This is a genomic window from Streptomyces sp. MI02-7b (assembly GCF_033793585.1).
Taxonomy (GTDB): domain Bacteria; phylum Actinomycetota; class Actinomycetes; order Streptomycetales; family Streptomycetaceae; genus Actinacidiphila.
Window position 1 is genome coordinate 1 of sequence record NZ_JARAWX010000016.1, and the last position, 56471, is coordinate 56471.

The following is a 56471-nucleotide window of genomic DNA, read 5'->3' on the forward strand; positions in this document are numbered from 1 at the left end:
CCGCGGCGGCGGCGGGCGCGGGTGCCACGGGCGGGGCGGGCGCGGAGACGCCGGCCGCGGACACGGCCCCGGCCCCCGCCCTGACGGCCGAGGACAAGACCACGGACACCATCCCGCTGCGCACGGTGACCCGGTGACGGAGCGGCCGGCGCCCGGCGCCAAGGCCGCCATCGTCTGCTCCGTCCTCGACCAGGGTGTCGCCGCGCTCACGAACATCCTCGTGCTCGTGGTCGCCGCCCGGCTGTCCAGCGCGGCCGGATTCTCGGTCTTCTCGATGGTCTACGCCGTCTTCTCCGTGCTGCTCGGCGTCAACGTCTCCTACGTCGGCCAGGCGCTGGTGCTGGAACGCGGCGAGGACTCCGCGGTGCGCGCCGCGTGCCGCTCGGCGGCCGGATTCGTCGCCGTCGCGTCGGCGGTCGTCGGCGTCACGATGGCGGCGGTCCTCGTCCTGGTACCGGGTACGACCGCACGGGCACTGGCGGTCCTCGGGCTGGTACTGCCCCTGGTCCTCACGCAGGACGGGCTGCGCTACTGCTTCTCCACCCTCCGCCTGCCGCATCTCGCCCTGGTCGGGGACGTGCTGCGGCTCGCCGTCGCGCTGCCCGCGCTCGCCCTGCAGCCGCACGGCGCCGGGCCCGCGCGCCTGGTGGCCGTGTGGGGGCTGTCGGCGGTGCCCGCCCTGCTCGCCGGCATCGCGCTGCTCGCGCCCCGGCTGCGCGGCGCGCCCTCGGACGTGCGGCGCTTCCTGCGCAAGGGGCACCTGGGGCGCCGCTTCGTGGTCGAGTACGGGGTCGGCAACGCCTCCAGCCAGCTCGCGGTCGTCGGACTCGGCCTGTTCGCCAGCCCGTTGGCGGTCGGCGCACTGCGCGGCACGACCACCCTCTTCGGGCCGATGAACGTGCTCTTCAACTCCGCCACCGCCTTCGGGCCGCCGCTGCTGGGCCGGGTACCCGGCATGCGCGGCCAGGTCCGGGCCACGGCCGTGCTCGCCGGGATCCTGGCCGCCGTCGCCGCCGTGTGGACGGCGGTACTGACGGCCCTGCCCGACCGGTTCGGCCGCCAGCTCCTCGGCGCCACCTGGCCGGCCGCGGAGGGCCTGCTCCCCGCCACCGGCACGCAGTACGCCGCCATCGCGGCGGGCACCAGCGCCCTGCTCACCCTGCGCGTCCTCCAGCCCCGCGCGACCCTGCCCATCCAGGTCGTCTTCTCCCTCGCCTCCATCGCCTTCATGGTCTGCGGCTACGCGCTGGCCGCCGTCCCCGGCGCGGCCTGGGGCCTCGCCCTCGGCTCCGCCCTCAAGGCCGCCGTCCTGTGGACCCGCGTCACCCTCGTCCGTCGCGCGCCCGCCACCGCGGGCCAGGACCCCCACCCCGAACCCACCCCAGCGGGCGCCTGACGCGCCGCGCGCCAACCGCGCCGGCCACGGAACGCGCCCGCCCCCGCGAAGGATGAGCATCGGCCCCATGACCTCCGACCGTGCCCTCGTACCCGACGACTTCGCCGTACCGGCGGAGCTGATCACCCCGCGGTTCCGTCTGGAACCCCTGGGACCCCGGCACAACGCCGCCGACCACGCCGCGTGGACCTCCAGCATCGAGCACATCCGTGCCACCCCGGGCTTCCAGGACCGGGGATGGCCTCCCGCGGAGGGGATGACCCTGGAGGCCAACCTCGTCGACCTGCGGCGTCACGCGGACGACTTCGCCCAGCGCCGTGGATTCACCTACACCGTCATCGAGACCGCCGGCGGGGAGGTGATCGGGTGCGTCTACATCTATCCCTCCCGCAGCGACGACCACGACACCGACGTCCGCTCCTGGGTCCGTGCCGACAGGGCCGAGCTGGACGCGCCCGTGCACGAGGCCGTCACGACCTGGCTGTCCGCGCACTGGCCCCTCGGGACCATCGACCACCACCCCCGCGGTTGACCTTCCCGGTCGGAGGCCAGGCCCCTGCTCAGCAGGTGATCGGCGGCGCTGTGGTCGATGCCCCGGTCGGCGCCAACCCGCACGGCTGCGAACGCGACGGCTCCCTCGAACTCCCCGCCTCCGCAGGGGCAACCGGACGCGGCCGGGTCCGCGTCCGCCCAGTGCTCCTCGATGTCCGCGATGACGGCACGGCCACCGCAACCGGGGCCGTCGCGTTCGGCTCCGCCCTCGACGCCGTCGCCGAGCACGCGGACCACGCGCCCGCCGCACACGCAGAAGGCGATCACCTGCGATCAGCGTGACCGCCCGTCCAGGACGCCGCAGCCCGGCCTCCTGGCCTCCTGGACGGGCCGGTGGCCCCGCACCCACGGCTCACGGCGCCTGGGGCGCCCCCGGTGCCGGGGCGAGACGGGGGAAGAGGGGGACGGGCACCGGGAGGGTGCCGTCGGGGGCGGGAGCGCACTGGGCGGAGATGCGGGACGCGGCGTGCGGGAGGAAGGGGGCGAGTTCGTCGCCGAGGGTGCGGCAGGCGTGGAGGAGGGCGGACAGGACCGCGTCGAGGCGCCGGCCCGCGGAGGCGTTGCGATGCCGGCGTTCGGCGCGGGCCAGTTCCCAGGGGCGGGTCTCGTCGATGCAGCGGTTGGCCTCGTCGACGATCCGCCACACAGCCGCGGCGGCGCCCCGGAAGTCGACCTCGTGCAGGGCCCGCGCGACGTCCGCCGCGGCGCCGTCGCAGGCCGCCCGCAGGTGCTCCGTACCGGGCTCCGGGACCCCGCCCCCGCCCGCGCCCGCGCCCGCGGGCACCGTGCCGCCGCGGAAGCGATGGACCATGGTGACCACCCGGTTGACGAGGTTGCCGAAGCCGCCCGCGAGGTCCGCGTCGGCGCGGGTCACGAGCCGTTCGCGGGTGAAGTCCGCGTCCCCGGTCCTGGGTACCTCGCGCAGCAGCCACCAGCGCACGGCGTCGGTGCCGTAGGCGGCGGTCAGTTCGACCGGGTCGACGGTCGTGCCCGCGGACTTGCTGATCTTCCGGCCGTCGACGGTGAGGTAGTCGTGGACCAGGATGTCCGTGGGCAGCGGCAGTCCGGCCGACAGCAGCATGGCCGGCCAGTAGACGGCGTGGAAGCGCAGCACGCCCTTGCCCACCAGGTGCACGCGGCGCCCTTCGCCGGCCCACCACCGTTCGTACTCCGGCGCCCCCGCGCCGTCCTCGCCGCCGTAGCCCAGGCTGGTGACGTAGTTGCCCAGCGCGTCCCACCACACGTAGACGACCTGGCCGGGGTCGCCGGGCACGGGGATGCCCCAGCCGCGGGCCCGGTGCTGCGAGCGGGAGACGGAGAAGTCGCGGAGCCCCCGGCCGAGGAGGGCGAGCACCTCGTTGCGGCGGGCGGCGGGCTCGATCCGCAGCCGGCCGTCCTCGATCAGCTCGCGCAGCACACCGGTCCAACGGGACAGCCGGAAGAACCAGTTCTCCTCCGCGACGGCCTGCGGCTCGGTGCCGTGCTCGGCGCAGCGCCCGTCGACGAGTTCGCCGGGCGTCCAGAACTGCTCGCAGCCCACGCAGTACAGGCCCTCGTAGTGCGTGCGGTACAGGTCGCCGGCCGCCGCGCAGCGGTGCCACAGCCGCTCCACGCCCGCGCGGTGCCGGGGGTCGCGGCTGGTGCGGATGAAGTCGTCGAGCGACAGCGCGAGCGGCCCGTCGAGCGCGGCGAAGGCGGCGGCGTTGCGGTCGACGAACTGCTGCACGGGGACGCCCTCGGCCTCCGCGGCGAGCACGTTCTTCAGGGAGTTGTCGTCCGTGCCGCTCAGGAAGCGCACCGGCTCCCCCGCACGGCGGTGGTGCCGGGCCAGCACGTCGGCCTGCACCAGTTCCAGCGCGAAGCCGAGGTGGGGGCGGGCGTTGACGTACGGAATGGTGGTCGTGACGTAGAACGGGGCCGGTGCGGGACCCGGGGAATGCGTGGTCATCGGAACCTCCTGCGAAAGGGGGCGGGGCTCCGACGCGCACAACAGCCGAGGCCCCGGTCCAGGGCCTCGGAAAACGCGACGCGTCCGACTCAGCAGCCCCGGCAGCGGGGCATCATGCGGCGGGACGAGGCAGTCGCGATCATGCCCCGATGGTAACGGAGCACCGGCCGGAGGTCGCCGCCTTTTCCGGCGGAACGGCCCTCAGCGCAGCTCGCGGAACCACTTCACCAGGAAGGCGGCCAGGTAGAGCGCGTACACCGCGAACAGCGCGGTGTAGGCGGCCAGGAAGACCCGTGGCGCGCCCAGGGTGAGGAAGAGCAGGCAGAAGACGCCGTAGTCGACGGGGAGCAGAGCGACCGCGCGCAGCCGGGACGGCGCGGGCGCGGCGGCCGCCGCACCGGAGGCGGGCGGCGCCTTGGGCTTCAGCTTGTCCGCCAGCAGGCCCCCGCAGAAGAGCAGGACCGCGGCGAGCTGGAAGCCCAGGGGAACCAGCAGCCAGCCGGCGGAGGGCAGTTCGAAGAAGCGGTAGAAGGAGACGAGCACCGCGGAGTGGACCGCGGTGATCTTGGCCGCGTCCACGACGTGGTCCAGCCACTCCCCCGCCGGGCTGCCCCGGCCCAGCAGGCGGGCCAGTTGACCGTCCGCGGAGTCGAAGGCGAAGCCGACGACCAGGCCCAGCCAGACCGCGACGGCCAGCGGCCAGGACGGCCCGGCCAGGGCGAGCGCGGCCACCGCGCCCAGGCTGAACGCCGCGCTGACCAGAGTGACCTGATTGGGCGTCAGCCCCACTCGGTAGGCTCCCGCGGCGAGCACCCGCCCGGTCGGCCGGTTGACGTACCGCGAGTAGAGCGACACGCCCTTGGCGGACTTCTGTGCGGTGCGCAGCTCGCGCAGCGCCCCGGCCATCGTCAGCGTCACGTATCCCCCCGCGCCATGCGTCATTCGTGCGCTTCACATCATGTCAGGGTCCGGTCGGATCAGGGGCCGGATGTCAGGTCACGCGGGTGAGCAGCAGGGCGATGTCGTCGCTGCGGGGCGCGGAGCTGCGGGCCTGCCCGACCAGGGCGTCGGCGAGCTCGTCCAGCGAGAGGTCGCCGGCGCGGTCGACGTGGTCGGCGAGGGCTGCGGTCGCCTCGTCGAGGTCGACGCCGCGGGCCTCGACCAAGCCGTCGGTGTACAGGACGAGCAGCGTGCCCGGCGGCAGCGGGATCTCGATCGTCGGGTAGCGCGCGTCGCGGTCGACGCCGAGCAGCGGCCCCGGCGGCACCCGCAGCAGCTCGGAGCCGCCGCCGGGACGCCGCAGGAGCACCGGCGGGTGACCCGCGGTGGCCAGGTGGGCGCGGTTCCGGGCCAGGTCGAGGTGGGCGTAGACGCAGCTGGTGAGCAGCCCGGGGTCGAGGTCGACCAGGAGGCGGTTGGAGCGGGCCAGGACTTCGCTGGGGGACGCCCCGGCGGTGGCGCGGACGGCGGTGCGGACCTCTCCCATCAGGGCGGCGGCGTTGACGTTGTGGCCCTGGACGTCGCCGATGGTCAGGGCGGTCATCTGCGCGCCCAGGCTGATGACGTCGTAGAAGTCGCCGCCGATGTCGATGCCCTGAGTGGCCGGTACGTAGCGGGCGGCCACGTCCAGGCCGGGGATCTCGGGCAGGGCCCGGGGCAGCAGGCGCGCCTGCAGGGTGATGGCGAGGTCGTGCTCGGCGTCGTAGAGCCGGGCGCGGTCCAGCGCCTGCGCGATCAGGCCGGCGATGGAGGTCAGGACGCTGCGTTCGCCCGGCGGGAAGGGGTGCGGCCGGTCGTAGGCGAGCACCATCGTGCCGACCGGGCGGCCGGAGGCGATCAGCGGCAGGAACGCCCAGGCGGCCTTGGTGTCGCGGACCTCGACGGCCGGGTAGAAGCGGCGCAGTTCCGCGACGGTGGCGAAGAAGCCGGGGACGCCGGTCCGCATGACCCGGACGGCGGGATGTCCCATGGTCAGCGGGGACATGTCCAGCTCCGCCATGAGCTCCTCGGTGTACCCGCGGTAGCCGATGATCCGCAGCCGGTCCCCCTCCGCGGTCAGCAGGGAGACGCCCTGCACCCCGAAAACGGCCAGCATCTGCTCCATGACCTGGTCGATGACGTCCTGCACGCCCACGGCCTCGGTGAGCGTCGCGGCCAGGTGCAGCAGGTGGTACAGCGCCACGGCACGATCCTTCGCGGCGGCCTCGGGCAGCCGCGCGGCCGGGGTGTCGGCGTCCACGGGAGCGGGCGCCGCGGTGACGCGGGCGCTGATGCCGGAGGGGTCCGGGTACAGCTCGAAGGACAGCCAGTGGTCGGGCGGCCGCAGCGTGGTGAGGGAGGACGGCCGCAGGCTGATCAGCGCGCCGCGGCAGCTGTCCTCGAAGAGCGGGTCGCCGAGCCACGGCAGGGCGTTCCAGGGCCGGGAGCCCAGGAGTACGGGGATCTCCGCCCCGAGCAGGCGGGCGGCGGCCCGGGTGACGAAGGTGAAGCGCCCGTCCAGGTCCAGCGCGAAGGACGCCTCCGGGAGCCGTTCGGCGAGGCCGGCCGCCGCCAGCGCCTCACCGGGCCCGTGGAGGCGCGCCCGCAGCGGGGAGAGCTTCCTGGGCTCGCGCTCCCAGGGCAGCGGGCACCCCTGGTCGGCGGCCTCCCGCAGCAGCACACCGATGCGGTGGCAGGTGGCCCGTACGGTGCTGCGCTCCCGCAGCGACAGCTGCGGGTCGCGGGCGCCGGGCAGGAAGAGCACGAGTCCGCCCCAGGACCTGCCGCCGGAGGTGATCGGGGCGGCGGCCAGCGCGAAATCGTAGGGGAGCACCAGGGCGAGCCGGGGGTAGGTCCGTGCGGTGTCCTCGGGGCCGCCGAGCCAGACCAGGCGGTCGTCGCGGACCGCGTCGGAGACGGGGGTGCGGTAGGCCATGGCTATGCGGGCCCACAGACCGGCGAACGACTGCGGACCGCCGACGAGCGTCGTCAGGCGCAGTGTCTCGTCGGCGGGGTCCAGCACGTAGAGCAACCCCATGGACGCGCCCGTCTCGCGCGTCACCTGGAGCAGTGGGGGGTCGATCAGCTCCGGGCCCGGACCCACGGCACCCATGCCGTCGGCGTCCGTGGCGACTCCGGCGGGGTTCCGCATGCTTTCCCCTTCCGGCTGCGGACCTCACCCCCCGAACAATCGAACCGCCCCCTTACTGACGATATTCCTCTTTTGCCAGGTCGGCGGCACCACACGGGCGCCGGGCTCACACGACCCCGAGCGCACGGGCGAACCGGGTCCCCACGGCCGCCCGCGGGGCGCTCCCGTCGCGCCAAAGACGGCAGGGGTGAACGGAGTTGGCGAGCAGCACCAGGAAGGAGTCGGTCGCCGGGTCGATCACCAGGCTGGTCCCGGTGAATCCGGTGTGCCCGGCCGCGCCGCGCCCGGCGAGGGCCCCCATGAACCATGCCGCGTCGGTCTCGAACCCGGGATAGCCGCGGTGGCCGGGACGGGGGCCGCCGGTGTCGAGCAGGGAGCGGCACAGCAGGGCCAGGTCCCAGGCCGTGGAGAACAGGCCCGCGTGGCCGGCGACGCCGCCCATGGCGTACGCGTTCTCGTCGTGCACGGAGCCGCGGAGCATGCCGCGGTCCAGCCGGCCCCAGGGGCGGCGCTGGTCCTCGGTGGCAGCAATGCGGGGGAGCCAGGAGGCGGGCGGGTTGTAGCGGGTGTCGTGCATGCCGAGGGGGCCGGTGATCTCCTCGCGCACCAGGGCGTCGACGGATTCCCCGGTCTCGCGTTCCAGGGCGTGCTGGAGGGCGATGAGGTTGAGGTCGGAGTAGATGCGCGTGCCACCCGGCGCGGCGACCGGCTCCTCCTCCCACAGCAGGCGGGCCCGGTCCCGCGCGTCGGCGTGGTCGTGGAAGGGGAGTTCGGGGCGGAGCCCGGAGGTGTGGTCGAGCAGTTGGCGCACGGTGATGCGCCGCTTGCCCGCGGCGGCGAACTCCGGCACGTAGGCGGCCACCTCGCGGTCCGGCTCCAGCCGGCGCACGGCGACGACGGCGGTGAACAGCTTGGTCAGCGACGCCAGGTCGAAGACCGTGTCGGGCCGCATCGGCACCCATTGCCCGCGGGGCAGTTCGACACCGCGGTCGGCCCGCTCGTCGTACCCGCGGTACCGCACCGCCCAGCCCACGGCCTCGTGCAGGGCGACGGTGCCGCCCCGCCCGGCGAGGACAACGGCCCCTGCGCACCACGGGTGCGCGGAGGCGGGCGAGGATTCCAGAAAGGGGGTGAGCTCCCCGACGAGCCGGTTCAACTCGTCCGCGCGCAGCTCCGCGTCAGGGCAGGTACCTCTCGACAGCCGCGGGGCCATGCTCCTCCAGCAACTTGCGGGCCTGTTCGAGCCGGGCCGGGGTCGGCTCGCGGCCGGAGGCCATGACCAGGTCCTCCGGATCGATCATGTGTTCGGACCCGGTGTGCAGGCAACTGTCCGCGGTCTTCCAGGCCCACTTGCTCTCGTCGATCGGCTCGGTCATCACTGCCTCCTGACTCGGCACGGCAATGATCGCAGGGATCACCGTGCATCCACAGTACGCCGCCAGGGGCGGCACAGCCCGACGAAACAGGCCGCCGCGGCCAGCACGCTGCCCAGCTGCACCAGGGCCATCGGCACGGCCGAGTCCTCGCCCGCGACGCCCACGAGCGGCGAGGCCACGGCGCCCACGAGGAAGGAGGTCGTGCCGAGCAGCGCGGAGGCGGAACCGGCCGCGTGCCGGGTGCGCATCAGCGCCAGGGCGTTGGTGTTGGGCATGACCAGGCCCATCGCCGACATCAGTACGAACAAGCCCGCCGCCACCGGCAGCAGCCCGGCCCTGCCGAACAGGCCGGAGGTCATCGCCAGCAGCGCAAGCGCGGCCAGCGTGATCACCACCAGCCCCACGGCGACCACCTTGTCCATGCTCACCCGCCCCACCAGCACCTTGCCGTTGACCTGACCCAGCGCGACCAGGCCGACCGAGTTGACGCCGAAGAGCAGGCTGTAGGTCTGCGCGGACGCCCCGTAGATCTCCTGCACCACGAAGGAGGAGGCCGAGACGTAGGCGAACAGGGCGGCGAAGGTGAAGCCGGCGGTGAGCATGTAGCCGGTGAACACCCGGTCGGCCAGCAGCCCGCGCATCGTGTGCAGGGTCTCCCCCAGGCCGCCGCGGTGCCGCCCGGCCGGGTCCAGGGTCTCCGGGAGGCAGCGCCACACCAGCAGGATCAGCAGCGCACCGACCACGGTGAGCACGACGAAGACCCCCCGCCAGTCGGTGATCCGCAGCACCTGGCCGCCGATGAGGGGGGCCACGATCGGGGCCACCCCGGAGATCAGCATCAGCGTGGAGAAGAAGCGGGCCATCGCGACCCCGTCGTACAGGTCACGGACCACGGCCCGCGCGATGACGATGCCAGCGGCGCCGGTCAGCCCCTGGAGCAGCCGGAACGCGATCAGCAGCCCGGCGCTCGGGGCGAACGCGCACACGGCGGTCGCCAGCACGTACAGGACCATGCCGGCCAGCAGCGGCCGACGGCGCCCCCAGCGGTCGCTCATCGGGCCGACGACCATCTGGCCGAGGGCCAGTCCGGCCAGGCACGCGGTCAAGGTCAGCTGCACCGTGACGGCCGGGCTCCGCAGCGCCTCCGTGACCTGCGGCAGCGCCGGCAGATACATGTCCATCGACAGCGCGGGAAGCGCGGTGAGGCCGCCGAGCACGAACGTCACCAGCAGTCCGGTACGGCCTCCTGGGCGCTCTGCGGCGCGTCGTACCGGGGTTGACGCCTCCGGTGTGGATATCTGGTCGGGCGGGATCGGGCCGGCTTCCGGCATCTGCGTCTCCGTGGTCGGTGAATCGTTCTCTATGCTCTCAGCCATCACAAGGTGGGTGAGACCAGGTGGGGGCAGATCCGTGAGTGATTCAGTCGGTGGTTTCGGCGGCGGTTCCGGCGGTGCTACCTCCGCCGGGTCCGGGCGCAGGATCCGGTGGGGCATCATCGCGACCGGCGGCATCGCGTCGGCGTTCGCGAGCGACCTGCGGGAGCTCAAGGACGACGCGGAGCTCGTCGCCGTCGGCTCGCGCAGTACCGGGGCGGCGCGCGCCTTCGCCGACCGCTTCGACGTACCCCGCGCGTACGGCAGCTGGACCGCGCTCGCCGACGACGAGGACGTGGACGTGGTGTACATCGCCACCCCGCACTCGGCGCACCGCGTCGCCGCGGGGCTGTGCCTGCGGGCCGGGCGGGCGGTGCTGTGCGAGAAGCCGCTCACCGTGAACGCGGTGGAGGCGCGCGAGCTGGCCGACCTCGCGCGCGGGCACGGCCGCTTCCTGATGGAGGCGATGTGGATGTACTGCAGCCCGGTGATCCGCCGGCTCACCGCGCTGGTGGCGGACGGGGCGATCGGCGAGGTCCGCGCGGTGCACGCGGACTTCGGCCTGGCCGGGCCCTTCGAGCCCGGCCACCGGCTGCGCGACCCGGCCCAGGCCGGCGGCGCCGTGCTCGACATGGGCGTCTACCCGGTGTCCTTCGCCCACCTGCTGCTCGGCGAACCGGACGAGGTCCAGGCCTGGGGGCACCTCACCCCCGAGGGCGTCGACGACGCCACCGGGATGGTGCTCGGCTACGACAGCGGCGCGATGGCGGTGCTGAGCTGCTCACTGGCGGCCGACACGGCCCGCACGGCGGTGGTGACCGGCACGACCGGACGGATCGAGTTCCCGCGCGGCTTCTTCTACCCCGAGCATTTCGTGCTGCACCGCGAGGGCAGCGAGCCGGAGGTCTTCGGCCCGCCGGCCGCCCCGGCGGGCGGGCGCCTGCACGGGCTGCAGTACGAGGCGATGGAGGTCATGCGCTGCCTGCGGGCGGGCGAGACCCAGTCGCCGCTGGTGCCCGTGGAGGGCAGCCTCGCCGTGATGCGGACCCTCGACACGGTCCGCGACCGCATCGGCGTCCGCTACCCCGGCGAGGCCTGAGCGACGGGGCCGCCGAGCGGCCCCGTCCGGCAGGTCTTCCGCCCGCCGCCCAGCCGCCCCGGCGGGGCGGCGACCGACGTCGCCGGCGACGTCAGGGCGCGGGACGCGCGTCCCCGCGCCTCCGGCCGCGGGAAGGCGGACGCACTCCCCGCACGCCGAGCCGGGCGCCCGTCGCAGCCCGAGGACGCCGAGGCACGGGACACACCCTCACCCCGCCCACACCCACCCGAAGCCCCCGGGGCGCCGGAACGAAACCCCCTCACCGCCGCGCCCGGCGTGCGAGCCACGCGCTGCCGCTGACCGGACGACGCAGCCTCGAAGAGGACATCGCCGGCACCGTGCCCGGACGGGCGAGCCGCCATCGCCGTCGGCGACCGGGAAGGGCGGCCTCCCGCCCGCCGCCCGCCGCTGTCGGAGAGCCGCTACGCGGCCCCGTGCGCCGGGGCGATGTCCTCGATGCGGCGGGCGAGGTCGAAGTCCTTGGCCGTGAGCCGGCCGCCGGCCGCGTGCGTGGTGACGGAGACGTCGACCGCGTTGTAACGCAGCGTCAGATCGCTGTGGTGATTGACCTCGTCCTGGATCTGCGCGATGTGCACCACGAATACCGCCCCCGGCAGATGCGGGAGCCGGTAGGTGCGCTGGAGGGTCGCGCCGTCGTCGGTCAGGGACCAGCCCGGCAGTTCGGCGAGGCGGTCCTCGATCTCCTTGTGCGACAGGGGTTCGGCGTAGGGCGGCATGTCGTCATGGTCGCACCGCCTACGCTGCGGGGCCATGGACGTGAACAAGGCCGTGGACAGGAAGATCGCCGTCGTCACCGGCGCCGGCTCGGGCATCGGGCGCGCGGTGGCGCACGAACTGTCGGCCGCCGGCTGGACGGTGGCGCTGGCGGGACGGCGCCAGGAGGCGCTACGGGAGACCGCGGCGGCGGCGGCCGGTGAGACCGCCGTCATCCCGACGGACGTCACCCGGCCGGAGGCCGTAGAGGCGTTGTTCGGCGCCGTCGCCGCGCGCTGGGGCCGGGTGGACCTGCTCTTCAACAACGCGGGGCGGGGCGCTCCCGCCGTCGGTCCGGACGAGCTGTCGTACGACGACTGGCGGGCGGTCGTGGACGTCAACCTGCACGGCGCCTTCCTCTGCGCGCGGGCCGCGTTCGCCGCGATGCGGGCCCAGGACCCGCAGGGCGGCCGGATCATCAACAACGGGTCCCTTTCCGCACACGTACCGCGTCCGCTGAGCATCGCGTACACCGCCACGAAGCACGCCGTGACCGGACTGACCAGGTCCCTGTCGCTGGACGGCCGCCCGTACCGGATCTCCTGCGGTCAGATCGACATCGGCAACGCCGCGACCGACATGACCGAACGCATGGCGGACGGAATCCTGCAGGCGAACGGCACCCTCGTGCCCGAACCACGCATGGACGTGATCGACGTGGCGCGCACGGTCGTGCACATGGCATCTCTGCCGCCGGAGGCGAACGTGCAGTTCGCGACGGTGATGGCGTCGGCGATGCCGTACATCGGACGCGGCTGAGCCTGGCAGAGAACGACCAATTCGCCTATGGAATCGGTCAAGTGCGAAATACGTCCCATAGGACCGCTTGCGTCGCGTTACGTTGCGGCATGCTCTCCAAGCACCACCGTGACGTATGGTCAGAACCACCGCCCGTGGACGATCCGGAGGCCGGCGCCGGGATCGACGATCCCGAGACCGAGCTCATATCGCTGCCCGGCCCGGTGTTCGTCGACTCCAGCGGGCGACGGGCCCGTGTGGTCCGCAGGGCCGGCTGGGCGATCGGGGCCGCCTGCTCGCTCTACACGGCCGCCCTCGTACTCAGCCTCTCCGGCGCGACGCCGATCGCGCCGAAGACGCTGTTGCCACTGCCGGGAGTACCGAGCACGGCGCCGGACGACGGCGGCTCCTCTGGGACGGGAGAAGTCGACGTACCGGCCGACCAGGCCGCTCCCCCGGCACCGGCAGGGCTGTTCCGGGCGGGGACGGACCCGGCTCCGTCCCCGTCCGGCGGCGCCCGGCCGCGGGCGAGCGCCTCCCCCAGTCCGCGCACCACGCCCACCGGCCGCGCCACCGGCAGCACCGGCGGCACCGGCCCCAAAGCCAGCACCTCGCCCACACCGCGCACCACCAGGACCGCCCCGCCCGCGGCGTCGCCGACGCCCAGCGCCTCGGTGAGCCAGTCGGCCGGCCCGTCGGCCTCGTCGTCGCCGCAGCCCTCCGGCTCCTCCGCGCCCGGCCCCGAGGTACCGCCCGCCGGCGGCTCCGACCAGCAACCGCAGGGTGGCTAGGTGATACCCCTGCGGCCCCGGCTCGTCATTCCCGTCCTCGCCCTCGTCGTGCTCGTCTGCGTGCTGCTGCTCGGCGGCTACGTGCGCGGCGACTTCGAGGCCGACCACCGGGTGCACCCGCCGGTGGCCACGGACAAGGTCCCCGAGGCGGTGCTGGACGGCGGTCCGGTGGTGGACTCCACCGGCGACCGCACGCGCTCCTACCGCACGCCGGACCACACCATCGCCCTCACCTTCGACGACGGACCGGACCCGGTCTGGACGCCGGAGGTGCTCGACGTGCTGCGGCGGCAGAAGGTGCACGCCACCTTCTTCGTCACCGGCAGCAACGCCGCCCGCCACCCGGACCTGATCCGCCGGATGGTGCACGAGGGGCACGAGATCGGCGTGCACACCTTCGCCCACCCGGACCTGGTGTACCAGTCCCCGGGCCGGGTCGACCGCGAGCTGTCGCAGACGCAGCTGGCGCTCGCGGGGGCGGCCGGTATCCACAGCTCGCTGTTCCGCCCGCCGTACTCCTCCACCGCCGACGCCCTGGACGACCTGTCGTGGCCGGTCGTCCAGCAGGTCGGCCGCAAGGGCTACGTCACCGCTTTCATCGACCAGGACGCCGAGGACTGGCGCCGGCCCGGCGTCCAGGCGATCGTCGACGGCTCCCTGCCCAAGAAGCCGGGCAAGGGCGCGATCGTGCTGATGCACGACGCGGGCGGCGACCGCTCGCAGACGGTGGCGGCGCTGGACCGGCTGATCCCGCTGCTCAAGGAGCGCGGCTACCGCTTCGAGACGGTCGGCGAGGCGGTCGGCGCCAGCTCCACCAACCACCCGGTCGGCGGGGCGGAGTTGTGGCAGGGACGGATCTTCGTGGCCGCTGTCGAGCTGTCCGAGGCGGCCGTGCCGGCGCTCGCCGTCCTGCTGGCCGCCGTGGGCGTGCTCGTCCTGGCGCGGTTCGCCGCGATGCTGCTGCTGGCCCGCCGGCACGCCCGGCAGCGCCGCAGGCGCGGCTTCCGCTGGGGGCCGGCCGTCACCGAACCGGTCAGCGTCATCGTCCCGGCGTACAACGAGAAGGAGTGCATCGCCCACACGGTCAACTCGCTCGCGGCCGGGGAGCATCCGATCGAGATCGTGGTCGTCGACGACGGGTCGAGCGACGGCACCGCCGACATCGTGGAGGCCATGGGCCTGCCCGACGTCACGGTGGTGCGGCAGCCCAACGGCGGCAAGCCGGCCGCGCTCAACAACGGCGTCGCGCACGCCCGGCACGACCTGATCGTGATGATGGACGGCGACACGGTCTTCGAGCCGGCCACCGTCCGCGAACTCGTCCAGCCCTTCGCCGACCCCCGGGTCGGCGCGGTCGCCGGCAACGCCAAGGTCGGCAACCGCAACCGGATGATCGGCCGCTGGCAGCACATCGAGTACGTGATGGGCTTCAACCTCGACCGCCGCATGTACGACCTGATGCGCTGCATGCCGACCATCCCCGGCGCCTGCGGGGCCTTCCGGCGCGACGCGCTGCGCGACGTGGGCGGCATGAGCGACGAGACCCTCGCCGAGGACACCGACGTCACCATGGCCCTGCACCGGGCCGGCTGGCACGTCGTCTACGCGGAGCGGGCCCGCGCCTGGACCGAGGCCCCCTCCACGGTGCGGCAGTTGTGGAAGCAGCGCTACCGCTGGAGCTACGGCACCATGCAGGCGATGTGGAAGCACCGCGGGGCGGTGCTGGACCGCGGGCACTCGGGCCGGTTCGGCCGGGTCGGACTGCCGCTGGTGGTGCTCTTCCAGGTGCTCGCCCCGCTGCTGGCGCCGCTGATCGACGTCTTCGCGGTGTACGGGCTGGTGTTCATGGATCCGTTTCGCACCGCGGTCGCGTGGGCCGCGGTGCTGGGTGTGCAGGCCGCGTGCGCCGCGTACGCGTTCCGGCTCGACGGCGAGCGGCTGCGGGACCTGTGGCCGCTGCCGCTCCAGCAGGTGCTGTACCGGCAGTTGATGTACCTGGTGCTGCTGCAGTCGTGCATCACCGCGATCAACGGCGGCCGGCTCGGCTGGCACAAACTGCGGCGCACCGGCGAGGTCGGCACCCCGCCCGTGGCCGCCGGGACCCAGCGGTGACAGTGCGTCCGCCCGCCCACCCCTTCCCGGAGGACCCCATGCACGTCCACGACCCCCGCGGCGTCCGCCCGACGGGACCGGTGCCGGTGCCCGGCCCCGGGGGCGGGCGGCGGCGCGCCCGCGTCGCGGCGGACCACGGCGCCACCGTCACCGTCGACGCGCCGGAGCGGGACGCCGCGGTCGCGCCGCCGACCCGGGCCGACGCGGGCTCCGGCGCCGCGGCGGGTCCGTCCGCGGGAGGCGGCGGGGGCCGGGACCGCTACCTCGACCTGCTCCGGGCGCTGGCCCTGGTCCGGGTGGTGGTCTTCCACACCTTCAACTGGGCGTGGCTGACCTTCGCCTTCCCGTCCATCGGCGTGATGTTCGCGCTCGCCGGCTCGCTGATGGCCCACTCGCTCAAACGGCCGGCGGGATCGGTGCTGCGCAGCAGGGCACGGCGGCTGCTCGTGCCGTACTGGCTCTTCGCGTCGGTCGTCGTGGGCGCGATGCTCGTGCACGGCTGGCACATCCGCTCCTGGCCGCGGATGCTGCTGTGGATCCTGCCGCTGGCGGATCCGCCGCGTATCGCGTGGGCCGAGCAGATGACGGACCCGCTGTGGTACATCCGCACCTACCTGTGGCTGGTCCTGCTCTCCCCGTGGCTGCTGAAGGCCTTCCGTGCCGCGCCGAAGGCGTGCCTGGCCGCGTGCGGGCTGCTGGTCGTCCTGGCCCAGTACGACAGGCTCCCGCTGACCGAGCCAGCGCTCACCCCGGCCGTCGACCTGGCGACCTTCGCGGCCTGCTGGCTGCTCGGCTTCGCACACCGGGACGGCCGGCTGGACGCGCTGCGGGCCCGTACCGTCCTGGGCCTGGCCGCGCTGTGCCTGGCCGCGGGCGGCTGGTTCGCCCTCACACACCCCACCGACGAGGGCTTCGACCTCGGCGAGATCCCGCTCGCGCAGGCGCTGTGGTCGGTCGGCTTCGTCCTGGTGCTGCTCCGCTTCCGCCCGCGCCGGCTGAGCCGCGTCCCGGTGGCGGACGGATTGGTGGGGCTGCTCAACGCCCGTGCGGTGACGGTCTACCTGTGGCACGAGGTCGCGCTGTTCCTCAGCGTCCCGCTGATCGACCGCATGTGGGACGTGCCCTTCTTCGAGGCCCATCTGCCGCTGGACGCCACCTGGTTCCAGTTCGTCATGGCCTGGCCGCTGATCGGCGCGGCCATCGTGCTGACCGGCTGGGCCGAGGACGTCGCCGCCCGGCGCAGACCGCACCCGTGGCCGACCGGCGGCGGAGGGCGCCGCGACCGCGCACGCGCCCGCCGTCGCATGTGAAGGTTCCGTGCGCTGATCGCGCACAGCCTGTGTACGCTAACCGTTCGTATTCGCACCGTCCTTGGGGGGAACCCGCACCATGCGCACCCGTACGACCCTGACCTGCCTGCTCACGGCGATATCCGCGACCGCCGCCACGCTCACCCTCGCGGCCCCGGCCGCCGAGGCCGCCGGCTCCGTCCACCTGGCCAAGATCTACTACGACAGCCCCGGGGCCGACCGCGGCTCCGACGCGAGCCTCAACGCCGAGTGGGTCACGATCACCAACTCCACGTCCCGCGCGGTCAGCCTGAAGGGCTGGACGCTCACCGACGCGTCCAACCACAAGTACACCTTCGGTGCCTACTCGCTCGGCGCCGGCAAGACCGTCAAGGTCCACACCGGCCCGGGCCGCAACACCTCCGGCAACCGCTACCAGAACCGCGGCTGGTACGTCTGGAACAACGACAAGGACACCGCGACCCTGCGCAAGGCGGGCGGCGCGAAGGCCGACACCTGCAGCTACAACAGCACGCGCTCGGACTACAAGAACTGCTGATCTGCTCCCGCGGTGCCGGGATCTGTTCCCACACTGCACATCCACGCCGCCGGACCCCCCGGGTCCGGCGGCGTTTGCGAGGGTGGGGCCGTCCACCCCCCCCTCGCCAGGAGGAGTAGTTCCCGTGACCGCTGCACACGACGCCGAGCGGATCGAGCAGGCCAACGCCTCGGGCCGGCAGCCTGTCGTCTTCGTCCACGGGCTCTGGCTGCTGCCCAGCAGCTGGGACCGCTGGGCCGCGGTGTTCGAGGAGGCCGGGTACGCCCCGGTCACCCCCGGATGGCCCGACGACCCGGAGACCGTGGAGGAGGCCAACGCCCACCCGGAGGTCTTCGCCGGCAAGGGCGTCGCCGAGGTGGTCGACCACTTCGCCGACCTCATCGGCAGGCTGGAGCGCAAGCCGGCCGTCGTGGGCCACTCGTTCGGCGGCCTGATCACCCAGATCCTCGCCGGACGCGGCCTGTCCGCCGCCTCGGTCGCCATCGACCCCGCGCCCTTCCAGGGCGTGCTGCCGCTGCCCGTCTCCTCGTTGCGCTCGGCGGCCCCGGTCCTCGGCAACCCGGCCAACTTCCACCGCGCGGTGCCGCTGACCTACGACCAGTTCCGGTACTCCTTCGCCAACGCGGTGAGCGAGGAGGAGGCCCGGGAGCTGTACGGGACCTTCGCCGTGCCCGCCCCCGGTGAGCCGCTGTTCCAGGCAGCCGTCGCCAACTTCAACCCGTGGAGCGAGACCAAGGTCGACACCGAGAACCCGGACCGCGGGCCGCTGCTGCTGATATCCGGCGAGAAGGACCACACGGTGCCCTGGGCGCTCACCAACGCCGCGTACAAGAAGCAGCACCGCAACGAGCACGCCGTCACGGAGATCACCGAGATCGCCGGCCGAGGTCACGCGCTGACCATCGACAGCGGCTGGCGGGAAGTCGCCGACACCGCGCTGGCGTTCGTCAAGCGCTTCCACTGAGCCGTCCGCCGGGGCGCTCCGGCCGGGGCGGAGGCCATCGCCCTCCGTCCCGGCAGCGGTCACTGACAGGGCGAGGGCCAGGGCTCGAGCGGCAGACGAGCCGAGCCGTACGCCGGGTTCTGTGTCCCGGTCGGCCTCGCGGCCGGCCGGGCGACGGCCATCCATCTAGGACCGGCGTTGCCGCCGGCCTCGTGCGGTCTACCCGCGGACTCGGGCGGGCAGCCCTCGAACGTCCGCGCAGAGCACCTGTTACGGCGCTCCTCTTGACCTTGCTCCAGGTGGGGTTTACCTAGCTGCCCAGGTCACCCTGGGCACTGGTGGTCTCTTACACCACCGTTTCACCCTTACCGGACGCCTTGCGGCCCCCGGCGGTCTGTTTTCTGTGGCACTGTCCCGCGGGTCACCCCGGGTGGGCGTTACCCACCACCTTGCCCTGTGGAGCCCGGACGTTCCTCGGCAGGACCGTGGTCCTGACGCGGCCGTCCACTCGGCTCGTCTGCCGTGCCGCCATGTTACCCGTCGATCATGCGGGGGCGAAAAGCAGCGTGTGCCGCTCCACGTCCGCTTCGGTCAGGCGTACGCGCAGCGGCTCGCCAAGCGCGAGGGGCGTGCCGCCGCCCCTGACCCGGGCGACGACGGCGGGGTCGCACAGATGGACGGTGCCGGCGGTGGGGTCGCTCTCGCGGACGTCGATGACGTAAGCGTCGAAGACCTCGCCCACCCGGTCCCGGAGGAGGGCGGCCTCGACGATCGAGACCGAGGCGCCCTCGATGCGGGAGGCCAGCTGGGAGCCGGTGCGCATCCGCTGCGGCAGCTCGCGGTAGGCGTCGGTGACCCACTCCGCCGGGGTGCGGCCGGCGGAGGCGGCGAGGCAGAACTCCCCGGCGTAGCGGTCGACCAGCCGGCGCAGCGGCGCCGTGCAGTGGGTGTAGGCGTCGGCGACGGCGGCGTGCAGCAGCGGCGAGGCCGGGTGGCCGGGCCAGAACGGGGTGTAGCCGGCGCCCCGGAAGAGGCTGGTGGCCTCGTGCAGGAAGGCGGCGTGCCCGGTGCGGCCCGGGTCCAGCGAGCGGATCAGCTCCGCGTACGAGGTCATGTGCGGCCAGTCGATGTGCAGGGCCTGGGCGATCCTCCTGAGCCGGGCGACCTCGCCGTGCGGGGCGAGCGGGAGGGTGCGCAGGATGCCGGTGCCCGCGGCGATCATCAGGTCGGCGGCGGCCATGCCGGCGAGCAGCGAGATCTGGGCGTTCCAGGACTCGGCGGGCAGCGGTGCGCGGTACTCCAGGGCGTAGCCGTCGCCGCGTTCGACGACCTCCTGCTCGGGCACGTCCAGGGAGATGCCGCCGCGCCGCCGTTCCTGTTCCTGGCGCAGCCGGCCGATGGTGCGCAGCAGGGCCAGCGGTTCCTCGGCGCCGCCGCCGTCGAGGTCGCGCTGCACGCCCGCGTAGTCGAGCCGGGCGCGGCTGCGCACCCGGGCGCGGCGGACGTCGACGCCGGTGACGCCGCCGTCCGCGTCCAGGTCGATGCGCCACAGCACGGCGAGCCGGTCCCGGCCGGGCAGCAGGCTGGCGGCGTCCTCGCTGAGCACGGTGGGGTGCAGCGGGACCCGGACGTCGGGGAAGTAGAGCGTGGTGACCCGGCGTTGGGCCTCGGTGTCGATGGCACCGCCGGGTGCGACGAAGGCGGCCACGTCGGCGATCGCGTAGTGCACGCGGTAGCCGCCGTCGCGGCGGGCCAGGTGCATCGCCTGGTCCAGGTCGCGCGAGCCGGGCGGGTCGATGGTGAACAGCGGCAGGCCGGTGGCGTCCTCGTGGCCGTCGAGGCCCGGCGTCCGGGCCACCTGCTCGGCCTCGGCGAGCACGGCGGGCGGGAAGGCGGCGGGCACGTGGAGTTCGGTGCGCAGGGCGCTGAGCGCGGTCCGCAGCGGCTCGCCGTCGGCGGCCTTCACGCGCAGGGGGCGACGAGGCATGGAGCGAGCGTAATTCCGGCCGCCGTAGGCTGCACGAACACAGGTGAACGTGAAGGAGAACCACCGTGCTCGTCCTGCTGCCGCCGTCCGAGGGCAAGGCCGCTCCCGCCACCGGGAAGGCCGTGGACCTGGGGGCCCTGTCGCTGCCCGGCCTGGCCGCCGCGCGTCGCACGGTGCTGGACGAGCTGGTGGGACTGTGCGCGAGCGAGGACGCCGACGCCGTCGCCAAGGCCGCCGACGTGCTGGGGCTCAGCCCCGGCCTGCGCGGTGAGGTGGCCCGCAACGCCGGGCTGCACGGCGCTCCGGCCCGCCCGGCCGGGCAGATCTACACCGGGGTGCTGTACGACGCCCTGGGCCTGGCCACGCTGAGCCCGGCGGCGAAGCGGCGGGCGGCGCGCTCGCTGCTGATCTTCTCCGGGCTGTGGGGCGCGGTCGGCGTCAAGGACGCGATCCCCGCCTACCGCTGCTCGATGGGCGTCCGGCTGCCCGCGACAGGGGCGCTCGGCACGTTCTGGCGGGACGCGATGGCGGACGTGCTGCCGGAGGCGGCCGGGGCCGCCGGTGGCGGTCTGGTGCTGGACCTGCGCTCGGCGGCGTACGCGGCGGCGTGGAAGCCGAAGGGGGCCCTGGCGGGGCGGACCGCGACCGTGCGGGTCGTGCAGGCCGAGACCCGCAAGGTCGTCAGCCACTTCAACAAGGCGACGAAGGGCCGGATGGTGCGCGCCCTGCTGGAGTCGGGGGCCCGGCCGGGCGGTCCGGACGAACTGGTCGACGTGCTGCGGGAGCTGGGCTTCCGGGTGGAGGTGCAGGGTCCGGGGCGGATCGACGTGCTGGTGACGGACGTGCACTGAAACGGCCGTCGTTGCGCGGGTCGCAACGGCCGTTGCGCCCACCGCGTGACCCCGGCAGCATCCGGGGCATGCTGCTCGACCGCGCCCCCGTGATCCCCGTCGTCGTGCTGGAGGACGCCGCCGACGCGGTGCCCCTGGCCAAGGCCCTCGTGGAGGGCGGACTGCCGGTGGTGGAGATCACCCTGCGGACGCCTGCCGCCCTGGACGGGATCTCGGCCGTCGCCCGCGAGGTGCCGGAGGCCTTCGTCGGGGCCGGGACCGTGGTGCGGCAGGAGCAGGCCGCCGCGGCGGTGGGCGCCGGGGCGCGGTTCCTGGTCAGTCCCGGCTGGACGCCGCGGCTGCTCGAGGCCGCGCGGGCGACGGGGGTGCCGTACCTGCCGGGGGCGTCGACCGCGTCCGAGGTGGTGGCACTGGCCGAACTCGGCGTGAGCGAGCTGAAGTTCTTCCCGGCCGAGGCGGCGGGCGGCACCGCGTACCTCAGGGCACTGGCCTCGCCGCTGCCGGACGTGCGCTTCTGCCCCACCGGGGGCATCGACCAGGCCCGGGCGCCGGAGTACCTGGCGCTGCCGAACGTGGCCTGCGTCGGCGGGAGCTGGATGGTCCCGCGGGACGCGCTCCGGTCCCGGGACTGGCCCCGCGTCCGCGCGCTGGCGCGGACGGCGGCCGGTCTCCGGGGAGCCTGAACGTTCCGTCCGGCTCAGTCGTCGTCGCCGGATCCCTCCGTGCGGCGGTGCCGGCCGTGCGGCGCGGCGGGTGCTTCCTCGGAGGAGGCGGGGCCGCGGTGGCGGCCATGGAGATCCGCCGCGTCCTCGTGGCTCGCGGCGGTGGTCTCGATTCGGGAGTCTGACATGCGAGGACTCTCTGTCGGTGGCTTACGGGTCACAGGAACCGTGCTGCCGACGCGCCGTCGTACTACCACCGCACGCCGAACCGGCAGCGCAGCCCCCGGCGGGAGTTTACCCGTCATGATCCAGCCGCCAGCGGCGCCTTCTGCAGAGGAAGGACCGGGCTGCTCCTGGACTCCTCCGGCGCGGGCTCCAGGGCCCCCTCCGGGACGACGGCCAGGGGCGGCGGGAACGGCGCCGGGGCGTCGTAGTCGACGATCCCGCAGGGGCAGTGCACGCACGCGTACGGCAGCCGCAGCGCACCCTGCGGCGTCCACATGCCGGTCCCGGCGAGCCAGCCCTCCGGGCCGGCCAGCCAGGTGGCGCGGCGCTCCCCCGGCCGCCAGACGGCCAGCGACGTGCCGTGCGGGCCGTCGGCGCGCAGCGCCACCGCGCAGGACTCCGGCATCAGCACCTGACCCGGCTGCGCGGCGAACGGGGTGAGGACGGCGTCGGGCACCCGAAGGCACTCGGCGAACCGCATGGGCTGCCGGCTGCCGAGCACGCCCCAGCCGATGCGGTCCTCGCCGGTGGCGTCGCTGCGGACTATGAGGAGCCCGCTGTCGGGTTCGGCGAGCAGCAGCCGGTCGTTGCTGTCGTCGGTGATCTGCAGCAGCGGGCTGACCGCGCCGCCGCCCCGCAGGTCCACGGCGACGGTCTTGACCGTCCCGTCCGTCTCGCGGTCCAGGGCCAGGACGCCGCCCGCCCGGTCGAGCCACGCGCCGCCCCCGCAGCGGCCGTGGATCTCCGCGAGCCGGCGCGGCGGGCCGTCGCGGCCGTCGTGGACCAGCCACACCGAGGTGCGGGTGGTCGCCGCGTCGTACGCGAGGGCGAACGCGAGCCCGGACGCGGACGGCGGCAGCAGGCGCACCTCGGTGCCGGAACCGTCCGGATCGCCCGGCACCGAGCCGAGCGGCAGTTCGCCGGTGCCGGGGCCGGCCGGGTAGAGCAGGGCGAAGTCGTGCCGGTCGGCGACCCGGCGGCGGATGAGGACGCGGCCGTCGGGCAGCGGCAGCACCTCGGAGCACTCCTCCTCGGGCTGGTTGCCGGGCAGCGGCACGGTGTACGGCTCCGGCCCGCCGAGCGTCCAGCGCTCGGGGTACCAGCCGTCCCCGCCGTCCGGCGTCCGGGCCAGGCACGCGGCGTAGGAGCCGTCCGCGGCGATCGTGAACCCGGCCCGCGGCACGGCCCCGGTGCCGGTGCCGGTGCCGGTGGCGGTCTCGGTTGCGCAGGCTGTCATGGTGTCGCTCACCTCCTGACGACGACGCTAGTTTTCGTACGCGCAACCGCCCGACACGAGTCGGTGTGCTTCACACATAAGGGTGGCTCTCGTCCGGTTCCGTCGGACTTCGTGCGGTCGGTGTGCTCATGACCAGCCGGGAATTCCAGCCGCCCGGTACCGGCGCGGTAACCTCGACCCCGTGCCGAAACTGTCCGACGTCATCGCCGCCCTCGAAGTCCTCTGGCCGCCGGAGTGGGCCGAGCAGTGGGACGCCGTCGGCCTGGTCTGCGGGGACCCGGACGCCGAGGTCGGGCAGGTGCTCTTCGCCGTCGACCCGGTCCAGGAGGTCGCCGACGAGGCGATCCGCCTCGGCGCCGGCCTGCTGGTCACCCACCACCCGCTCTGGCTGCGCGGCACCACGACGGTGGCCGCCACGGGCTTCAAGGGCCGGGTCGTGCACTCCCTGATCAAGAACGACGTCGCGCTGCACGTCGCCCACACCAACGCCGACCGCGCCGACCCCGGGGTCTCCGACGCCCTCGCGGCCGCTGTCGGACTGCGCGTCACCGGCCCGCTGGTGCCCGACCCGTCCGACCCCGCCGGACGCCGCGGCGCGGGCCGGCTCGGCGAACTGCCGGAGCCGATGACGCTGGCGGAGTTCGCCGACCGGGCGGCCCGCGGCCTGCCGGCGACGGCGACCGGGCTGCGCGTCGCCGGCGACCCCCGGCGGCAGGTGCGCACCGTCGCGGTGTGCGGCGGCAGCGGCGACAGCTTCTTCGACGACGTGCGCAGGGCCGGGGCCGACGTCTACCTGACGGCCGACCTGCGCCACCACCCCGCCTCGGAGGCGCAGCAGGCAGGTCCCCCGGCGCTCGTCGACGCCGCCCACTGGGCCACCGAGTGGCCCTGGTGCGCGCAGGCCGCGCGCCGGCTCGACGAGGTCGCCGAACGGAACGGCTGGTCGCTGCGCACCCATGTGTCGCACACCGTCACCGACCCGTGGACGGCCCACGCCCGCGCCGCCACCCCTCCTCACGTCCCGCACGTTCCTCACGAACCCACCACCTCAGGAGCCCCCCGCTGAACGCCGCGCCCGCAGACCAGATCCGACTCCTTGAGGTCCAGGCACTCGACGCGCGCGTCGCGCAGTTGGACCACAAGCGGCAGACCCTTCCCGAGCACGCGGAGATCGAGCGCCTCTCCTCCGACGTGACGCAGCTGCGCGACCTGCTGGTCGCGGCCCAGACCGAGGAGAGCGACACCGCCCGCGAGCAGACCAAGGCCGAGCAGGACGTGGACCAGGTGCGCAAGCGCGCGGTCCGCGACCAGGAGCGGCTCGACTCCGGCGCCGTCTCCTCGCCGAGGGACCTGGAGAACCTCCAGCACGAGATCGGCTCGCTGGCCAAGCGGCAGAGCGACCTGGAGGACGTCGTCCTGGAGGTCATGGAGCGCCGCGAGTCCCTGCAGGAGCGGGTCCAGGAGCTGACCGAGCGCCTGGACTCGGTGCAGGGCAAGGCCCGCGAGGCCGAGACCCGGCGGGACGAGGCCCTGCGGGACATCGACGCCGAGGGCATGTCCGTCACCAAGGAGCGGGAGATCATGGCCGGTTCGGTCCCGGCCGACCTGCTGAAGCTCTACGACAAGCTGCGCGCGCAGTCGGGCGGCGTCGGCGCGGCCCGGCTCTACCAGAAGCGCTGCGAGGGCTGCCGGCTGGAGCTGAACATCACCGAGCTGAACGAGGTGCGGGCGGCCGCGGCCGACGCGGTCGTGCGCTGCGAGAACTGCCGGCGCATCCTGGTCCGCACGCCCGAGTCGGGCCTGTAATGGCCCGGACGTTCACCGTCGAGGCCGACGGCGGGTCCCGGGGCAACCCGGGACCCGCCGGGTACGGCGCCGTGGTGTGCGACTCGGCCACCGGCGAAGTGCTCGCCGAGGCGGCCGAGTTCATCGGGACGCACACCAACAACGTGGCCGAGTACCGGGGTCTGATCGCCGGCCTGCGGGCCGCGCGGGCGCTCGACCCCGAGGCGCGGGTGCGGGTGCGGATGGACTCCAAGCTCGTCGTGGAGCAGATGTCGGGCCGCTGGAAGATCAAGCACCCGGACATGCGCCCGCTCGCCGCCGAGGCCCGCTCGATCCTGCCGCCCGGGCAGGTGACGTACGAGTGGATCCCGCGCGAGAAGAACAAGCACGCCGACCGGCTGGCCAACGAGGCGATGGACGCGGGCAAGCGGGGCCGGCAGTGGGAGCCCGGCCGGTCCACGGCCGCCCTGGCGACGGCCGCTGCCCCCGCGGCCTCGGCCGCGGTCTCGGTCCCGGTCGCGGAGACGGCGGTGGACGACGCCCCCGAGCCGTCCGGGGAGTCGGAGACCGCGGTCGGCTGGGGCGACGCCGACATGGGCACCCCGACCACCTTCGTACTGCTGCGGCACGGCGAGACCCCGCTCACCCCGGAGAAGCGGTTCTCCGGCAGCGGCGGCACCGACCCGGAGCTGTCGGAGAAGGGGCTGTGGCAGGCCCGCCGGGCGGCGGACCTGCTGGCCGAGCGCGGCACCGTCCAGGCCGTCGTGTCCTCCCCGCTCAAGCGCACCCGGCAGACCGCGGAGATCGTCGCGCAACGGCTCGGCCTCGACGTGCGCGTCGAGGAGGGCGTGCGCGAGACGGACTTCGGCGCCTGGGAAGGGCTGACCTTCGGCGAGGTCAAGGAGCGCTTCCCGGAGGAACTGACCGCCTGGCTGGCCTCCCCCAAGGTCGCGCCGCCCGGCGGCGAGAGCTTCGCCGCCACCGCGCGACGGGTCGCGCTGGCCCGCGACAAGATGATCGCGCGCTACGCGGGCCGCACGGTCCTGGTCGTCACGCACGTCACTCCGGTCAAGACCCTGCTGCGACTCGCGCTGGGCGCGCCGCCGGAGTCGCTGTTCCGCATGGAGCTGTCGGCGGCGGCGTTCTCCGCCGTGGCGTACTTCGCGGACGGGAACGCGTCGGTGCGGCTGTTCAACGACACCTCCCACCTGCGCTGAGGGAGCCGATCCGGCGCCCCGCACCGCCGGGGGCGCCGGATGCCCGAACGGCCGCGGTCCGCCGCCGGTTGACGTGACGTCAGGCGCCGCCGCACCCATGACATTTGTCCTGGGGAACCGCGTACTTTCCCCTCTGCCCCGGCCCTGCCCTCCCCCCGTACCGTCGTGGGCATGACGACGACTGTGAGCTTCACCCGGGCGGTCAAGACCTTCGGCGCGGTACGCGCCGTGGACACGGTGGACCTGGAGATCCGGCGCGGTGAGTCGGTGGCCCTCCTCGGTCGCAACGGGGCGGGCAAGTCCACCTCGATCGGCCTGCTGCTGGGGCTCGACGTCCCCGACAGCGGCGAGGTCCGGCTCTTCGGCGGCAGCCCGCAGGAGGCGGTGCGGGCCGGACGGGTCGGCGCGATGCTCCAGGACGGCCGGCCGATCCCCCGGGTCACCGTGCGGGAGCTGCTCACCTTCGTGGCCCGCACCTACCCCGACCCGCTGCCCGTCGCCGAGTCCCTGGAGCTGGCCGGGCTCACCGACTTCGCCGACCGCCGGGCCGACCGGCTCTCCGGCGGCCAGTCCCAGCGTGTGCGCTTCGCGGTGGCGCTGGCCGGCAACCCCGAACTGATCGTGCTGGACGAGCCGACCGCCGCCCTCGACGTCGAGGCCCGCCGCTCCTTCTGGGACTCCATGCGGGCCTACGCCGCCCGCGGCAACACCGTGCTGTTCTCCACGCACTACCTGGAGGAGGCCGACGAGAACGCCGACCGCATCGTCGTCATCGACCGCGGCCGGATCGTCGCCGACGACAGCGGCGAGCGCATCAAGCGCGCGGTCGGCGGCAACCTGGTCGCCTTCGACCTGGCCGGCGCCGCCACCGAGGGCCTGCGGCAACTGCCCGGCGTGGTCTCCGTGGAGGTCCGCGGCGACCGCGCCCACCTGCGCAGCTCGGACTCCGACGCCACCGTGGTCGCACTCGCCGAACGCGGCATGATCCGCGGCCTGGAGGTCAGCGCGGCCAGCCTGGAGGACGCGTTCCTCAGCCTCACCTCGCGCGACGCCGACGACGCCCCGGCCGGCTCCGCCGCCACCCCGACCGCCCTGAAGAAGGAGAACGTCTGATGCTGTTCGCCTACGTCACGCTGGAGATCCGCCGCACCCTGCGGGACACCGGCTTCGTGATCTTCGGCATCGGCATGCCGGTCATGATGTACCTGCTCTTCACCAACCTCGGCGTCTCCGGCTCCGAGGAGGACAAGGCCGCCGCGCTGACCGCGATGATCGGCATGGCCGCGTACGGGGCGCTGGGCTCGGCCCTGGCCGCCGGCACCGGCGTCGCCGAGGACAAGGGGCACGGCTGGCTGCGCCAGCTGCGCATCACCCCGATGTCGCCGTTCCAGGTGGTCGTCGGGCGCTGCCTCAGCGGCTCGGTCACCGTACTCCCCTCCATCGTCGCCGTCCTGCTGGCCGGGGGCCTCGTCAACGGCGTCGAGCTGCGGCCGTGGCAGTGGGCGGCGATCGCGGTCCTGCTGTGGGCCGGCACCGCGCCCTTCACCCTGCTCGGGCTCGGCAACGGCTACCGGCTGACCGCGCAGACCACCGGAGTCGTCAACGTCGCCTGCAACCTGGGCCTGTCCGTGATCGGCGGCCTGTGGTTCCCCACCTCGCTCTTCCCCGGCTGGCTCCGGGCGGTCTCCCGGTGGACCCCGTCCCACCGCTTCGGGGAGCTCGGCTGGAGCGTCACCGGCGGATCGGCGCCGCACCCGGGCACCGTCGCGGTGCTGGCGGGCTGGACGGCACTGTTCGCCGTGTACGCGATGTACGCCTACCGGCGCTCGGCACGCACCGTGTGATGAACCCCCTGCAGAGCACCCACGAGGAAGGCGGACCGGTCATGACCGTGTCGGAGGAGTGCGAGGCGGCACGGGAGCCGTGGACGTCCCGGGCCTGGCGCGCGTGGGAGCGTCGCCGCCCGCGCGGTCCGCGGGACATCTCGGAGGCGATCGAGGACCTCAAGGCCCCCACCCCCTTGAGCTTCCTGCCCTGGCTGCTCATGGGGGTGGGGGCGCTGTCCCACCTCCTCCAGGGCGACGCGTCCAACCCCTGGCTCGGCGGACTCGGCCTACTGACCTTCAACTCCCTCTACGTGGGCGTCGCGTTCACCGCCTTCAACCCCCGGGCCGTGGAGCGCGGGGTGCCGCGGCTGCTGCTGCTCCCGCTGGGCGCCCTCACCTATGCGCTCGCCATCGGCTACGGCGGGAGCTGGCTGCTGTTCTTCCCGCTGCTGTCGCTGGCCGTCGGGATCGTCGTACGCGGCCGGCACATGGGTCTCGTCCTGGTCGGACTGGCCCTGTCCGCGGGCGTGCTCTCCGGCTGGCGCAGCGACGACCTGTGGAACGGCGTCTCCATGGGCTACGGGTCGCTCATCTCCGGCCTGGTGACCGCCGCGATGCTCCGGCTCTTCGACGCCGTCGCGCAACTGCGGGCCACCCGGCAGGAGCTGGCCCGGCACGCCGTCGCCGAGGAGCGGCTGCGCTTCTCCCGCGACCTGCACGACCTGCTGGGCCACACCCTCTCGGTGGTCGTCGTGAAGTCCGAGGCGGCGCGCCGGCTCGCCCCGCGCGACATCGACGCCGCCCTGGCCCAGGTCGCCGACATCGAGGCGGTCGGCCGGCAGGCCCTCACCGAGATCCGCGAGGCCGTCACCGGCTACCGCGAGGGGAGCCTGTCCACCGAGCTGGACCGGGCCCGCTCGGCGCTCACCGCGGCCGGCGTCGAGGCGGTCGTCGTGGAGACCGGCCCGCCCCTGCCGCCGCAGGCCGAGGCCCTGCTCGGCTGGGTCGTACGGGAGGGGGTCACCAACGTCGTCCGGCACAGCGGTGCCGGCTCCTGCCGCATCGAACTGGCGAGCGGCGGCGGGCAGGTGCGGCTGGAGATCACCGACGACGGGCAGGGCGTAGGCTCGGAGCCGATCACCTCCGGTTCGGGTCTGAAGGGCCTCACCGAGCGGCTGGCCGCGGCGGGCGGCTCCCTGCGGGCGGGCCCGGCGCCGCGCGCCGGGTTCCGGGTGGTCGCGGAGCTTCCGGTGGAGGAGGAACAGGCCGCATGAGCAGCGTCGTGAAGGTCCTGCTGGCGGAGGACCAGGGCATGATGCGCGGGGCCCTCGCGCTGCTGCTCAACCTGGAGGACGACATGGAGGTCGTCGCGCAGGTCTCCGCGGGCGACGAGATCGTGGCCGCGGCGCTGGAGGCCCGGCCGGACGTCGCGCTGCTCGACATCGAGCTCCCCGGGCGCAGCGGGCTCGACGCGGCGGCGGACCTGCGCGAGCGGCTGCCCTCCTGCAAGGTCCTCATCCTCACCACCTTCGGCCGGCCCGGCTACCTGCGCCGCGCGATGGAGGCCGGTGCGGCGGGCTTCCTCGTCAAGGACGGCCCCGTCGAGGAGCTGGCCGCGGCCGTCCGCCGCGTCCTGGCCGGCCACCAGGTCATCGACCCCGCGCTGGCGGTCGCCGCCCTCAGCACGGGGCCGAGCCCGCTGACCGCGCGGGAGCAGGACGTGCTCAACGCGGCGGTCGACGGGGCGACGGTCGCGGACATCGCGACGCGGGTGCGGCTCTCGGAGTCGACGGTGCGGAATTATTTGTCCTCCGCGATCGGGAAGACGGGGACGCGGAATCGTATGGAGGCGGTTCGGGCGGCCCGCCACAATGGGTGGCTCTGACGTCACCCACCCGCCCTCCCGAGCGCCCGGCGCGGTCAGTCACCCCGACGCGCGTGTCGTGGGTGCCGGGTGCGGGGCCTCCGGGGCCGGCCATTCTGGACAGCACATTTCGGTGCCTCACGCACCCTCAACTGATCACCCCGGGTCATGCACCCAAATATGCTCCACAGTCCAGAACACCCACCCCTACGACCCCGCCCCCTCCGTTTCGTATCGCGCCTGATCCCCGGTGGGGGGTAGAAGCGGCGCCGTGCCTGGGGCCGCCCGTTGGCGCAGCGCGGTCCGCGGGGCCAGCCACTCGCGGCAGGCCGCGGGGGCAAGAGTGAGGCGACCGGGGTCACCCCGGACCGCCCCCACCCCCTCCGGCGCGGTCCGCGGGGCCAGCGCTCGCGCGGCAGGCCGCCGGGGCAGAGTGAGGCGACCGGGGTCACCCCGGACCGCCTCTTCACCCCCCACCGGGGATCAGGCGCGACAACCTACGGAGGGGGCGGGGTCGTAGGGGTGGATGTTCTGGACGCTGCGGGATATTTGTGCGCGCCATCCGGGCAGGGACGGGATGAGCAGGTGCTGGAAACGCGCGTAAATATCCCAGTCCAGGACGTGCAGCCCCGGAGGCCCCGCACCCGGCCCACCCCACACGCGCGCCGGGGCGCGTGACTTCACAGGGCACACGGGAGGGCGGGCGGGGAAAAGACCTCACCCGGGATGCGGGACGATAGTCCCCATGCGCACGCCCCCCGCCGACGCCCTGGCCTCCTTCACCGCCGCCAAGGGATTCATGCCCCCGCACGAGGGCCTCGCCCTGTACGCCGCCGCCGCGGACGCGGCCACGCGGCTGCCCGGTCTGCCCCTGCTGGAGGTCGGCACATACTGCGGCCGGTCGACGATCCTGCTGGCCGCCGCCGCGCGGGAGGCGAAGACCGTCGCCGTGACCGTCGACCACCACCGCGGCAGCGAGGAGCAGCAGCCCGGCTGGGAGTACCACGACCCGACGCTGGTGGACCCGGAGGTCGGCCGGATGGACACGCTGCCGGCGTTCCGGCGGACGCTGCACGCGGCCGGCCTGGAGGAGTACGTGATCGCGGTCGTGGGCCGCTCCCCGCAGGTGGCCGCGGTGTGGGGGAAGCCGCTGAGCCTGGTCTTCGTCGACGGCGGGCACACCGACGAGCACGCCACGAACGACTACGAGGGCTGGGTGCCGCACCTCGCCGAGGACGGCCTGCTGGTGATCCACGACGTGTTCGAGGACCCCGCGGACGGCGGTCAGGCGCCGTGGCGGATCTACCGCAGGGCGTTGGACTCGGGGGCGTTCACGGAACTCTCCGTGACCGGTTCGCTGCATGTCCTGCGCCGTACGGGCCCGGGGATCCGGCCCGGCCGATAGCATCGCGGACGTGTTCAAGACGATGGGCAGCACCGCCGCGGTCGTGACCGCGGCGCTGGTACCGACATGTACGGCGGCGTGGCTGGTGTGGGGTGCGGCGAGCGACCCCGCGGACCAGGGGCGCGACAGGGACGCCCCCCGGAGTGCGGCCGCGCCGCCCTCGGGGCGGATGTCCGCGCCCGCGAGCGGGATGTCGGACGCCAAGGCCCCGATGAGCACGAAGCCGCTGGCGGGCCGGGTCGTCGTGCTCGATCCCGGCCACAACCCGACCAACAACCGGCACACGAGCGCGATCGCCCGCAAGGTGGACATCGGCACCGCCCGCAAGGAGTGCGACACCACCGGTACGGCCACCAACGCCGGATACCCGGAGGCGTCGTACACCCTGGACGTGTCACGCCGGGTCCGCAAGATCCTCGCGGCGCGCGGGGCGACGGTGAAGTTCACCCAGGACGGCAACCGCGCCTACGGCCCGTGCATCGACGAGCGGGCCCGGATCGGCAACAACGCGAAGGCGGACGCGGTGGTGTCCGTGCACGCCGACGGTTCGGCGGCCGGCAACCGCGGCTTCCACGTCATCCTGCCCGCCTCCGTCCACAAGGGCGTCGCGGACACCCGGGCGATCACCAAGCCCTCCAGGGCGCTCGGCATCGCCCTGCGGGACCACTTCAAGAAGGCGACCGGCACAAAGCCGTCCAACTACATCGGCGGCGGGACCGGCCTGGACGTCCGCAACGACCTGGGCGGGCTGAACCTCAGCAGGGTGCCGAAGGTGTTCATCGAGTGCGGCAACATGCGCGACCCCAAGGACGCGGCCCTGGTCACCAGCGCGGCGTGGCGCCAGAAGGCCGCGCAGGGCATCGCGGACGGCATCACGGCCTACTTGGAGGGCCGTGGGTGAGCGGCAGGTGAGCGTTGGGTCCCGATCCTGTCACCGGAGCCCCTACCGGGCGCACCCGCCGGCAACACCCCCCATACGATGGGGAACACGTGGCTAGAGCGACGACGAGACGACTGAGAAGGACCCCTAGTGAATAACCGCTCCCTCACCCGAGGAGACGGCGCGGCGATCGGCGCGGCGCTCCTGCTGCTGATCGCCTCGTTCCTGAACTTCTACACGCTCAAGGGATGCAGCTCCTCCGAGTGCGGGGCCAGTGCGTGGAAGAGCGAGCTGTTCCCGCTGCTGCCGTCGGTGCACCTGCTGGGCCTGATCGCCGCGGGTCTGTTCGTCACCGCGCGCTTCCAGCCCGAGGGCCGCAAGGTGCTCGGCATCGGCCTGGAGCACTGGGCCGCGGTGCTCGCGGTCGCCGCGGCGTGGGACGCGCTGTGGGCGCTGTTCAACGGCCAGGAGGCGTGGGAGCTGGGCGCCGGTGCCTACCTGTCGTTCATCGCCGCCGCCGTGCTGGCCGCGGTGATCCTGCTCTCGCTGCAGGGTCTGCCGGCCCTCAAGGCGGGTCTGCTGCCGGCGCCGCGCCCGCAGCAGCCGCAGCCGCAGCCGTACGGGCAGCCGGGCCAGCCCTACCCGGGCGCCCAGCAGACGGGGCAGACCGGCTACGGCTACCCCGGGCAGCAGTCCGCCCCCGACCAGTCCTTCGGCAGCGGTACGCCGCAGTACGGCTACCCGCAGCAGCAGCCTTCGCAGCCGCAGCACCAGCAGCCGGCGGCGGAGTTCGCGGCCTTCTGGTTCGCGGTGCCGGTGGCCCGCCCGCTGTACGCCGAGGACGGCTCCGGCTCCCCGATCGCCGAACTCACCCCGGGCACCTGGTACCTGGCGGTGGACCAGCACGGCCAGTCCCTGGTCGCCCAGACCCAGGACGGCCGCCGCGGCGTCCTCCAGGACACCAGCGGCATCCAGCGCGGCTGACCCGTTCCGGCACGCTTCATCCCCTTCGCCCCACCGGCCCGCCGGTGGGGCGAAGTTCTTTCCCAAGCGCAGGTAAACAAAACCTGGGAACTTTGACAGGGACAGGTAATGTACGCGTCTGTCCCGCGATCACAGGATCGCCACAACTGCACACGGGAAACACAGTGAATCTCGACTTCAGCGCCGAACCGCTCTTCTCCTGGTACGTCGTACTCCTGATGGTGAGCGGCATCGCGATGATCGTCATCGGCGCGGTCAACTCCGGGGGCCTCAGCCGCGGCTGGCGCGCCTTCAACGTGCTCGCCGGCCTCGCCTTCACCGGCTACGGCATCTACCTCGGGTTCATCTTCCACGGCGGCGAGTACGTCATCTTCTTCAAGGCGTTCCTCCTGCCCGTCTTCATGGTGATCAACTTCTTCCGCGCGCTGGCCGCCCGGACCAGGGTTCCCGCCGCCCCGCAGCAGATGACGGCGCCCCCGGCGCCGGCCGCCCACGACGCTGCGGGCACGGTGCCCGCGCCGGTCACCGCCCCCGTGGCGAGCCCCGCGCAGCAGGCCTGACGCGCGGCACACGGAAGCCGTGCCCCGGACCGCAGGTGCGGCCCGGGGCACGGCTTCCGTCGCTTCCGGAGCGGTCGGCCCGCAGGGCCGACGCGGGCTCAGCCGCCCGCGAGCTGGGTCAGGGACGGGATCTGGTCGGTGACCTTGGCGCCGCCCTGCTGGCCGGCCGACTTCACGTTGCTGATGGTGTCCTGGAAGGTGCTGACGACGTCGTCCGTGCCCTCGCCCTTGCGCAGCTTGGACGGCAGGTCCTTCAGCGCGTCGATGCCGGACGTGAGCGGCGCGACCAGCTTGGACAGGGTGGGGTCGGCCTTGGCGTTGTCGGAGGCGGCCTTGAGGCGGTTGTAGGCGAACGCGCCGGCCAGGGCCGCCTTGACCATCGCGGTCTTGCGGCCGTCGGCGCCCTTCTTGAACTTGCCGGCCCGGTAGGGCTTGACGATCCACTGGTAGGTGGCGCCGGCGGCGAGGCCGGCGTTGGCGACGAAGCGGGTCTTGGCCAGCTTCTGCTTCTGCACCGAGGCCGTCGGGCTCGCGGTGCCGGCGCTGCCGGTCGTGTCGGAGTCGCCGCCGCAGGCGGGAACGAGGAGGAGCAGACCCGCCATCAGAAAGGCGGTCAGGACGCGGCGCAGGGGCATGAAGGACTCTCCGGTGGGGGATGCGGTGCGTGATCGCATCCTCACCCGAGGTCCGGAGGCCGGCCAGCGCAGCGGTCCGTACGGGGAGTCATGCACTGGCCCGGGAACCACGTTTCAGTCACCCGATCGGGGCAAGACGGCAGGTATGTCCAGACGATATCGCGGCAATCTCGCCGCCACCATCATCATGGTCGTGGCGGATGTGGCGGCATTCATCCTGATCCTGTGGATCGTCCTGTGGATGCTCGACGCCAACCGGGCGAACGATCTCGTGGAGTGGATCCACGACATGGCGACCTGGCTCGGCGGTTGGGCCCACAACATCTTCTCCCCCGACTCGGCGTGGGCGCGCACCCTGCTGAACTACGGTCTGCCGGCGGCGGTCTACCTGATCATCGGGCACGCCGTGGCAGGGCGCGTCAACCGGGCCTGACCACCCCAGGCACACCGACGACGGCGCCGGCCCCGGCCGGGCTCAGCCTCCGGAGCAGCAGCCCGCGGCCTCCGGGACGAGCCCCAGGGGAAGCCGGTCGCCCCCGAAGACCGCCGTCGTCGCCTCGTCCCCTCCCAGGGCGGCGACGGCCAGCAGCACGGCGCCCGCGGTCCAGGTCGTCCGCTCCTGCGGCCAGAAGGCCGGGGCGCCGCCCGTTCCGGCATCCCCTTCGAAGACGTACCCGGTCCAGTACATGCCGTCCTCGGCCCGCAGGTGCTGGATCGCGGCGAGGATCTCCACCGCACGGTCGGACTCGCCCATCGCCCACAGGGCGAGGGCGAGTTCGGCGCTCTCGCCGCCGGTCACCCACGGGTTGGGGACGACACAGCGCACCCCGAGGCCGGGCACGACGAAGTCGTCCCACCGGGACTCCAGGCGCTCCTTGGCGCGCGCTCCGCGCAGCACGCCGCCGAGGATCGGGTAGTACCAGTCCATCGAGTAGCGGTCCTTGTCCAGGAACCGCTCGGGGTGGCTCAGCACGGCGTGCCCGAGCGCGCCGGCGGCCAGCTCCCAGTCCGGCTGAGGGTCCTCGCGGTGCTCGGCGACCGCCAGCGCGCAGCGCAGCGCCTGGTACATCGACGAGCAGCCGGTCAGCAGCGCCTCGCGCGGGTACGTCCCGTCCGCCTCCCGCTTCCAGGCGATCGCACCGCCCGGCAGCTGGAGCTCCAGCACGTACTCGATCGCCGCGTACAGCACCGGCCAGATCCGCTCCAGGAACGCGTCGTCCCCGGTGGACAGGTAGTGGTGCCAGATACCGACCGCGACGTAGGCGCAGAAGTTGCTCTCCCGGCCCCGGTCGGTGGGCTCGCCCTCGGCGCCGTCGGCGTAGCCGTAGGCCGCGTACCAGGAGCCGTCCTGGTTCTGCCGGCGGGCGAGCCAGGTGTAGGCGGCGTCGGCGCGCTCGTGCTCGCCGGCGGCGTCCAGCGCCATGGCGGCCTCGACGTGGTCCCACGGGTCGAGGTGGCCGCCGTCGAACCACGGTATGGCGCCGTCGGGGCGCTGCACGGCGACGATGCCGGCGACGGTGTCCGCTGCCTGCTCCGAGGTCAGGACGCCGGGCAGGACGAGGTGTTCGGTCCGCCTCACGCGTCGACGCCCGCCTTCGGGGCGTGCGGCTTGGTGGCGTAGGCGACGAAGCTCTTGCCGATCAGTGGGTTGAGCGCGTTCTCGGCGAGCCGGGTGGCCAGCGGCTTCTTCATGATGTCCCACACCAGCAGCTTGTGGTAGAGCTTCACCGGCAGGGCCTTGTCGTTGTCCACGCCGACCGCGCACTTGATCCACCAGTACGGGGAGTGCAGCGCGTGCGCGTGGTGGCTGCCGTAGGGGCGCAGGCCCGCCTCGCGGATCTTGCCGAGCAGCTCGTCGGCCCGGTAGATGCGGATGTGGCCGCCCTCGACCTCGTGGTACGCGTCCGACAGCGCCCAGCAGACCTTCTCCGGCCCGTAGCGCGGCACCGTCACCGCGAGCAGGCCGCCGGGCTTGAGGACCCTGACCATCTCGGCGAGCACGCCCTTGTCGTCCGGGATGTGCTCCATGACCTCGGAGATGATGACCCGGTCGAAGCTGTCGTCGGGGAAGGGCAGGTTGAGCGCGTCGCCCTCCATCGCGGTGGCGGTCGCGCCGGCCGGGGCCTCACCGGCCTCCTTCATGGCGGCGAACCACTTGGCGACCTCGCGGATCTCCTCGCCGTTGCGGTCCAGGGCGACCACGTCCGCACCGCGCCGGTAGCACTCGAAGGCATGGCGGCCCGCGCCGCACCCGAGGTCCAGGACGCGGTCCCCCGCGGCGAGGGGGAACCGGGAAAAATCGACGGTCAGCACGGAGCGTCGCCTTTCTCTTGCGGCGGTCGTGTGCGGCGCGGCATCAGATCCGTGCCGCCTGCGGGGCGGGGGTGCGTGCGGCCCGCGGCCGCGGGCCGCCGGCGGCCTCGATGACCGCGCGGTAGTGCTCCGCGGTGCCGATGGCGGCCCGTTCCCAGGTGAAGCGGGCCAGGACACGTTCCCGGCCGGCGCGGCCGAGGCGGTGGCGCAGCGCGGAGTCCGCCAGCAGCCGGCCGAGCGCGGCGGCCAGCGCGCCGGAGTCGCCCGGCGGGACGGCCAGGCAGGTCTCGCCGTCGGGGCCCGCCACCTCGGGGATGGCACCGCCGGTGGTGGCGACCAGCGGCGTGCCGGTCGCCATGGCCTCGGCTGCGGGCAGCGAGAACCCCTCGTACAGCGAGGGCACACAGGCGACCTGCGCGCTGCGCACCAGGTCGACGAGTTCCGCGTCGCTGATGCCCTTCACGAACCGCACGGCGCCGGACAGGCCGAGGCGTTCGATGGCCGCGGCGACCGGGCCGTCGTCGGCGCGCCTGCCGACCACGACCAGGTGCGCGTCGGGCTGCTCGGCGCGGACCTTCGCGAGCGCCTCCACGAGGTGGATCAGTCCCTTGAGCGGAACGTCCGCGCTGGAGGTGGTGACGATCCTGCCGGACACCTCGGGCACCGACGGGTCGGGAGAGAACAGCCCGGTGTCGGCGCCGATGGGGACCACGTGCACCCGGTCCTCGCGCACCCCGAGGTGGTCGACGATCTCCTGACGGGAGCTGCCGGAGACGGTGAGCACCGAGGGCAGCCGGCGGGAGACCCGCTTCTGCATCCGCGTGAAGCCGTACCAGCGGCGCACCGAGGCGCGGCGCTTCCAGCCCTGCGCGGCGTCGAGTTCCAGCTGCCGGTCGACGGTGATCGGGTGGTGGATGGTCGTCACCAGCGGCGCGCCGAGCGCGCCGGGCCCTCCGAGCAGGCCGTAACCGAGCGTCTGGTTGTCGTGGACGACGTCGAAGGCACCGCGCCGGGCGGCCAGATGACGGCGGGCCCGCAGGCTGAAGGTGAGCGGCTCGGGGAAGCCGCCGGTCCACATGGTGGCGACCTCGAGGGCGTCCACCCAGTCGCGGTACTCACCGCGCCCCGGTGTGCGGAAGGGGTCCGGCTGCCGGTAGAGGTCGAGGCTCGGAAGTTCGGTGAGGGTCACTGCGCCATCGGGGTCGTCCACGATGTCCAGGACGGGGTACGGCTGGGCGCCGATCACCTCGACGCTGTGGCCCAGCCGGGCGAGTTCGCGGGACAGATGGCGGACGTAGACGCCCTGACCCCCGCAGAACGGGTTCCCCTTGTAGGTGAGCAGCGCGATCCGGAGCGGCCTGGCCTCTGCGGTCACTCACGGCCCCCTTCTCGCTGCACGTCGGCCGGAGCGTAGCCGCCCGCGCCTTGCTAGAACAAGTTCCAGATTCGGTTACCCGGGAGTTGCCCGAGAGCTTGAAGATACCTGCCCCGGCGCGGGCGCCCTGGGCCGGGACAGGTGATTCGCGCCACTGTGCGCGAGCCCGCCGGGAAATCCCCCGGCACACCGCTCGCGACCGCCCGGCACCACGGCCGCGGGAGCCCGGGACGGGGCCCTGGCAGGCCGCCTGACGGAGCCCCTGGTGGAGCTGAAGGCGCGGCCGCCGGGGGCCCCGGACAGCCCGCCGCGGGTGGGCGGGGCGCGCTAATCTGGGAGGAATCTCCGCGCCGCACACCGGATTGGGCCAGATGACCGCAGCTCCCCAGCCGTCCCCGGTGCCGCTGACCGAGCGTCAGGAAGCCCGTCGCCGCCGCATCCTGCAGGCCAGCGCGGCGCTCGCGGGCCGGGGCGGCTTCGACGCGGTGCAGATGCGCGAGGTGGCCGAGCGGTCGGACGTCGCGCTGGGAACGCTCTACCGGTACTTCCCGTCCAAGATCCACCTGCTGGTGGCCACGATGCAGGATCAGCTGGAACACCTCCACGAGGCGCTGCGCAAGCGCCCGCCCGCGGCGGCAGGGCCCGCGGAACGGGTGGCCGAGACGCTGATGCGGGCGTTCCGCGCGATGCAGCGGGATCCGTACCTGGCGGACGCGATGGTGCGGGCCCTGAACTTCGCGGACCGCTCGGTCAGTCCCGAGGTGGACGCGGTGTCACGGCTGACGACGGCGATCATCCTCGACGCGATGCGGCTGGACGGGCCGCCGGGCGCCGAGTTGCTGTCCGCCGTCCGGGTCATCGAGCACACCTGGCACTCCGCGCTGGTCACCTGGCTCTCGGGCCGGGCCTCGATCGCCCAGGTCAAGGTCGACCTCGAGACGGTGTGCCGGCTGATCGACCTCACCGCTCCCCCGGAGCCGGGGGCCCGCTGAGCCGGTCGGGCGGGAGCGGCCGCGGTGTGCGGCGGGCGGGCCCAATGGCGGCCCGGCCCCCGTTCGCCGGGGGCGGGGCCGGCCGAGCGGACCCGGGCCCGGGGCCGACCGGGTCCGGGGCGTGCCCCGTTCCGCTGGCGCATCGCCGGAAGGGAGCGCGCCGCCGGACTGATACCCGTTCCAGTCACGGGGCTCATCCCGGCAGGTGCGCCCGCCGCCTTCCCCGCTCTCGCGTCCGCAACGACGCCGGGCCGGGGGCCGGTCGCATACGCGGCGGTATGAGCCGTTCCGGTAAGGGCGTTGTGAGGGTCATGTGAGCATCGCCCCACGGGGTGGCCACAAAGCGGTAGGCGCACCTGGTTAAGGTGTGCTCGAACGACCCGTACGGTGCCGTGTCCCGCGCCCTCCCGCCGCGCGTGACCGCTCGACCGAAAGGCACCCGCCGATGCTTCTGCGCCGCACCGCGGCGGCGGCCCTGGCCGCCTTCAGCGCCCTGGCGATCGCCGCCTCACCGGCCCCCGCGACCCGCCCCGCCGCGCTGTACGGCACGGCGGACCCCACGTACGACGGCGTCTGGCGCCAGTCGTACGCGCTGCTCGCGCTGCACGCCGCGGACACCCCGCCGGCCGAGGGCGCGGTGGCCTGGCTGGCCGGGCAGCAGTGCGCGGACGGCGGCTTCGCCTCGTACCGCGCGGACCCGACCGTGCCCTGCGACGCCGGGGCCGAGGACACCAACGCCACCGGCATAGCCGTGCAGGCCCTGGCCGCCCACGGCGAGGACTTCGCCGCCAAGCGGGGCGCCGACTGGCTCGCCAAGGTGCAGAACCCGGACGGCGGTTGGTCCTACAACCCCGGAGGCACCACCGACGCGGACTCCACCGGCGTCGCCGTCGGCGCGCTCAAGGCCGCCGGGACCGACGTGAAGTCCGTGACCACCGACGGCATGAGCCCGTACGACGCGCTGCGCTCGCTGCAGATACCCTGCGGGCACCAGGACGGCGGCGCCTTCAGCTACCAGCGGCCGGGCGGCGCCGGCGCACCGGCGGCGAACGCCAAGGCCACCGCGGACGCGGTGCGCGCCGCCGAGGGCGCCGGCTTCGTGGTCGAGGCCCCCGCCCAGGACATGCCGCCGCGCCCGGCCTGCGAGGGCAGCGCCGCCGACGCGGGCGCCGCCTGGCTGGTCCGGCAACTGGGCGCGGGAGGCGGCTACTTCAGCTCCGGACCGCAGGCACCCGACTTCGGGACCACCGCCGACGCGGTCGTCGCGCTCGCCGCGGGCGGCCACCTCGACGCCGCCCGGGACACCTACAACTGGCTGGCCGGCCGCGCCGAGGGCTGGTCGCAGGACAACCCCGCCGCGCTGGCCCAGCTGGCCCTGGCCGCGTACGCCACCGACAACCCCACCCGGGATCCCATCACCCGGCTCAGCGCCCTCCTCCCCCCGCCGCGGCAGCGCGCCGAGTCCTCCGGCGGCGACTCGGCGTGGTGGCTGGCTGGCGCGGGCCTGGTCGCCGTCCTCTGCCTGGGTGTGCTGCTCGCGGGACGCAAGACCCGTATCTGACGGTCCGGTTCGGGGCCGCGCTCAGATCCGCTGGATGATCGTGCCGGTCGCCAGCGCACCGCCCGCGCACATGGCGATCAGGGCGAACTCCTTGTCGGTGCGCTCCAGTTCGTGCAACGCCGTGGTGATCAGGCGCGCGCCGGTCGCGCCCACCGGATGTCCCAGCGCGATCGCTCCGCCGTTGACGTTGACCTTCGCCAGGTCCTGGCCGAAGACCCGCGCCCAGGACAGCACCACCGAGGCGAACGCCTCGTTGATCTCGACCAGGTCGATGTCGTCCAGGGTCATGCCCGCCTTGCCGAGCACGGCCCGCGTCGCGTCGACCGGTCCGTCGAGCAGGAAGCGGGGGTCCGCGCCGACCAGTGCCTGGGCCACGATGCGGGCCCGCGGGCGCAGCCTCAGCGCCCGCGCCGTCCGCTTCGACGCCCACATCACCGCCGCCGCGCCGTCGGAGATCTGCGAGGAGTTCCCGGCGGTGTGCACGGCGGCCGGCATGACCGGCCGCAGCCCGGCCAGCGCCTCCATACCGGTGTCGCGCGGGCCCTCGTCCCGGTCGACCAGCCGTCCCATGACCTGCCCGCCGAGTCGCTCCTCCTCGGTGGCGGGCACCTGCACCGCGAAGGTCTCCCGCTTGAAGCGCTCCTCGGCCCATGCGCGCGCCGCCCGCTCCTGGGAGATCAGCCCCAGCCCGTCCACGTGCTCCCGGGTCAGCCCGCGGCGCCGGGCGATGCGCTCGGCGGCCTCGAACTGCCCCGGCAGGTCCACGTTCCACTCGTCCGGCAGGGGCTTGCCCGGTCCGTGCCGGGAATCGCTGCCCAGCGGCACCCGCGACATGGCCTCCACGCCGCAGCCGATACCGATGTCGATCACCCCGGCCGCGATCATGTTGGCGACCATGTGATTGGCCTGCTGCGAGGAACCGCACTGGCAGTCGACGGTCGTCGCCGCGGTCTCGTACGGCAGTCCGCAGGCCAGCCAGGCGGTGCGCACCGGATTCGCCGCCTGCTCCCCGGCCTGCGTGACCGTGCCGCCGACGATCTGCTCCACGGCGTCGGGCTGCACACCGGTGCGGGCCAGCAGTTCGCGGTACGTCTGTCCGAGCAGGTGGGCGGGATGGAGGCCGGCGAGCGCGCCGCCGCGCCGGCCGATGGGGGTGCGTACGGCTTCGACGATGACGGCTTCGGCGGCCATGTACCTCGCCCTTCCACGGCGGCAACCAGTGCGCGTTCCGGTTTCGTCAGGCAGTCTGCTTACCGCCGGTACAGGGGCGCAAGAGCCGTGCACGCGGCGGAGTGCCGGCTCGGGCGATGAGTTCGGGCGGCGGACCGGGTCTGCCCTCACATGACACGTGTCATCGCCGACATCTCGGTCTCCCTCGACGGCTTCGTCACCGGGCCCGGCGCCGGCCCGGACAACGGTCTGGGCACCGGCGGCAGTGCCCTGCACACCTGGGCGTTCTCCGACGACCCCGACGACCGCCGGTTCCTGCGCGAGACGACCGCCCGCTCCGGCGCCGTCGTCCTCGGCCGCCGGCTCTTCGACGTGGTCGACGGGCCGAAAGGCTGGAGCGACGAGATCGGCTACGGCGCAGGCGAGGTCGGCAGGCCCGCGTTCGTCGTCGTGACGAGCTCGCCTCCGGAGTCCATGCGGCTCACCGGCCTCGACTGGACGTTCGTCACCACGGGCCTGCCCGACGCCGTGGCCGTCGCACGTGAGCGGGCCGAGGCGGCCTCGTCGCGGCAGGGCCGGGACCTCGACGTCGTCCTCATGGGCGGTGGCGCCACCGTCGGCTCGGCGCTCGAGGCGGGGCTGGCCGACGCGCTGACGCTGCACCTCGCGCCCGTCGTGCTGGGCGCCGGGACACCGCTGTTCAGCGGAGGAACACCGCGCCCGCTGGTACGGCGGAGCGTGACCGCGACGCCGAACGCCACGCACCTGACCTACGACATCGTCTGACGGCGCGGCCTGACACGGCTGTCCACGAGGTCCTTGCCACGCGGCGGGCCCGCAACTAGCGTCGGCGTCCATAGCTGACGGACCGTCACGTGACGGCGGCCCGTCGACCTCCCCGTCACCCGCCGGAAGGCTGCCGCCGTTGCCCGCCACCACCGGCCACGCCCGTTCCGGCTGCCCCGCCCTGCCGGACGGCTTCGACTTCACCGACCCGGACCTCAACCAGGAGCGCGTCCCGCTCCCCGAGTTCGCCGCCCTCCGGGAGACCGCCCCCGTCGTCTGGGTCCCGCAGCCGCACGGCCTCGCCGGCTTCGGCGACGACGGGTACTGGGCGGTCACCCGGCACGCCGACGTGCGGACGGTGTCCACCGACCCCGAGACCTTCTCCTCACGGGCCAACACCGCGATCATCCGCTTCCACGAGCACATGCGGCGCGACCGCATCGACGCCCAGCGGCTGATCCTGCTGAACATGGACCCGCCCGAACACACCCGCCTGCGCCGGATCGTGCAGCGCGGTTTCACCCCGCGCGCCGTCCGCGCCCTGGAGGACGCCCTGCGCGAGCGCGCCGGCCGCATCGTCGCCGGGGCCGCCGAGCGGGGCGGCGGGGACTTCGTCACCGACATCGCGTGCGAGCTGCCGCTGCAGGCCATCGCCGAACTCATCGGCGTCCCGCAGGAGGACCGGGCCAGGATCTTCGCGTGGTCCAACCGGATGACCGGCTACGACGACCCCGAACTCGCCGTCACGGAGGAGACCGCCGCCCTGGCCTCCGTCGAGCTCATCTCGTACGCCATGGCCATGGCCGCGGAACGCAAGGCGCGCCCCGCCGACGACATCGTCACCACGCTCGTCGCCGCCGAGGACGAGGGCAATCTGACCGGCGACGAGTTCGGCTTCTTCGTGCTCGTCCTGGCGGTCGCGGGCAGCGAGACCACCCGCAACGCCATCACCCACGGCATGCACGCCCTCCTCTCCCACCCGGAGCAGTGGGAGCTCTTCCGCGCCGAGCACCCGCGCACCACGGCGGACGAGATCGTCCGCTGGGCCACCCCGGTCACGTCCTTCCAGCGCACCGCCACCCGCGACACGGAACTCGGCGGCACCGAGATCGCCGCCGGCGAGCGCGTCGGGCTCTTCTACGCCTCCGCCAACCACGACCCGGAGGTCTTCACCGACCCGGGCACGTTCGACATCACCCGCGACCCCAACCCCCACCTCGCCTTCGGCGGCGGCGGCCCCCACTACTGCCTCGGCGCCGGCCTCGCCCGGCTCGAGATCGACCTGATCCTCCACGCCATCGCCGACACCGCCCCCGCCATTCGCCTCGCCGGCGCCCCCCGCCGCCTCCGCTCCCCCTGGCTGAACGGCGTAAAGGAACTCCCCGTGACCTATTCCTGACGGCGCGCGTGCGATTGCTGGGCAGGGGGTATGGCAGGGTAGGGTGTACTTTCGCGTGTCCAGCGGGCGTGTAGCTCAGCGGTAGAGCGCTGCCCTTACAAGGCAGATGTCGGCGGTTCGAAACCGTCCACGCCCACCCAAGTGAACAGGCCTTTTGAGGCCAACAGCCCAGGTCGCCAGGCATGTCGGCGCCCTGGGCTGCTGCACTTGCTGCATGCCGCGGAGACCCTTGGAATCCCTCGAAGACCCTTGGAGCACAGGGTCTCGTCGCCCGAATATCGCCCAGATGATCAAGCTCCGCCGGCAACAATCACGGGAGCCCGGGCGAGCAGTTAGTGCTGCAGCCGGTGGTTTCACGAGGTGCGGGCGGGAGCGAGCATGATCCGGTCGGACAGGCGGCGGATCTCGTTCACGATCGGGGGCCGGGTGTCGTCGACGGCCTCGCGGCGGCATCATCGGCAGCGGCGTTGGTGAGAGCATTGCCGACGGCATCAAGGATCTTCTCTGAAAGGAATGGTCGAGTCGATGTCGACGACACCACCACCCGACGACCCCGTTGGCGTCCAGTTGATCGCCATTCTCAACGACCCGCAGGCCCCTGAGGGGGACCAGCTCGACGCGGCAATGGACCTGGAGTTCCACTCCGGTCCCCGGTTCGAACAGTCGATCTTCGAGATCCTGCGACGCGAGGACTTCAGCAGTGTCCTGGCCCAGATGTGCGCGGAGTCCCTCGCGGGAATCTGGGCCCGGGAGGACCGGATCGACGAGGAGTTCTTCCCCGAACTCCGTGGACCGGCCATTCGAGAGGTGCTCGGCATCCTCGGAGCCCGCGCACCGCACCTGATCCCGGAGGGATTGCGACAGAACTGACACGCAGGCCGAGCCGCCGCCCAGTCACAGGTCACGCAGTCGCTCGCGTTGCTTCGGGACGAAGAGGCCCCCGTCCCCGTTGCGTGCCCGATCAGGCGGTGGGTCACGGTCAATCAGAGTCACCTCTGAGTCCCACGCCAGGGCCAGAGGTACCGCCCCTAGCTGGTCCGAGACACTGTGGCGTTCATAGACCCGGTGATTCCCAAGCTCAAAGCTCCCCTGGCCCTCCAGCTCCTATCTATTCACTCGCGATCGGCGGCAGTGCCGGGCAGGATGCCGTGATGGTCACTCCGTTCGTCAACATCCAGGGGAAGGCCGAGGACGGTCCGCACCCCTGTCCCTGTTGTGGTTTCCTGACGCTCGGCGAGCGCAGCAACTTCGAGATCTGTCCTGTGTGCTTCTGGGAGGACGACGGGCAGGATGAGCACGATGCGGATCGAGTCCGAGGCGGCCCCAACGGCCGGCTGAGCCTCTCGGAAGCACGGTGGAACTTCCACGCGGTGGGAGCTTGCGACGAGCGATGTACCCAGTTCGTACGCGCCCCACTGCCGAACGAACACCCCACAGTCTGACATCACCAACTGACATCAACGTCGCCAGACGACAACGGACCACAGCGACTGAAGCTGGACCATGTACCGCCCAGTGAGCACGAATCCGAGCCAGCCGCACGAATGAGGGATCGAACTTACAAGGCAGCTGTCACACGCGCTGTCTAGACATGCCCTGGACTGGTTGGAACAGGCGCAACCGGACGGACCGCGGTGAAGCCGTTGATCTCGTAGCGGGTGGTGGAGAGCAACAACAGCCACTCGTCGCAGCCCTGCCACGGGTAGGCGTCGCCGGCGCCTCCGCGCACCACCCGTGGACCGTCGCCGGTGCGCGGACGGGCGTCCACCGGCGCGCCCGTGAAATGCGGGATCCACACGTCAGCGCAGATTTCGTTTGCCGACCCCATCGCCGCCAGCCCGAAGGCGTTCTCAGCCGCGGCGGTCCGCTCCTCGTCGGCGAAGTCGTCGAGCAACTGCTCCTCGTCCGGCTTCCCATCCCCGCGGAAGGTCAGGGTGGTCGTGCCTGCCCGGGCCGCGTACTCCCACTCCGCCTCGCTCGGCAGCCGGAACGGCAACGTGGCGAGCAGTTCGTCCAGGTCGTCCTCGACCCGGGCCGTGCCCGACGCCGAATCGGCGAAGCTGTCCTCGTACTCGGGCAGCCAGTGCCGTACCTGCGCGACCGTAAGCGGATGCCGGGCAATCAGGAACGGCTCGACCCGCACTTCCCGCACCGGCCGGGCCTCTGCGGCACCGGCGAAGAACGGTTCGAGGTCGTCCTCGGCGCCGCCGGCACCCTCGATGGCGCGGACCGCGTCCAGTTCCGCGTCGGACAAGCCCATCCGGAACGTCCCACCGGGAACGACGCGGAAGACCACTCCGGACGGCGTATGCCGCCAAGCCGGTCGGCCGGCCACGATCTCTTGAGCCCACATGGTGCCGGACGCTAGCAGTCAGGTATCCCGGATGAACGAGGGGCTCTGCATTCCATCGCGCAGCGGTAGAGCTCCAGGTCACGAGGTGCGTGCCACATCCGTGCCACATCGGACGGCCAGCCACGGTCAATGACGGCTTGCCACAGTCGAGATACCGCGCTGAGCTGGGGACTCCCCAAAGTCGCTCCGACCGATCACCCTGACCACCAGGCTTACAAGGCAGATGTCGGCGGTTCGAAACCGTCCAGGCCCACCAGCGAGAAGACCCCCAGCCGGGCAGGGCTGGGGGTCTTTGACATCCCGATCTGACATCAACGGCCACGCTCACTCACGGCCGGGACGCCTCCGGAGCAGCCGGTCCATGTGGCCCAGGGCCACGCCGGGTGTCCCGCACGACGTGTGCGCAGACGTTCATCGTGACCGCGATCTGGCGGTGCCCCAGGATCTCCGTCACCACGCGGGACGCGACGCCCGCCGCGGTCAGCAGCGCGGCGCAGCCGTCCGGGCGTCATGCAGCCGGATCACGCGACGACCGGCGCTGCCGGCGACGCGCGTGAACGAGCGGCACAGGTTCCGCGGCTCGATGATCCCGGAGGAGGAAGCGCGGCTCTTCCATCCGGCATTCCGACGTCATGGCGATGTTCCTGGCCTGCTGCGCGGTCCACTGGGCGGTGATGTCGGCGAGGTGGACGCGCCGGGTGCGGCGGTGGCCCCAGCTGCTGTTTTCGCGGGCCACGGGCAGGATGGGCCGTTTGACGGCCGGTGCGGTGGATGGGCGGCCGGGGCCGCGATGCTGGGCGAAGGTCCGTTTGCGTTGGGCCACTTGCCCATGTCAGCGCAGCAGTGCGGTCGCGGTGACGGCGAAGGCCTCCCGCCATCGCCCGCGAGGGACCAATCGCGACAGCACGACCCGCCGGATCCGCTCGCCACGGTGACGGAGGTGGGGTTGCCGTTCACGGTCGCGGTGAACGTACCGGCAGCGTATGTGTGGCTGGTCTGCCCGCTCCCGGTGGCGTCCAGGGCGACGGTGACCGTCGGGCTGCCGTCCCCGAAGTCCACCACCGCCGTCCCGCTCGGAGTGCCCCCGGAAATGCTGAAGGTCACCGGTTGCCCGCACGTCGGCGACGTGGGTGAGGTCGTCACCGTCAAGGGCGAAATCTCCGTCACGTTGGCCGAATTGGCGTTGGTGACGTAGACGTTGCTGTTCTGCGCCGCCGCCACCGAGAACGGGAACGCGCCGGCGGGGACGGTGGCCAGGACCGTGTTATTGGTACTGTCGATCACCGTCACGTTGTTCGAATTCGAGTTGCCGACGTAGACGTTGCCGGTCGGCGCCACCGCTATCCCGAACGGGCCCCCGCCGGTGGGGACGGTGGCGAGGACGGTGTTGGTGGCACTGTCGATCACCGTCACGTTGTTCGAAACGGTGTTGGTGACGTAGACGTTGCCGTTCTGGGCCACCGCGAACACCCCCGGGACCGAGCCGGCGGGGACGGTGGCCACGACCGTGTTCGTGGAACTGTCGATCACCGTCACGCTGTTCGAGGTCTGGTTGGCGATGTAGACGTTGCCGTTCTGGGCCACCGCCGCCGCGCCCGGGAACCCGCCGGAGGGGAGGGTGGTCACGACGGTGTTATTGGCGCTGTTGATCACCGTCACGGTGTTCGCGTTGCGGTTGGCGACGTAGACGTTGCCGTTCGCCGCCACTGCCACCGCGTCCGGGACCGCGCCGACGGGGACGGTGGCCAGGACGGTGTTCGTGGTGCTGTCGATCACCGTCACGCTGTTCGACGTCGAGTTGGCGACGTAGACCCTGCCGTTGGGCGCCACCGCCAACGCGAACGGGCCCCCGCCGGTGGGGACAGTGGCCAGGACCGTGTTATTGGCGCTGTTGATCACCGTCACGTTGTTCGAGCTCTGGTTGGTGACGTAGACGTTGCCGTTCTGCGCCACCGCAATCATGGCCGGGTCCGAGCCGACGGGGACGGTGGCCAGGACGGTGTTCGTGGTGCTGTCGATCACCGTCACGTTGCCCGAATTGGCATTGCCGACGTAGACGTTGCCGTTCTGCGCCACCGCCGCCGCCAGCGGGGTCGTGCCCGCCGGGATCGTCACCGTGGAGAACGCCGCGCTCAACGCCTCAGTTTCTCCACCGGGTTTCAAGCGTTTGTGGAGCAGGTCTTTGCGTATTGCTGCGGAGGCGTGGGGAGCAGCGGTGGGCAGGAGGGCGAGGGAAAGCACAGCCAGGATGACGCTCAACCGGGTGAGCCATTGGTGCCGTGCGCTGCGGCGTAGGCCTGCGCAGAGGCCGCCGGATATGAGCTCAGGGGGGATGAGGGGCATCGTTCCTCCAGGCCGGTCGGCTCTTGGGAGCCGTCATGATGAATTGCGACGGCTGAGCAGTAAGAAGAGCCCAGCCGTCCGTCAATGCACATCCTTTGGGCCGCCACAGTGCTCTGCCAGCCGGAATGCTCTGAACGTGACCGCTTCCCGGGACTTCTCCCCCGGAAGCCTGCCGGCGCGAGCTACAGGGGGGAGCCCGCATCTTCCGAACGCCGGCTCGGTCGTGGCTGACATCACTGGATGACATCAGCGCCCGGGGACGACGACGGCACGAGGCAGCCGAAGACCGACCAGAGCGCGCCCGTGTGGGCGCCCTCTTGGAGCCCGCCCAGAACCCGCCCGAACTGACAAGGCCACGGATCGGCAACGAAGCGGAACGTGAGCCTGCCTCGGGGCATGACGCTGTCCGCTCGTGCCGAGGGGAGCGGTCGGGTGCGGCGCCGGCGGGATTCGAACCCGCGGGCTGGGTAGGGCAAGGGCCGCCCGGACCCGCACTGGAGTCGTCGCAGGAGGGACCTCCCCTACGACGATCGCAATCGACCGCTCTGCCACGGCGCCGCAACCTACGGGACCGCGCGATCCCGCTTCGGCGAGCGTGGAGGCAGTCTCGTGCAAAGGGCGACCACATTGTTCGCGGATGCCGGCCCAGCTCGCAGGACACGACCGTGCGAGTCTCGATGCGGGTCGCGCAGGACGTGTTCCTTGCCACAGCCGTACCACAGCAGGCGGTCAGCCACGAACAGCGAGGTGTCGCCTTGGTCGCGATGACCGGCTGAGCTGGGGACTCTCCAAAGCCCCCTCTGACCTGCGCAACCTCGACAGCCCTGACCACCAGGCTCACGAGGCAGGTGTTCAGTGCGCACACGATTCCATGGAAGTCAGAGCTCGGGCTTGGGCGGCCGCTGCATCAGTACGGCGGCTGCCTCATCGAGGCTGACCTTCGCGTTGAGCAGGTCGGAGACGATTTCCGAGATCGGCATCTCGACACCGTGGGTATGAGCCAGGGCGAGGACCGCTTCAGCGGACTTGACGCCCTCAGTGGTCTGTCGAGTGGCGGCCGCTGCCTGTTCCACGCTGAGGCCCCGCCCGAGGTGGGTGCCGAACGTGCGGTTGCGCGAGAGCGGGGAAGAGCAGGTGGCCACCAGGTCGCCCATCCCCGCCATACCGGCCAGGGTGGCCGGGTGGGCGCCCATAGCCGTGGCCAGCCGGGTGCTCTCGGCAAGCCCGCGGGTGATGAGCATGGCTGCGGCGTTGTCGCCCAGGCCCATGCCCGAGGCGATGCCGGCCGCGAGACCGATGACGTTCTTCACCGCGCCGCCCAGCTCGCAACCCACCACGTCGGTGCTGGTGTAGGGCCGGAAGGAGGGACCATGGCACGCCTGCTGGAAGCGGCGTGCGACGTCCTCGTCGGGGCACGCGATAGTCGCGGCAGCGGGATGTCCGGCCATGATCTCGGGAGCGAGGTTCGGACCCGAAAGCACCACGACACGGTCCGCGCTCACGCCGGTCACCTCGGCGATGACCTGACTCGCCCGCAGGCCGCTGCTCCGTTCAATGCCCTTCATCAACGACACGATCACGGTGTCGGACCCGATGTGCGATGTCCAAGAGGCGAGACTGGCCCGCAGCGACTGCGCGGGGATGGAGAGCACGAGGAAGTCGGCACCGCTCAGCGCGGTGGCCGGATCGGTCGTCGCGGTCACGCAGGCGGGCAGCTCGAAGTCCGGAAAGTACCCAGGGTTGCGGTGAACCGTATTGATCGCGTCGGCGATCTCGCCGCGGCGGGCGTGCATGATGACGTCGGTGCCGGCATCAGCCATGATCTTGGCGACAGCGGTGCCCCAGGAACCAGCCGAGAGCACTGCCGATCGGACAGGACGGTGCTGGGGCAAAGCGGGTCCTCTCGCTGTGCGTCGGCATACGGCCGGCCCGACGGCCGGACCCGGGCAGCCTATCGACCGACCCAGGCACGGCAGCGGCGTAGCGTCGCCCCGCCGCTGTCGCCCGCAAAGGACTCGACGGCTCGGCGCCTGCTCCCGTTGCGGCTGGCATCAGCGCAAGAGGACGACCCCCGGAGCCAGGCTCACCGGAGACTGACCAACGGCCGCCCGTGCAGGCCTCTTCCGGCAGGACGCAGAGAGCTTGGCCCGAACCCGCAAGGCAGATGCCGACGGTTCGGGACCGTCCTTTTGAGGCCAACAGCCCAGGCCGCCCGGCATGACCGGCCGCCGGCTCCCGCTCGAGCGGGCCGGCAACCCTGGCGGCACATTCGGGTGACGGCACCCTTGCGGGGGGATGCGGTGAGTCGGCAAGGGCCGTGGAGACGATGCCGGTGCCCATGACGAACGCGAGCGCAACCGCGTTGACGTCGGCCACCGCGGCGGAGAGCGCCGCGCGGCGTCCGGAAGGCGCCTGCTCATCGTTCCTGCGACGGATGATCTTGACCATCGGGCATCCTCCGGTCGCTGAAGCGGTAGCAGCATTGTGCCGATCTGCGCATTTCATCACCTTTCGGGCATGGCCGCGGCGGCCCGCGCCAGAGCCTCCATGACGCTGTCCGTGACGGCCCGTGGAGTCAGGCCCGCGTCCACGAGGATCGGCACGGGTGGCCTGCCGGGGAATCAGTCAACCCGCGTGCGCCGGTGCCGCCGGCGCGGGCCAGGACCTGTCCGGTCGATCGCGGTTCGACTGCCCGGGGACCTGAGCCCTCCGGTACAGCGGTTGCCCGTGACCAGGCGTTGGCAGGTCTTACGATCAGCCCGTGACTGATACTCCGACGCATTGGACCGTGCGCCATTTCTCGCAGGCCAACCCCGCCGGCCCCGGCTGCGACAGCGTTCCGGCTCTCCTGCGGCGGCTGGCCGACTCCATCGAGGAGTTGGGCCCGGTTGAGATCCAGCACGTGGTCATCGAGGACGAGATGACCGAGCACGGACCCTGGCGCTCGGGCACCGTCTACTTCCACCTGCCGGAAGACGAATGAGGACTGAACCGCGGCCACATACCGGCCGGGCAGCTTCTGGCTAGCCGAGGACGAGCAGGGCGAGCGAGAGCACAAGCGTCGTTGCCGAGCCGACCACGAAGAAGAGCGCCACTTTGCCGCTCCCCACGTTGTCGGGAGTCAGCACGTTGACCGGTTCCCGCGGGTCGTAGACCACCTCGACCACGCCCCCCACGCGGGCGGGCGGGAAGTTGAACGGCCCGATCGTGGTGCGTATGTCCTCACCGCTGTCCGACGTGAACCGGATCATGAGCGTGACGCTTCCATTCGGCCCTCCTCCGATGTTCACGCACGTCGCTCGGGTCCGGACCCCGCGCTTGCGCAACGCGGCACCTCCCTGGCGGACGCGCCACGAGAGCCAGAGGACGGGAATCGACACCACGGCCACCGGAATCGCCGGACCGAACACTTCATCCCCCCAGATGTCAGCCACCGGACCGCCCAGCGGCGGACCTTCGCAACCGGCGGCAACCACGCGTCACTCCAGGGCTGTCAGTCCCCGCGCGTCACGGACGTGATCCACACGCCCGACACGGGCAGGCAGTCCGAGTCGTCGCCGCGTCTCGCGTGGGGCCTGGCGGTTCGGCCTCGGGTGACGCTTGACTGCTCAGTGGGCAGGTTTACGGACCGCCCGAGCCGCCGCAGGCTTACGGGCGGCTTCCGTCCGAACGCCGCTCCCCCGTCGCCCGCCCCGGCACGTGCCTCTTGACGGCGCGAAACCGCGCGTGAGGTGATCACCCCACACGTCAGCCTCATCGGGATGGGCCATGATCCGCTCGTACGCCGCGGCACAGCAAGGTTCGCCGTCAGCAGGCCACTTGCTCTTCATCGCAGTGGGTTTCCTGCTGGCCGGGGGCTACCTCGTCCACTGGGTCGGTCAGTGGAAGGGCGAATCCCCCGGCCTTGATCGGTCCGTTGGGCAGGCAGCCGTCACGGCCTTCGGGCGCAAGGCGTACCTCGTGTGCGGATGGACGTGCCTGGCCTTCGGCACGTTGTGCCTCGTCTCGGCGGTCGGCATCGCGGTGACCGGTTGATCCGGCGGTCGGAAGCAGCGCCGTGGGCCGTCCCCGCGCCGATGACAGGCGATCGCGGCGTCGACGCGGGCGTGAAGCCGTGCGCGGCGCCGCCTGCCTGGCGCAGGTCCGCCGCAATGCTCCTTCGAGGGCTCCCACGACACGATGACGCGTCGACCGGTCCCGCTCTTCCCACGTCGTCCAGGGTCAGCCTGGGGGCGACCAGCGTCACCGAGCCGGCGTGCGCGTGGTGGCGCGCTGTTCTAGTGTCGGACCGAGGGGTGGTCTGCCGAGCCGACGGGTACGGGGCCCGGTTCACGGTAGTGCTGCGGTCGTGCCCGCCTCGGCGCCTTGAATCCCCGACCAGCCCCGGAGAGCAGGTGCCTCCCATGCGCACGTCGATCCGAATCGCCGAAGTCCTCACCGGTCTGGCCGTCGCCCTCGGCGGTGCGGCTTTCGCCGCGCCCGCCGCCCACGCGGACATCCCGGCCTGCACGAACATGGTCCAGCAGACGGGCGTCGAGGTCTCCGGCGCCGTCACGTCGGCATGCACCCTCGGGGTGCACGGCGATCTGCAGGGCTGCGTGAGCGGCCTGACCGCGCTCGGTGTACCGGGCGGCGCCGCCACCGGTGCCTGCCGGGCAGCGGCCAACCCTCCGCGGTAGCATTCGGGCGCCATGGGGGGGGTGGATGGCTTCTCTGACGTTGACGTGGACGCCGCACCATCACGGCTGGGCCTTCGTCAACATCGCTGACGGTCACGGTGAGGCCGAGGTCTTCGCCTCCTACGTCACGGATGCGCCGGGGCAGTTGTTGTCCGCGATCACGCGGCTTCTGCGTGGCGACGAAGACGCGGGAGCCGAGTTCGAGGGGGAACCTCAGGTCTACCGGTGGTTCTTCCACCGAGACGGGTCCGACGTCGGTATCCGGCTGGTCGAGGTGAAGGACCGTCGCACGCCCGACGGTTCAGGGACCGTCCTGTGGTCGGGACGCCACGCCGTCAGCGCACTCGCACGGGTGGCTGTGCGCGCATTCGACCAGGTCGTTCATGAGCTGGGTGAGGAGGGCTACGCATCCCGATGGGGCCGACCCTTCCCCCGATCCGAGCTCGAGGCGCTACGGGCCGGGATGCGCGCCCACTGATGTCCGGGCACGGCGGTGCGGCCGGCTCTCGCGGTGCCGGCCGCCACGCTTCGGGCAGGCGTGGAACCCCTGCGACGCCGGGGTGGACGACGCGGCCGACCACGGCTTCCTCTTCCTCTGCTCGGCTGGAGCCGGCCGGCTCCGCGTGCCCGCGTCCTCGCGGTGACGCTCCTCGCCGTCTTCAGGGGCGGCGCCACCACCACGCCCCCGTGCCCCAGCGGCGTGCGTCCCCGGGGGCCGGGCTTCCCGCCGGCCCCGGGATTCCGGGCGACGGGCTCCGCACGCCGCGCCGCCGCGCCGCCCCGCCACCGCGTGACATGGGCCACATCCGCCGGAATCTTCGCCTCGGGATGTAAGAAGCCCGCCTCCGCGCGCATTGCTCGGTGAGAGAGAGCCGAGATGGAGGGACGGAGCGTGACACATGCCCAACGCTTCCGGGACGTCTACGAGGAGTGCTATCCGCGGGTCCTTGCCTATGCCACCAGCCTGGTGGGGCGACAGGTAGGCGAGGACATCGCCAGCGAGACGTTCACCGTCGCCTGGCGGCGGGTGCGGGACATCCCCCAGCCGGCACTGCCGTGGCTCCTGGGCGTGGCCCGCAACCTGGTGCGCGAGCTGCGCCGCCGGGACGCCCACCAGTACCTCCTCGCCGCCGAGGAAGCGCGGCGCATCAGCAGCGGCACCGGGACCGACGCCGGTGACGTCGCGGCGGAGGTCACCGATCGGCACGACGCGCTGCAGGCCCTGGCGAGCCTGCCGGAGGCCGACCGGGAATTGCTGACGCTCATCGCCTGGCACGGTCTGAGCGCCAAGGAGGCCGCCCAGGTCCTGCACTGCACCACCGCGACGCTGACCGTCCGGCTGTACCGGGCCCGCCGTCGACTGGAGAAGGCCCTGGAGGCGGCACCCGCGCCGCAGGCCGCCTCCGCACCTGCCGTAGAGGCCCCGTACCCCACCCACCGCGAAGGAGCACCCGCGTGAAGAACACCCACAGGCCGTCCGGGCGGCCCGACGTCATGAAGGTGCTCGCCGACGCGCGGCCGGGCGAACTGGACCCGTCCCGGCTGGTGGACCCCGTACGGCAGCGGGAGGACCTCGCACGGATCGTCGCCGGGGAGACGGACGGCCGCGCGGCACGCTTCCTCGCACCGCGCCGCAGAAGTGGGTTCCGGCCGCTGGGAGCCGTGGCGCTCGCCGCCGTGGCGGCGTCCGTGGTGGTCGTGAGCACGCTCGACTCGCAGGGGCCGGCCGATCGGACGGCCGCGCAGCCACCGTCCTCCGCCGCCGCCCCCTCGGACGGGGCGGGACCGGGCGCCGGGGAGGACCTCCGCGTCGACGGCCACTTCGAACTGCTCAGCGCGGCCAGGAAGGCGGAGTCCTCGGCCTCCGAGGGAACGTACTGGCAGACCACCACGCGCTCGGAGCACCTGGAGGTCACCGAGGCGAAGGGGCAGGTCTTCGCCGTGCGCAGCACGTCGACCGACGAGTGGTCGGTGGGCGTGCGCCCCGGCACCGCCAGCCTCATGGTGTCCGGCCTGGAATCCGCGACCGGGCCGCGGACCGCGGCGGACACGGCGCGCTGGCACGCCGCGGGCTCTCCCCGCACGGTCGAGGTCGGGATCGGGAAGGCAGCCGGGACCGGCAAGATCATGTTCACGATGGGAACCGGGCGCGGGCCGATGGTCATGCGGACGAACGTCGACGACAAGATCTACGCCGTCGGCCCGAACAACGTCACCTACAAGGACCTGCGCGCACTGCCCTCCACCAGCGGCGCGTTGAGCCGCTACCTGGAGCGGCTGCATGCCCAGGACAACGGTGCCGACACCGGCGCCGGGAACCGCAGTGCCTGGATGCTGCGCCAGGCGGCCAACCTGGTCACGATGCCCGTGAAGCCCGGCGTCCGGGCGGCCGCGTACCGCGTGATGGCGGATCTGCCCGGCGTCCGGGTGACCGGGCGCGTGACCGATCCCCTGGGGCGTGCGGGCGTCGGCGTCGACTTCCCCGTGAGCTACCGGACGCCGCTGGGGACCACGCGGGAGCGGCTGGTCGTGGACCCGTCCACCGGCGCGATGCTCAGCGACGAGGTCGTGCTGCTCGAACCCTCCGCCCAGGCGAGGACGGCGGGCCTCGGCGCGGGCACGACGGTCAACTACTCGGCGACGACCCGGATGAGCTGGGGCGAGCGCCAGATCACGGTGCCGAAGAACGCCCGTAGCTGAACCACGAGGCCGGGGCCGCGCCGCGCGCAGGACACCCGTCCCGAGGCGACTCGCCCCGGCCCGCACCCACCGGCGACCCGGAGACCTGCCGCCGACCGCCGCCGACAGGCCGCGGCAGGTCTCCGGGCGACGCCCACGGCCCCCGGCCCGCGGCCCGCCGAAGTCTCCCGCGCCCCCGGCCACCCGGGGCGCCCCGTTCCCGCATCCCACCCGGCCCCCGGCCCCGCCACGCCCCAGCCCGCGCCGCTCCGACGTCCAGGCAACCCGAACAGGAGTCCGCCTGGTTGAACGGGTGTGGAACCACCCCCGCGGCCCCGGACCGCGCCCATGACGTGGGCGGCGACGCCAGGAGTGCCGCATCCCCCTTGGACGCGGGCCGGCCCGCCGGACACGCGAGCCCCGCCGCAGGGCTGCAGCCGCAATGTCCCCCACCTCTTGAGAAAGCCCGCGCCCATGCGCCTCCACAGGCCCTACATATCCATGTCCGCCGCGGTCGTCGTCTCCTCGCTGGGGATCGCCACGTACCTCCAGTCACCCGAGGGCAATGCCCACTCCGCCCCTGAGACCGCCTCGGTCGTCCAGGACGCCGCCGCCCCCGCGAC

57 protein-coding genes, 2 tRNA genes, 1 other RNA gene and 1 pseudogene (1 of these 61 running past the window's edge) are annotated in these 56471 nt (G+C 73.0%); 38 read left to right on the forward strand and 23 right to left on the reverse strand.

The window, feature by feature from the left end; genetic code table 11:
• Positions 1-133 precede the first annotated feature (133 nt).
• From PV364_RS24855 to PV364_RS24865, 3 genes are all read left to right on the forward strand, one after another.
• Positions 134-1396, forward strand: a complete 1263-nt coding sequence (locus tag PV364_RS24855; protein WP_319662499.1) for a hypothetical protein — start codon at positions 134-136, stop codon at positions 1394-1396.
• Between the two features lie 67 nt (positions 1397-1463).
• The gene (locus tag PV364_RS24860) at positions 1464-1928 is read left to right on the forward strand and encodes an N-acetyltransferase (RefSeq protein ID WP_319662500.1); all 465 of its coding nucleotides are present in this window, start codon (positions 1464-1466) and stop codon (positions 1926-1928) included.
• Between the two features lie 35 nt (positions 1929-1963).
• Complete coding sequence (locus PV364_RS24865) at positions 1964-2230, forward strand: hypothetical protein (RefSeq protein ID WP_319662501.1); 267 nt, start codon at positions 1964-1966, stop codon at positions 2228-2230.
• A 70-nt stretch (positions 2231-2300) separates the two neighbouring features.
• On the opposite strand, the gene PV364_RS24870 is transcribed toward PV364_RS24865, so the two are convergent.
• The 6 genes from PV364_RS24870 to PV364_RS24895 all read right to left on the reverse strand — a co-directional run bounded on the left by PV364_RS24870 (position 2301) and on the right by PV364_RS24895 (position 9733).
• Complete coding sequence (locus tag PV364_RS24870; protein WP_319662502.1) at positions 2301-3896, reverse strand: methionine--tRNA ligase; 1596 nt, start codon at positions 3894-3896, stop codon at positions 2301-2303.
• 201 nt (positions 3897-4097) lie between these two features.
• Complete coding sequence (locus PV364_RS24875) at positions 4098-4838, reverse strand: CDP-alcohol phosphatidyltransferase family protein (RefSeq protein WP_319662503.1); 741 nt, start codon at positions 4836-4838, stop codon at positions 4098-4100.
• A gap of 49 nt (positions 4839-4887) precedes the next feature.
• Positions 4888-7026 (reverse strand): SpoIIE family protein phosphatase, encoded by a 2139-nt coding sequence (locus tag PV364_RS24880; protein WP_319662504.1) that lies wholly within the window; start codon positions 7024-7026, stop codon positions 4888-4890.
• 106 nt (positions 7027-7132) lie between these two features.
• Positions 7133-8239: a serine hydrolase domain-containing protein gene (locus PV364_RS24885; RefSeq protein WP_415924602.1), complete on the reverse strand. Its 1107-nt coding sequence runs from the start codon at positions 8237-8239 to the stop codon at positions 7133-7135.
• Positions 8205-8402 (reverse strand): hypothetical protein, encoded by a 198-nt coding sequence (locus PV364_RS24890; protein ID WP_319662505.1) that lies wholly within the window; start codon positions 8400-8402, stop codon positions 8205-8207. The genes PV364_RS24885 and PV364_RS24890 overlap by 35 nt, the downstream gene beginning before the upstream one ends.
• A gap of 38 nt (positions 8403-8440) precedes the next feature.
• Entirely contained in the window at positions 8441-9733 is a 1293-nt protein-coding gene (locus PV364_RS24895; protein WP_415924604.1) for a multidrug effflux MFS transporter, read from the reverse strand.
• Between the two features lie 148 nt (positions 9734-9881).
• On the opposite strand from PV364_RS24895, the gene PV364_RS24900 reads away from it, so the two are divergent.
• Complete coding sequence (locus PV364_RS24900; protein WP_319662699.1) at positions 9882-10874, forward strand: Gfo/Idh/MocA family oxidoreductase; 993 nt, start codon at positions 9882-9884, stop codon at positions 10872-10874.
• A 422-nt stretch (positions 10875-11296) separates the two neighbouring features.
• Here PV364_RS24900 and PV364_RS24905 read toward each other — a convergent pair whose 3' ends face one another.
• Entirely contained in the window at positions 11297-11611 is a 315-nt protein-coding gene (locus PV364_RS24905; protein ID WP_319662507.1) for a 4a-hydroxytetrahydrobiopterin dehydratase, read from the reverse strand.
• Between PV364_RS24905 and PV364_RS24910 the strand changes: the two genes are divergently transcribed.
• The 6 genes from PV364_RS24910 (at position 11610) to PV364_RS24935 (ending at position 18101) form a co-directional block, all read left to right on the forward strand.
• Positions 11610-12407 carry an SDR family oxidoreductase gene (locus PV364_RS24910; protein ID WP_401977205.1) on the forward strand — a complete coding sequence of 266 codons (798 nt, stop codon included), beginning with the start codon at positions 11610-11612 and terminating at the stop codon, positions 12405-12407. The two genes, PV364_RS24905 and PV364_RS24910, sit on opposite strands and share 2 nt — an antisense overlap.
• A gap of 134 nt (positions 12408-12541) precedes the next feature.
• Positions 12542-13177, forward strand: coding sequence for a hypothetical protein (locus tag PV364_RS24915; protein ID WP_319662509.1), 636 nt, complete (start codon positions 12542-12544; stop codon positions 13175-13177).
• Entirely contained in the window at positions 13178-15289 is a 2112-nt protein-coding gene (locus tag PV364_RS24920; RefSeq protein ID WP_319662510.1) for a bifunctional polysaccharide deacetylase/glycosyltransferase family 2 protein, read from the forward strand. It begins immediately after the preceding gene.
• Complete coding sequence (locus tag PV364_RS24925) at positions 15286-16599, forward strand: acyltransferase (protein WP_319662511.1); 1314 nt, start codon at positions 15286-15288, stop codon at positions 16597-16599. Before PV364_RS24920 ends, PV364_RS24925 begins: the two co-directional genes overlap by 4 nt.
• A gap of 79 nt (positions 16600-16678) precedes the next feature.
• A complete protein-coding gene (locus tag PV364_RS24930; protein ID WP_319662512.1) occupies positions 16679-17137 on the forward strand; it encodes a lamin tail domain-containing protein in 459 nt (152 codons plus the stop codon).
• A gap of 124 nt (positions 17138-17261) precedes the next feature.
• Positions 17262-18101, forward strand: coding sequence for an alpha/beta hydrolase (locus tag PV364_RS24935; protein WP_319662514.1), 840 nt, complete (start codon positions 17262-17264; stop codon positions 18099-18101).
• A gap of 92 nt (positions 18102-18193) precedes the next feature.
• On the opposite strand, the gene rnpB is transcribed toward PV364_RS24935, so the two are convergent.
• Positions 18194-18596, reverse strand: an RNA gene (gene rnpB, locus PV364_RS24940) — RNase P RNA component class A.
• 28 nt (positions 18597-18624) lie between these two features.
• Positions 18625-20067, reverse strand: coding sequence for an RNB domain-containing ribonuclease (locus tag PV364_RS24945; RefSeq protein ID WP_319662515.1), 1443 nt, complete (start codon positions 20065-20067; stop codon positions 18625-18627).
• Between the two features lie 65 nt (positions 20068-20132).
• Between PV364_RS24945 and yaaA the strand changes: the two genes are divergently transcribed.
• Positions 20133-20918, forward strand: a complete 786-nt coding sequence (gene yaaA, locus PV364_RS24950; RefSeq protein WP_319662516.1) for a peroxide stress protein YaaA — start codon at positions 20133-20135, stop codon at positions 20916-20918.
• Positions 20919-20986: 68 nt separating this feature from the next.
• On the forward strand, positions 20987-21601 hold the full coding sequence (gene eda / locus PV364_RS24955) for a bifunctional 4-hydroxy-2-oxoglutarate aldolase/2-dehydro-3-deoxy-phosphogluconate aldolase (RefSeq protein ID WP_319662517.1): 615 nt from the start codon (positions 20987-20989) through the stop codon (positions 21599-21601).
• Between the two features lie 14 nt (positions 21602-21615).
• On the opposite strand, the gene PV364_RS24960 is transcribed toward eda, so the two are convergent.
• Together PV364_RS24960 and PV364_RS24965 are read right to left on the reverse strand one after the other, a co-directional pair.
• Complete coding sequence (locus PV364_RS24960) at positions 21616-21768, reverse strand: hypothetical protein (RefSeq protein WP_319662518.1); 153 nt, start codon at positions 21766-21768, stop codon at positions 21616-21618.
• A 113-nt stretch (positions 21769-21881) separates the two neighbouring features.
• Positions 21882-23042: a hypothetical protein gene (locus PV364_RS24965; protein ID WP_319662519.1), complete on the reverse strand. Its 1161-nt coding sequence runs from the start codon at positions 23040-23042 to the stop codon at positions 21882-21884.
• A 181-nt stretch (positions 23043-23223) separates the two neighbouring features.
• Between PV364_RS24965 and PV364_RS24970 the strand changes: the two genes are divergently transcribed.
• From PV364_RS24970 to PV364_RS25020, 11 genes are all read left to right on the forward strand, one after another.
• Positions 23224-24108 carry a Nif3-like dinuclear metal center hexameric protein gene (locus PV364_RS24970; protein ID WP_319662520.1) on the forward strand — a complete coding sequence of 295 codons (885 nt, stop codon included), beginning with the start codon at positions 23224-23226 and terminating at the stop codon, positions 24106-24108.
• On the forward strand, positions 24105-24848 hold the full coding sequence (locus tag PV364_RS24975) for a zinc ribbon domain-containing protein (RefSeq protein ID WP_319662700.1): 744 nt from the start codon (positions 24105-24107) through the stop codon (positions 24846-24848). The genes PV364_RS24970 and PV364_RS24975 overlap by 4 nt, the downstream gene beginning before the upstream one ends.
• Positions 24848-26044 carry a bifunctional RNase H/acid phosphatase gene (locus PV364_RS24980; protein ID WP_319662521.1) on the forward strand — a complete coding sequence of 399 codons (1197 nt, stop codon included), beginning with the start codon at positions 24848-24850 and terminating at the stop codon, positions 26042-26044. The genes PV364_RS24975 and PV364_RS24980 overlap by 1 nt, the downstream gene beginning before the upstream one ends.
• Before the next feature lie 171 nt (positions 26045-26215).
• The gene (locus PV364_RS24985) at positions 26216-27157 is read left to right on the forward strand and encodes an ABC transporter ATP-binding protein (protein ID WP_319662522.1); all 942 of its coding nucleotides are present in this window, start codon (positions 26216-26218) and stop codon (positions 27155-27157) included.
• A complete protein-coding gene (locus tag PV364_RS24990; RefSeq protein ID WP_319662523.1) occupies positions 27157-27888 on the forward strand; it encodes an ABC transporter permease in 732 nt (243 codons plus the stop codon). The genes PV364_RS24985 and PV364_RS24990 overlap by 1 nt, the downstream gene beginning before the upstream one ends.
• Entirely contained in the window at positions 27888-29144 is a 1257-nt protein-coding gene (locus tag PV364_RS24995; protein WP_319662524.1) for a sensor histidine kinase, read from the forward strand. Before PV364_RS24990 ends, PV364_RS24995 begins: the two co-directional genes overlap by 1 nt.
• Positions 29141-29755 carry a response regulator transcription factor gene (locus PV364_RS25000; protein WP_319662525.1) on the forward strand — a complete coding sequence of 205 codons (615 nt, stop codon included), beginning with the start codon at positions 29141-29143 and terminating at the stop codon, positions 29753-29755. The genes PV364_RS24995 and PV364_RS25000 overlap by 4 nt, the downstream gene beginning before the upstream one ends.
• A gap of 724 nt (positions 29756-30479) precedes the next feature.
• On the forward strand, positions 30480-31139 hold the full coding sequence (locus PV364_RS25005) for a class I SAM-dependent methyltransferase (protein ID WP_319662526.1): 660 nt from the start codon (positions 30480-30482) through the stop codon (positions 31137-31139).
• Between the two features lie 22 nt (positions 31140-31161).
• The gene (locus PV364_RS25010) at positions 31162-32040 is read left to right on the forward strand and encodes an N-acetylmuramoyl-L-alanine amidase (protein WP_401977411.1); all 879 of its coding nucleotides are present in this window, start codon (positions 31162-31164) and stop codon (positions 32038-32040) included.
• A gap of 129 nt (positions 32041-32169) precedes the next feature.
• Positions 32170-33003, forward strand: a complete 834-nt coding sequence (locus PV364_RS25015; protein WP_319662528.1) for a hypothetical protein — start codon at positions 32170-32172, stop codon at positions 33001-33003.
• A 164-nt stretch (positions 33004-33167) separates the two neighbouring features.
• Positions 33168-33563, forward strand: coding sequence for a hypothetical protein (locus PV364_RS25020; RefSeq protein ID WP_319662529.1), 396 nt, complete (start codon positions 33168-33170; stop codon positions 33561-33563).
• A gap of 98 nt (positions 33564-33661) precedes the next feature.
• Here the strand turns inward: PV364_RS25020 and PV364_RS25025 are convergent, their stop codons facing one another.
• Positions 33662-34198: a hypothetical protein gene (locus PV364_RS25025; protein WP_319662530.1), complete on the reverse strand. Its 537-nt coding sequence runs from the start codon at positions 34196-34198 to the stop codon at positions 33662-33664.
• Positions 34199-34343: 145 nt separating this feature from the next.
• On the opposite strand from PV364_RS25025, the gene PV364_RS25030 reads away from it, so the two are divergent.
• The gene (locus tag PV364_RS25030) at positions 34344-34631 is read left to right on the forward strand and encodes a hypothetical protein (RefSeq protein WP_319662531.1); all 288 of its coding nucleotides are present in this window, start codon (positions 34344-34346) and stop codon (positions 34629-34631) included.
• Positions 34632-34673: 42 nt separating this feature from the next.
• Here the strand turns inward: PV364_RS25030 and PV364_RS25035 are convergent, their stop codons facing one another.
• Genes PV364_RS25035 through PV364_RS25045 form a run of 3 tightly spaced genes read right to left on the reverse strand, consistent with a single transcriptional unit; the run spans position 34674 to position 37886 of the window.
• Positions 34674-35777 (reverse strand): prenyltransferase, encoded by a 1104-nt coding sequence (locus PV364_RS25035; RefSeq protein ID WP_319662532.1) that lies wholly within the window; start codon positions 35775-35777, stop codon positions 34674-34676.
• Positions 35774-36511 (reverse strand): class I SAM-dependent methyltransferase, encoded by a 738-nt coding sequence (locus PV364_RS25040; protein ID WP_319662533.1) that lies wholly within the window; start codon positions 36509-36511, stop codon positions 35774-35776. The genes PV364_RS25035 and PV364_RS25040 overlap by 4 nt, the downstream gene beginning before the upstream one ends.
• A 43-nt stretch (positions 36512-36554) precedes the next feature.
• Positions 36555-37886, reverse strand: a complete 1332-nt coding sequence (locus PV364_RS25045) for a glycosyltransferase family 4 protein (protein ID WP_319662534.1) — start codon at positions 37884-37886, stop codon at positions 36555-36557.
• Between the two features lie 371 nt (positions 37887-38257).
• Between PV364_RS25045 and PV364_RS25050 the strand changes: the two genes are divergently transcribed.
• Positions 38258-38878, forward strand: coding sequence for a TetR family transcriptional regulator (locus PV364_RS25050; protein WP_319662535.1), 621 nt, complete (start codon positions 38258-38260; stop codon positions 38876-38878).
• A 445-nt stretch (positions 38879-39323) separates the two neighbouring features.
• Positions 39324-40439, forward strand: coding sequence for a prenyltransferase/squalene oxidase repeat-containing protein (locus PV364_RS25055; protein WP_319662537.1), 1116 nt, complete (start codon positions 39324-39326; stop codon positions 40437-40439).
• A gap of 21 nt (positions 40440-40460) precedes the next feature.
• On the opposite strand, the gene PV364_RS25060 is transcribed toward PV364_RS25055, so the two are convergent.
• The gene (locus PV364_RS25060) at positions 40461-41630 is read right to left on the reverse strand and encodes a steroid 3-ketoacyl-CoA thiolase (RefSeq protein WP_319662538.1); all 1170 of its coding nucleotides are present in this window, start codon (positions 41628-41630) and stop codon (positions 40461-40463) included.
• Between the two features lie 150 nt (positions 41631-41780).
• On the opposite strand from PV364_RS25060, the gene PV364_RS25065 reads away from it, so the two are divergent.
• From PV364_RS25065 to PV364_RS25080, 4 genes are all read left to right on the forward strand, one after another.
• Positions 41781-42395: a dihydrofolate reductase family protein gene (locus tag PV364_RS25065; protein WP_319662540.1), complete on the forward strand. Its 615-nt coding sequence runs from the start codon at positions 41781-41783 to the stop codon at positions 42393-42395.
• 139 nt (positions 42396-42534) lie between these two features.
• Positions 42535-43794 carry a cytochrome P450 gene (locus tag PV364_RS25070; RefSeq protein WP_319662541.1) on the forward strand — a complete coding sequence of 420 codons (1260 nt, stop codon included), beginning with the start codon at positions 42535-42537 and terminating at the stop codon, positions 43792-43794.
• 64 nt (positions 43795-43858) lie between these two features.
• Positions 43859-43930: transfer RNA gene (locus PV364_RS25075), tRNA-Val, on the forward strand.
• Positions 43931-44319: 389 nt separating this feature from the next.
• Positions 44320-44664, forward strand: a complete 345-nt coding sequence (locus PV364_RS25080) for a hypothetical protein (protein WP_319662542.1) — start codon at positions 44320-44322, stop codon at positions 44662-44664.
• 242 nt (positions 44665-44906) lie between these two features.
• Here PV364_RS25080 and PV364_RS25085 read toward each other — a convergent pair whose 3' ends face one another.
• Complete coding sequence (locus PV364_RS25085) at positions 44907-45092, reverse strand: hypothetical protein (RefSeq protein WP_319662706.1); 186 nt, start codon at positions 45090-45092, stop codon at positions 44907-44909.
• Between PV364_RS25085 and PV364_RS25090 the strand changes: the two genes are divergently transcribed.
• Positions 45057-45236: a CPCC family cysteine-rich protein gene (locus PV364_RS25090; protein ID WP_319662701.1), complete on the forward strand. Its 180-nt coding sequence runs from the start codon at positions 45057-45059 to the stop codon at positions 45234-45236. The two genes, PV364_RS25085 and PV364_RS25090, sit on opposite strands and share 36 nt — an antisense overlap.
• Before the next feature lie 143 nt (positions 45237-45379).
• Here the strand turns inward: PV364_RS25090 and PV364_RS25095 are convergent, their stop codons facing one another.
• From PV364_RS25095 to PV364_RS25115, 5 genes and pseudogenes are all read right to left on the reverse strand, one after another.
• Positions 45380-46090: a formylglycine-generating enzyme family protein gene (locus PV364_RS25095; RefSeq protein ID WP_319662543.1), complete on the reverse strand. Its 711-nt coding sequence runs from the start codon at positions 46088-46090 to the stop codon at positions 45380-45382.
• Between the two features lie 381 nt (positions 46091-46471).
• A pseudogene (locus PV364_RS25100) lies at positions 46472-46732 on the reverse strand (tyrosine-type recombinase/integrase); the annotation flags it as partial.
• A 45-nt stretch (positions 46733-46777) separates the two neighbouring features.
• The gene (locus PV364_RS25105; RefSeq protein WP_319662544.1) at positions 46778-48283 is read right to left on the reverse strand and encodes a cell surface protein; all 1506 of its coding nucleotides are present in this window, start codon (positions 48281-48283) and stop codon (positions 46778-46780) included.
• A gap of 642 nt (positions 48284-48925) precedes the next feature.
• Positions 48926-49048 (reverse strand) — tRNA-Lys (locus PV364_RS25110).
• 320 nt (positions 49049-49368) lie between these two features.
• The gene (locus PV364_RS25115) at positions 49369-50382 is read right to left on the reverse strand and encodes an NAD(P)H-dependent glycerol-3-phosphate dehydrogenase (RefSeq protein WP_319662545.1); all 1014 of its coding nucleotides are present in this window, start codon (positions 50380-50382) and stop codon (positions 49369-49371) included.
• A gap of 869 nt (positions 50383-51251) precedes the next feature.
• On the opposite strand from PV364_RS25115, the gene PV364_RS25120 reads away from it, so the two are divergent.
• A complete protein-coding gene (locus tag PV364_RS25120) occupies positions 51252-51473 on the forward strand; it encodes a hypothetical protein (protein WP_319662546.1) in 222 nt (73 codons plus the stop codon).
• Positions 51474-51513: 40 nt separating this feature from the next.
• On the opposite strand, the gene PV364_RS41315 is transcribed toward PV364_RS25120, so the two are convergent.
• Positions 51514-51966 (reverse strand): DUF3592 domain-containing protein, encoded by a 453-nt coding sequence (locus PV364_RS41315; RefSeq protein WP_401980065.1) that lies wholly within the window; start codon positions 51964-51966, stop codon positions 51514-51516.
• A 343-nt stretch (positions 51967-52309) separates the two neighbouring features.
• Between PV364_RS41315 and PV364_RS25130 the strand changes: the two genes are divergently transcribed.
• The 6 genes from PV364_RS25130 to PV364_RS25155 form a co-directional block, all read left to right on the forward strand.
• The gene (locus tag PV364_RS25130; protein ID WP_319662548.1) at positions 52310-52525 is read left to right on the forward strand and encodes a hypothetical protein; all 216 of its coding nucleotides are present in this window, start codon (positions 52310-52312) and stop codon (positions 52523-52525) included.
• Between the two features lie 368 nt (positions 52526-52893).
• Positions 52894-53169, forward strand: a complete 276-nt coding sequence (locus PV364_RS25135; RefSeq protein WP_319662549.1) for a hypothetical protein — start codon at positions 52894-52896, stop codon at positions 53167-53169.
• A gap of 40 nt (positions 53170-53209) precedes the next feature.
• Positions 53210-53647 carry a hypothetical protein gene (locus PV364_RS25140; protein ID WP_319662550.1) on the forward strand — a complete coding sequence of 146 codons (438 nt, stop codon included), beginning with the start codon at positions 53210-53212 and terminating at the stop codon, positions 53645-53647.
• 414 nt (positions 53648-54061) lie between these two features.
• On the forward strand, positions 54062-54628 hold the full coding sequence (locus PV364_RS25145) for a sigma-70 family RNA polymerase sigma factor (RefSeq protein ID WP_319662551.1): 567 nt from the start codon (positions 54062-54064) through the stop codon (positions 54626-54628).
• Positions 54625-55869, forward strand: a complete 1245-nt coding sequence (locus PV364_RS25150; protein ID WP_319662552.1) for a CU044_5270 family protein — start codon at positions 54625-54627, stop codon at positions 55867-55869. Before PV364_RS25145 ends, PV364_RS25150 begins: the two co-directional genes overlap by 4 nt.
• 453 nt (positions 55870-56322) lie before the next feature.
• On the forward strand, positions 56323-56471 hold the 5' end (the start) of the coding sequence (locus PV364_RS25155) for a L,D-transpeptidase family protein (RefSeq protein ID WP_319662553.1). 649 nt of this gene lie beyond the right edge of the window; 149 of the gene's 798 nt are visible here — the first part of the coding sequence; the start codon lies at positions 56323-56325; its stop codon lies beyond the right edge, outside the window.

Coding starts and splice junctions, on each gene's coding strand:
- eda (WP_319662517.1), top strand. CDS start 20,987: ATGCTGCTCGACCGCGCCCCCGTGATCCCCGTCGTCGTGCTGGAGGAC.
- PV364_RS24860 (WP_319662500.1), top strand. CDS start 1,464: ATGACCTCCGACCGTGCCCTCGTACCCGACGACTTCGCCGTACCGGCG.
- PV364_RS25025 (WP_319662530.1), bottom strand. CDS start 34,198: ATGCCCCTGCGCCGCGTCCTGACCGCCTTTCTGATGGCGGGTCTGCTC.
- PV364_RS25000 (WP_319662525.1), top strand. CDS start 29,141: ATGAGCAGCGTCGTGAAGGTCCTGCTGGCGGAGGACCAGGGCATGATG.
- PV364_RS24910 (WP_401977205.1), top strand. CDS start 11,610: ATGTCGTCATGGTCGCACCGCCTACGCTGCGGGGCCATGGACGTGAAC.
- PV364_RS25080 (WP_319662542.1), top strand. CDS start 44,320: ATGTCGACGACACCACCACCCGACGACCCCGTTGGCGTCCAGTTGATC.
- PV364_RS25010 (WP_401977411.1), top strand. CDS start 31,162: ATGGGCAGCACCGCCGCGGTCGTGACCGCGGCGCTGGTACCGACATGT.
- PV364_RS24870 (WP_319662502.1), bottom strand. CDS start 3,896: ATGACCACGCATTCCCCGGGTCCCGCACCGGCCCCGTTCTACGTCACG.
- PV364_RS24890 (WP_319662505.1), bottom strand. CDS start 8,402: ATGACCGAGCCGATCGACGAGAGCAAGTGGGCCTGGAAGACCGCGGAC.
- PV364_RS25065 (WP_319662540.1), top strand. CDS start 41,781: ATGACACGTGTCATCGCCGACATCTCGGTCTCCCTCGACGGCTTCGTC.
- PV364_RS24980 (WP_319662521.1), top strand. CDS start 24,848: ATGGCCCGGACGTTCACCGTCGAGGCCGACGGCGGGTCCCGGGGCAAC.
- PV364_RS24995 (WP_319662524.1), top strand. CDS start 27,888: ATGAACCCCCTGCAGAGCACCCACGAGGAAGGCGGACCGGTCATGACC.
- PV364_RS25135 (WP_319662549.1), top strand. CDS start 52,894: ATGCGCACGTCGATCCGAATCGCCGAAGTCCTCACCGGTCTGGCCGTC.
- PV364_RS24985 (WP_319662522.1), top strand. CDS start 26,216: ATGACGACGACTGTGAGCTTCACCCGGGCGGTCAAGACCTTCGGCGCG.
- PV364_RS24945 (WP_319662515.1), bottom strand. CDS start 20,067: ATGCCTCGTCGCCCCCTGCGCGTGAAGGCCGCCGACGGCGAGCCGCTG.
- PV364_RS24905 (WP_319662507.1), bottom strand. CDS start 11,611: ATGCCGCCCTACGCCGAACCCCTGTCGCACAAGGAGATCGAGGACCGC.
- PV364_RS24930 (WP_319662512.1), top strand. CDS start 16,679: ATGCGCACCCGTACGACCCTGACCTGCCTGCTCACGGCGATATCCGCG.
- PV364_RS25060 (WP_319662538.1), bottom strand. CDS start 41,630: ATGGCCGCCGAAGCCGTCATCGTCGAAGCCGTACGCACCCCCATCGGC.
- PV364_RS25055 (WP_319662537.1), top strand. CDS start 39,324: ATGCTTCTGCGCCGCACCGCGGCGGCGGCCCTGGCCGCCTTCAGCGCC.
- PV364_RS25030 (WP_319662531.1), top strand. CDS start 34,344: ATGTCCAGACGATATCGCGGCAATCTCGCCGCCACCATCATCATGGTC.
- PV364_RS24965 (WP_319662519.1), bottom strand. CDS start 23,042: ATGACAGCCTGCGCAACCGAGACCGCCACCGGCACCGGCACCGGCACC.
- PV364_RS24990 (WP_319662523.1), top strand. CDS start 27,157: ATGCTGTTCGCCTACGTCACGCTGGAGATCCGCCGCACCCTGCGGGAC.
- PV364_RS24875 (WP_319662503.1), bottom strand. CDS start 4,838: ATGACGCATGGCGCGGGGGGATACGTGACGCTGACGATGGCCGGGGCG.
- PV364_RS24885 (WP_415924602.1), bottom strand. CDS start 8,239: ATGGCCCCGCGGCTGTCGAGAGGTACCTGCCCTGACGCGGAGCTGCGC.
- PV364_RS24960 (WP_319662518.1), bottom strand. CDS start 21,768: ATGTCAGACTCCCGAATCGAGACCACCGCCGCGAGCCACGAGGACGCG.
- PV364_RS24880 (WP_319662504.1), bottom strand. CDS start 7,026: ATGCGGAACCCCGCCGGAGTCGCCACGGACGCCGACGGCATGGGTGCC.
- PV364_RS25050 (WP_319662535.1), top strand. CDS start 38,258: ATGACCGCAGCTCCCCAGCCGTCCCCGGTGCCGCTGACCGAGCGTCAG.
- PV364_RS24895 (WP_415924604.1), bottom strand. CDS start 9,733: ATGCCGGAAGCCGGCCCGATCCCGCCCGACCAGATATCCACACCGGAG.
- PV364_RS25005 (WP_319662526.1), top strand. CDS start 30,480: ATGCGCACGCCCCCCGCCGACGCCCTGGCCTCCTTCACCGCCGCCAAG.